This is a genomic window from Brevundimonas sp. ZS04 (genome assembly GCF_001956865.1).
In the GTDB taxonomy this organism is placed as follows: domain Bacteria; phylum Pseudomonadota; class Alphaproteobacteria; order Caulobacterales; family Caulobacteraceae; genus Brevundimonas; species Brevundimonas diminuta.
Window position 1 is genome coordinate 219,664 of record NZ_MTHE01000002.1, and the last position, 56,125, is coordinate 275,788.

Below are 56,125 nucleotides of genomic sequence, written 5' to 3' on the forward strand. Positions count from 1 at the left end.
TGCCCTTCTTCCGCGGCGACTTCGCCCAGGAGGACAAGGGCGGTCCCGGCGCCTTCGACCCCGTGACCGAGGCCGACCGCGTCGCCGAGGCGGCCATCCGCCGCCTGATCGCCGCCCGCTATCCCGACCACGGCGTCATCGGGGAGGAATACGGCGAGGATCGCCCCGACGCCGACCATGTCTGGGTGCTGGATCCGATCGACGGCACCCGCGCCTTCATCGCCGGCCTGCCCCTGTGGACCACCCTGATCGCCCTGCGCCAGGAGGGCGCGCCCGTGATCGGCGCCGTGGGCCAGCCCTATCTGGACGAGGTCTTCCTGGGCGGCCCGTCGGGCGCACGCCTGCTGAAGCGCGGATGCGAGACCCCGCTGAAGACCCGCGCCTGCCCCGATCTGGGCCAGGCCCTGATCGCCACCACCGATCCCGAGATCTTCGTCGGCGCCGACCGCGCCGCCTGGGACCGGCTGCGCGCCTCGGCCCGCCTGGCCCGACTGGGCTGCGACGGCTACGCCTACGCCATGGTCGCGGCCGGGCGCATCGATCTGGTGGCCGAGAGCGAGCTGAAGGTCTGGGACTGGTCGGCGCACAAGCCCCTGGTCGAGGCGGCGGGCGGCCGCTTCACCGATTGGCGTGGCGCAGCGCCGCACGACGCCGACGGCCGCGTCCTGGCGGCCGGCGACGCGCGCCTGACCGATCAGGCCCTGCCCCTGCTGGCCGTCGCCTGAGCGATCAGGCCGGTTCGGCGGTCCGCGCGGCCGGAGAGGTCGAAGGCGCGGCGGCGCCCGGCGCCACATAGTCGGCCAGGGCGTCGAACTCGTGCAGGAAGACGCCGCGCAGGTCGTCGACCTCCATGATGACCTCATGCTTGGCCGTCGGCACCTCGACATAGCGGCCGCGGCCCATGCGGCGGGCCGCCCAGCGGTTGGTCTGTTTCCACACCTTGTCGTCCTCGGCCGCCTGAACCACGCAGACCGGGATCTTCACGCTCTTGAGCGCGCGCGGCTTCAGCGCCCGCTCGCCCGCGTCCAGGGCGAAGGCCAGCCAGCCCCAGGTCGGGCCGCCGATGGCCAGGTGCGGGCAGGCGTAGAGCTGCTGTCGCCACAGATCGTAGCGCGCTTGGTCCGAGGTCAGGCCGTCCTTCTCGAAGGTGTGGTCGAAGGGATCGTCCGGGTCGTCCAGCACATAGTCCCCTGCCTTGCCGTGACGCAGGGCCCAGCGCACCGCCAGCTTGACCGTCCACATCGACCGCTTGCCGGTCTTGATGCGCAGCATGGGACTGGACAGAACGGCCCCGGCGAAGCGGGTCTCGTCGCCTTCCAGCGTCAGCAGGTTCAGGGCGCCGCCCATCGAGTGGCCGACCATGATCCACGGCTTGGGCGCGCGCGCCTCATAGGCGTCCAGCAGGCGGGCGTAGTCGTCGAGGAACTCCTCGACCGCGCGGGCGTGGCCGCGCAGGCGGTCCGGCAGCAGCCGCGCCGACAGCCCTTGCCCGCGCCAGTCATGCGCCAGGACGCAGAAGCCGCGCGCCAGGAAGTTGCCGATCAGTTCGAAATACTTCTCGATCGGCTCGGTGCGGCCGGGGCTCAGCACCACCGTCCCGCGCGGCGTTTTGGCCTGCAAGGTCGAGGGCGTCCAGAACCCGGCGCGCAGGCGCAGGCCGCCGGCTCCGCGGAACCAGTCGCCCTCGCCTCCCGGCGGACTGGCGGCGCCGGGCACTCCCATCAGGGGCGCATGGGCGGCGAAGGCGGCGGTGCGGCTCACTCGGGCTTCCTGAACTTCAGCGTCATGCGGTCGCTTTCGCCGATGGCGTCATACTTGGCCCGATCGAACTCGGGATCGGCGGGCTGACCCAGGGGCGCCGTCAGGCGGCGCGGCGGGAGGGTCTCGACGCCGAACGGATGGTCCTTGGTGTCGGCCGGATTGGCGTTGATCTCGGACGCCTCGACGAAGATGAAGCCGGCCTCCTGGGCCAGCTGCTTGACGAAGGCCTCCTGCACATAGCCGTTGGCGGCGGCCGGATCCTGATCCTCGTCCGGCTGAAGGCGATGCTGCTCGATGCCCAGGATGCCGCCGGGACGCAGGGCCGTGAAGGCGTCGGCGAAGGCCTTTTCGGCGATCCCCGCCGCCATCCAGGCCTGGATGTAGCGCATGAACAGCACCATGTCGGCCGTCCCCGCCGGGGCCACCGGCGGCGAGCCGGGACCGAAGGCGGTGAACTGCACCGGGCCGTACAGCTTCTTGTCGGCCAGGATGCGGGCCTTCAGGGCGTTGTTGATGGCCACCTGGGCCGGATCGGCGTTCGGCCCCTCGACGAAGCCCGCCAGATAGAGGCTGCCGCCGCCCTTGTTCAGATAGGGGGCCAGGATTTCGGCGTACCAGCCGCTGCCGGGCCAGAAGTCGACCACCGTCATCTTCGGCTGCAGGCCGAAGAACCGCAGGGTCTCGACCGGGTGGCGCCAGACATCGCGCGCCTTGTCATCCGCCGGACGCCAGGCCCCGGCGACCGCCCATTCCAGCGAGCCTTCCGGCGGACCCTTGGGCGCTTCGGGCGCGGCGGGCGCCGGCGCCTCCTCCTTGCGTCCGCAGGCGGCCAGGCCGAACAGGGGCGCGACCAGGGCCAGGGCGCTGGCGCCGGTCAGGACGGATCGCCGCGTCGATCGTTCTGTCATGCGCGCTTCCTCTCGCCGCCGGGTGTCTTCGCTTGGGGCTTAAGGCGCTTCTGCGCCAGCGTCAAAACCACGCACTGCATTGTCATCGGGCCGTCAGTCCGCCGCGTTGGGCTTGCGGAAACGCAGGGTCATCCGGTCGCTCTCGCCGATGGCGTCCAGCGCCGCCCGCTCATCCGCCGTCAGGGCCCGGCCGTCGCGCTCCGAGGTGCGCGTGGGCTTCAGCGTCCACACTCCGAACGGGTGGTCGCGGTCGTCCTTGGCATTGGCGTTCAGCTCGCTGCGAGCCTCCAGTTCAAAGCCGGCGCGGCGGGCCGCGTGGATGAGCCAGCTCTCGGGGACGTAGCCCGTCGGCGCCGTCTCCGTCACGTTCAGCCCCTCGGCCGCGCGGTGCTGCTCGACCGCCAGCACGCCGCCGGGCTTCAGCGCCGTGAAGAAGGCCGCCAGATAGGGCTCGACCCGGCCGTCGCGCGACCAGTTGTGGAAGGCGCGGGCCACCACGACCATGTCCGCCGTCCCGTCGGCGACGCCCATGCCCTCGGTCGGGCGATTGACCGGGACGTAGCGCCCGCCGGTCGCCGCCGCATAGGGCTCAAGGATGTTGCGCCACCAGCCGGCGCGGCCCGGCTCGATCTCCACCACCGTCAGGCCGGGCTGCAGGCCCCAGAAGGTCAGGGTCTCGAACGGATGACGCTCGCCGTCGCGGGCGCGGTCGGCCTCGGGCCGGGTCGTCGCGGCTACGGCCGCCTGAAGCGCCGCATCCTCTGAAAAGCTCGGCATCTCCATCGACAGGCCCTGGCGGTGCGGCAGCGGCGCAGCGTCCGGCGGGCCCGACTGGGCGAGGGCGGGCGAGGCGAGCAGACACGCCGCGACGGCGCTGAGGACGAAGGTTCGCATGGCGGGCTCCGGTCGATCCTGGACGAGGAAGGGTAAACCCTTACGGCGCTTCGCGGCCACGGCAAGGCGCAGAGGCCGAAAGCGACGATTTCGCGCGCCCCTTGCGCTCGGAAAACGGCCTCCTACCTCTTCATCCGAGAGCGCCGATCCCGGGCTCTCCAGACCTGACGGGGCCGATTACGGACCGCCGGGACTGAAACCCTCCGTCGTCCGGGGCCAAATCGCCGGGCGGCTCAACCTTGCTGAATGTCAGAAGGATGACCCATGCGTACCTATGATTTCTCGCCGCTGTACCGTTCCGCCGTCGGTTTCGACCGTCTGGTTCGTCAGTTGGAAAGCGCCGCGCGCTCCAGCCAGGAAAACGGCTGGCCTCCCTACAACATCGAGACGACCGGCGAGGACGCCTATCGCATCGAGATCGCCGTCGCCGGTTTCTCGGCCGATGAACTGAACATCGAGGCGAAGGAGAACCTTCTGACCGTCACCGGCAAGAAGGCCGCCAACGACGACGGCCAGCGCACCTTCCTGCATCGCGGCCTGGCCGAGCGCGACTTCGAGCGCCGCTTCCAGCTGGCCGACTATGTGGTGGTCAAGGGCGCGGCCCTGGCCAACGGCCTGCTGACCGTCGAGCTGAAACGCGAACTGCCTGAGGCCCTCAAGCCCCGCAGCATCGAGATCGCCACCGGCTCGTCCCTGATCGAGGACCAGGTCGAGACCAAGGCCAAGAAGGCGGCCTAAAGGCCTCACGCCTGACTGAAAAGTCGAAGGGGCGGCGTTCGCGTCGCCCCTTTTTCGTGCGCCTTCCCTAGGCTGCGTGCAGGTCCGCCGGGTCCAGCCCGCGCGCGCCGCTCGTCTGGGCGCCGGTGAAGTCGGCCTGCTTGGTCTGGGCGCCGTGCAGGGTCGCCCGGCTCAGATCGGCGTCGACCATCACGGCCCGGCGCAGGTCGGCCCCCGTGAGGTCGGCGCCGCGCAGGATCGCCCCGGTCAGATCGGCGGGCAGCAGTCGATCCGCCGCCAGCATCAACGGCCCCAGTTGGGCCTCGCGCAGGTCCGACCCGTTCAGCCGCGCCCGCGTCAGCCGCGCGCCGCGCAGGTCGGCCCGGCGCAGATTGGCCGAGCGCAGGTCCGCACCCTCCAGTTGCGCGCCCTGAAGCTGCACCCCCTCCATGTCCAGGCCGTAGAAGACCGCCCCCTTGGCCGACAGCGCCGTCAGGTTCAGCCCGCGAATAGAAACCAGCGGCCGCAGGTCGACCCCGTCGAACACCGAGGGCTGGCCCTCAGCCCCGCCCGTCTCGCACCATTGGGCGTGGTCGCGCAGCATCTCGGCGGCGGGCATCTGGCTGACCGGCTCGCCCGCCGGGCGGTTGTCCACCAGGGCGCCGTCCATATTGGCCCCGTCGGTCCGCCACATGGCGGCCTTGACCCCCACCAGGATGGCGTCGCTGAGGTCCGCACCCGACAGGTCGGCGCCCGACAGGTCCGCCCCGGCCAGATCGGCGCCGCGGAAGCTGGCCTGCTTCAGATTGGCCCGGACCAGCTTGCAGTCCTTCATGATGGCGTCGGTGAAGTCGGCGGCCACGGCGACGACGCCGGTCATTCGCGAGCGTTGCAGATTGGCGCCCGCCAGCACGGCGCCCTGCGCCTGGGTGTCGGCGCGTTTGCGCGCCTCGACCACGCGGAAGCCCAGCTTGGCGTCCTTGGCGGCGATGGTGCCCTCGCGCAGGTCGGCCTCGAACAGGTCGGCCCCCGACAGGTCCGCGCCGCGCAGGCAGGCCCCGCGCAGATCGGCCCGGCGCATGCTGGCGTCGACCAGGGTCACGTCCTGCATGTCCGCGCCGAAGAAGTTGGCGTTGTCCAGTTTGGCGCCCGTCAGGTCGCAGCCGATCAGGCAGGCGGCGGTGAAGTCGGCGTCGGCCAGATTGCGGCCGCGCAAGGACACGCCCGACAGGTCCATCCACGCGAAGACCGCCCGCGCCCCGCCCGGCCGCGCCTGCCACAGGCGGTCGTGCTTCAGGCAGACGGCGTCGACCTCTTCCTGGGTCAGCGTTCTGCGGACAGGTTCTGCGGCCTCGCTCATGACGCCGATCATGGCTTACGGCGGATTAAGGAAGCTTTGCGGAAACAACCGTTTTCGCGGCGTTTCCGCTCGCCGGAGCCTCGCCCTACTCCGTCAGCAGGCCTTGCTCGCGCAGGGCCTCGGCCAGCTCGCCTTCCTGGGTCCACAGGCGGGTGTAGCCCGCCTCGCCCAGCCGGTTCAGCTCGGTCGTCAGATCGGCGCGCGGCGAGGCGGCGAAGCGGCCGTCGAAACCCGCCCCGTCGAGGCTGACGCGCACCATCGGGCGGCCCGTCTCCAGCCGGTGCAGGAAGCCTTCGCTCAGCACCGAGGCCTCTTCGCACAACAGGCCCGTCTCGACCGTCAGGCCCGACTGGCGCAGCCGCTCCGTGCCCCGACCCGAAGCGAAGGGCGAGGGATCAAGCGCGGCGATCACCACCCGCTCGACCCCGGCCTCGGCCAGGAAGTGGGCGCAGGACTTGCGGCCCGACGAGCGGGCGCCGCACGGCTCCAGCGTCACATAGGCGGTCGCGCCCTTCACGGCCTCGCCCGCCTCGGGCACGGCCTGCTCCTCGGCATGAGGACGCCCGCCCGGCGCCGTCGCCGCCTCGGCCAGCACGACCCCGTCCTTGACCAGGACGCAGCCCACCGCCGGATTGGGCCAGGTCTCGCCCATGCGGCTGAGGGCCAGATCGATGGCCCGCCGCATGAAGACGGCGTCTTGCGCCGGCCCGCTCACGCGATTTGCGGCAAGGCCTGCGCCCGCCCCTCGTCCAGATAGCGGGCGGCGACCGGCTTCAGGTCGGCGTCCAGGTCGATCTCCAGCGGGTTGCCGGTGGGGATCTCGACGTCGACGATCTTGTCGTCCGGCACGGCGAACAACAGTTTGACGATGGCGCGCAGGGAGTTGCCGTGGGCGGCGATCAGCACGTCCTCGCCCGCCTTCAGGCGCGGCGCGATCTCGGCGTCCCAATAGGGCTGCACCCGGTCCAGCGTGGTCTTCAGGCTCTCGGTGTCCGGGATTTCCTTGCCGGCGTAGCGAGGATCCGCGTCGAAATCGAACTCGCCGCCCGGCGCCAGCGGCGGCGGCGGCACGTCATAGCTGCGGCGCCAGACCTTGACCTGGTCCTCGCCGTGCTTGGCCGCCGTCTCGACCTTGTCCAGTCCGGTCAGCCCCCCGTAGTGGCGCTCGTTCAGGCGCCAGTCCTCGATCACCGGCACATCCTTCAGTCCAGCCGAATCCAGCGCCAGGGCGCCGGTGCGCTTGGCCCGCTTCAGCACCGAGGTGAACATGACCGCAGGCTTGAAACCCGCCTCGGCGATCAGCTCGCCGCCGCGCCGGGCCTGGGCCTCGCCCTCGGCCGTCAGGTCGACGTCGACCCAGCCGGTGAAGCGGTTTTCCAGGTTCCATTGGCTCTGGCCGTGGCGCAGCAGGATCAGGCGGGTCATCAGGGTCTCCGGGAGCATCCGTATCTGGGTTTCTCGCTAGGCCCCCGACGCGGGGGCGGTCAAGGTTTCGCCGCACGTCAGAGAATACAGCCGCCTCGACCGCAGCGATAACAAGGGTCGCGCGTTGTGGCCTCTCGAGCAGCGGGAGGCTATAGGCCGAGATCGCACTGCGGTCCCCGCTCTCCCCAGCGGCCCATCTAGGAAGACTTATGCAAAAGCCCCGTCAGGACATCCGCCCCAACACTGCGGAATATGAAACCCTGCCCCTGGTCAAGCCGACCGGCTTTCGCGAGTATGACGCCCGCTGGATTCTGGAAAAAGAGATCAACCTGCTGGGCATCCAGGCCCTGGGTCTGGGCCTGGCCACCTATGTCCACGAGATCGGCCAGACGCCGAAGATCGCCGTGGGCCACGACTTCCGCGGCTATTCCCTGTCGGTGAAGCAGGCGCTGATCCTGGGCCTGCTGGAAGGCGGCATGGAGGTTCTGGATATCGGCCTGGCCCTGTCGCCGATGGCCTATTACGCCCAGTTCGCGCTGGACTGCCCCTGCGTCGCCATGGTCACGGCCAGCCACAATGAGAACGGCTGGACCGGCGTGAAGATGGGCGCCCAGGCCCCCCTGACCTTCGGCCCCGACGAGATGGGCCGCCTGAAGGAGATCGTCCTGAACGGTCAGGGCGTCGCCCGTCCCGGCGGCCGTCTGGCGCGCGTCGAGGGCTTCCGCGACACCTACATCAAGGACGTGGCCTCCAAGGTGAAGCTGTCCCGTCCGCTGAAGGTCGTGGCCGCCTGCGGCAACGGCACGGCCGGGGCCTTCGCGCCCGAGGTTCTGCGCCTGATGGGCGCCGAAGTGATCGAGATGGACACCGACCTCGACTACACCTTCCCCAAATACAATCCGAACCCGGAAGATCACGCCATGCTGGTGCAGATGGCGGCCAAGGTGAAGGAAACGGGCGCCGACCTGGCCCTGGGCTTCGACGGCGACGGCGACCGCTGCGGCGTGGTCGACGACACGGGCGAAGAGATCTTCGCCGACAAGATCGGCCTGATGCTGGCCCGCGACCTGTCGGCCATCCATCCGAACGCGACATTCGTCGTCGATGTGAAGTCGACCGGCCTCTACAAGACCGACGAAGTGCTCAAGGCCAACGGCGCGACCACCGTCTACTGGAAGACCGGGCACTCCTACATCAAGCGCAAGACCGCCGAACTGGGCGCCCTGGCCGGGTTCGAGAAGTCGGGCCATTTCTTCCTGTCGGGCGACCTGGGCCACGGCTATGACGACGGTCTGGTGGCGGCGGGCGCCGTCCTGGCCATGCTGGACCGCAACCCCGGCAAGTCGCTGTCGGAACTGAAGTCCGCCCTGCCCGACGCCTGGACCAGCCTGACCATGTCGCCGCACTGCGACGACGAGCTGAAGTACGACGTCCTGGCCAGGATCGTGAAGGAATACGAGGAACTGGCGGCCTCCGGCGGCGAAATCCTCGGTCGCAAGATCGTCGAAGCCATCACCGTCAACGGCGTGCGCGTCCACCTGGAGGACGGCTCCTGGGTGCTGGTCCGCGCCTCCTCCAACAAGCCCGAACTGGTCGTGGTGGTCGAGAGCATGCGCTCCGCCGACGACATGCGCGACCTCTTCCGCAAGGAAGTGAAGCCGCGCCTGGCCGCCCACCCGGAAATCGGCGCCTTCAACCAGGAAATCTGATTCCGGTTTGACCGGCGGCGGCGTCGTGGACGATGCTTGATTCCATGAACGACGCCGCCGCCTCCCTCCCCGTGGTCATCGTCGGCGGCGGGTTCTCCGGCGTCATGCTGGCCGTGCGCCTGGCCGAACTGGGCCAAGCCTCGGTCCTGATCGAGCGCGGCGAACAGGTCGGCCTCGGCGTCGCCTATTCCACGCCGCTGGACGACCACCGGCTGAACGTCCGCGCCGAGCGGATGAGCGCCCGCCCCGACCGGCCCGCCGACTTCACCGACTGGTTGGCGCTCCACGCCCCCGCCTTCGCCGATCCCGAAGGCTTTGCGCCCCGCCGTCTCTACGGCCTCTATGTGCAGGCTCGCCTGGCCGAGGCCGAGGCCGCCCGTCCCGGCCTGATCCGTCGTGTGAAGGGCGAGAGCGTCCGCATCGAAGGCGAGACCGTCCTCCTCGCCGACGGCGCCCGCATCCCCGGCCGCGCTGTGGCGCTGGCCACCGGCAACCCGCCGCCGCGCCCCGCCGTGGCGGGCGAAGGCCCCCGCCGCATCGCCGACCCGTGGCGGTCCGACGCCCTGGCCGCGATCGGCCCCGACGACGACGTGCTGATCCTCGGCTCCGGCCTGACCATGATCGATGTCGTTCTGGCGCTTCAAGCCCAGAACTGGCGCGGCCGGGCGACGGTCGTGTCGCGGCGCGGCCTGCTGCCCCAGGCCCACGGCGCCCATCACGACGCCCCCATCGACCTGCCGCCCGAGGCGCTGACCGGCGCCCTGTCCCGCCGCCTGGCCTCGGCGCGACGACTGGCGCGCGATCACGGCTGGCGCCGCGTCATGGAGGGCTATCGCCCCATCACCGCCGCGCTGTGGGGCGCCGCGACGATCGCCGAGCGCGGCCGCTTCCTGCGCCATCTGCGTCCCTGGTGGGACGTTCATCGCCACCGCATCGCGCCCGAGATCGCCGCCGTGCTGGAGAGGTTGAAAGCGGAGAACCGACTGACCGTCGTCGCGGGCCGCGCCCAGGCGATGGCGGCCGACCGCCAGGCCGCGAACCTGACCGTCCGTCTACGGAACGGCGAAGTTCAAGTCTTCTCCGCCGCCTGGTTGATCGACTGCACCGGTCCCGGCCACGACGCCGCCTGCACGCCCCTGACCGCCGCCCTGATCGCCGAAGGCCGCGCCCGCCTCGATGCGGTCGATCTGGGCCTCGACCTCGACGCCGAGGGCCGCGTGCTGCACGCCGACGGCGTCGCCGACCCCGGCCTGTTCGTGCTCGGCCCGCCCGCGCGCGCCGCCTTCTGGGAGACCATCGCCGTGCCGGACATCCGCCAGCGCATCGAGGCCCTGGCCCGCGCTCTCGCCGGTTGAAGCCAACCGGTCAGGCGCGGTCGGAATTTCCAATGCTCCGCGCCTTCCTCTCCGAGGTTTAGCGTCTGGCGGGCCTTTCCTGGGTCGGCTATCACCGCCTCAGGAGAGGAAACACAAAAATGAACCGTCACCGCACCCGCGTGCTTGGGGATCGCACCCTCGCGCCTGAAACCCTGATGATGGGCTACGGCTATGATCCGGCCCTGTCGGAGGGCGCGATCAAGGCGCCGCTGTTCCAGGCCTCGACCTTCGTCTTCAAATCGGCCGAGGACGGCAAACGCTTCTTCGAGGTCGCCTACGGCCTGCGCCAGCGCGACCCGGACGAGGCCCTGGGCCTGATCTATTCGCGCATCAACAATCCAAACCTCGAGATACTCGAGGACCGCCTCGCCGTCTGGGACAAGGCCGACAAGGCCCTGGTCTTCTCCAGCGGCATGGCCGCCATCTCGACCGCCATGCTGGCCCTGGTGCGGCCCGGCGACGTCATCCTCTATACGGCCCCGGCCTATGGCGGCACCGAATATCTGTTCGACCGCATCCTGCCCCGCTACGGCGTCAAGGCGATCAGCGTCCCCGCCGCCGAGGGCGCCGCCGCCCTGGACAAAGCCATGATCGCCGCCGCCGCCGAGGCGAAGACGACGGGCGGGCGCCTGGCCGCCGTCTATCTGGAGACCCCGTCCAACCCGACGAACCAACTGGTCGACATCGCCCGCGCGGTCGCCGGCGCCAAGGCGCTGGATCAGGCCGAGCCGCCCGCCGTCGCCGTCGACAACACCTTCCTCGGCCCCCTGTGGCAGAGCCCGCTGGAGCTGGGCGCCGACCTTGTCCTCTACTCCCTGACCAAATACGTCGGCGGCCATTCGGACCTGATCGCCGGCGGCTGCATGGGCGGGGCGGACATCATGGCCCGCGTCGGCGAGATGCGGACCATCTGCGGCACGACCGCCGACCCCCACACCGCCTGGCTGCTGCTGCGCAGTCTGGAGACCCTGCACATCCGCATGGAGCGGGCGCAGGACAACGCCCTGATCCTGGCCGATCGGCTGCGCGCCGATCCCCGCGTCAGCGCCGTCCTGACCGCCGGAGGGCCGGACGCCTCGCCCGAACAGCAGGCGATCTTCGAGGCCCAGTGCAAGGGCTCCGGCTCGACCTTCTCGCTCGAACTGCCCGGCGGCGAGGCCGAGGCTTTCCGCATGCTGAACGCCCTGCGCCTGTTCAAGCTGGCCGTCAGCCTGGGCGGCGCCGAGAGCCTGGCCTCGCACCCCTCCAGCATGACCCATTCGGACTACACGCCCGAAGCCAAGGCCCGCAGCGGCATCGGCGACAATCTGGTGCGCCTGTCGGTCGGCATCGAGAACGTCGACGACCTGTGGGCCGATCTGGATCAGGCCCTGTCCGCGATCTGACGGCGCGGGCGGCGGGCGATCAGCCCGCCGCCTTCACCGCCTCGGCGACCTCATTGACCACGCGCTTGACCAGGGCCTCGTCGTCGCCCTCGGCCATGACGCGGATCAGTTTCTCCGTGCCCGACGGCCGGACCAGCAGGCGGCCCGAGCCGTTCAGCGCCGCCTCGGCCTCAGCCATGGCCGCCTTGACCTTGGCGTCCTCCAGCGGCTTGCCGGCGGTGTAGCGGACGTTCTGCAGCAGTTGCGGCACCGGCTCGAACTGACGCGCCAGCTCGCTCATGGGCGCGCCCGCCTCGACCAGGACGGCCAGCACCTGCAGCGCCGCCATCAGGCCGTCGCCGGTCGTGGCGTGGTCCTTCAGGATGATGTGGCCCGACTGTTCGCCGCCGATGTTGAAGCCGCCCTCGCGCATCCGCTCCATGACGTAGCGATCGCCGACCTTGGTGCGCTCCAGCGTCAGGCCCTCGGCCTTCAGACGGCGCTCCAGGCCCAGGTTGGACATGACGGTGGCGACCACGCCGTTGCCGTTCAGCCGCCCGCGCTTGGCCCAGTCCAGCCCGATCAGGGCCATGATCTGGTCGCCGTCGACCACATGGCCCTTTTCGTCGCAGATGATGACCCGGTCGGCGTCGCCGTCGAGCGCGATGCCGATATCGCAGCGATAGCGCTTCACCGCCTCGGACACGGCCTCGGGGTGGGTCGAACCGCATTCGGCGTTGATGTTCAGACCGTTGGGCTCGACGCCGACAGGAAAGACCTCGGCGCCCAGTTCATAGAGGGTCGTCGGCGCCACGCGATAGCCGGCGCCGTTGGCGCAGTCGATGGCGATGCGCAGACCCTTCAGGCTGAGCCGCTTGGGGAAGGCCTGTTTGGCGATCTCGATATAGCGCGGCGGGGCGTCGTCGATGCGTTTGACCCGGCCCAGCTTGTTCGACGGCGCCAGATCCTGATCCAGGGCCCCGTCCATCATGGCCTCGATCTTCAGCTCGATCTCGTCCGACAGCTTGTAGCCGTCCGGTCCGAACAGCTTGATGCCGTTGTCCGCATAGTCGTTGTGCGAGGCCGAGATCATGATGCCCAGATCGGCGCGCATCGATCGCGTCATCATGGCCACGCCCGGCGTCGGCAGCGGCCCGAACGTCCGCACGTCCATGCCGACCGAGGCCAGACCGGCCACCAGGGCCGGCTCGATCATATAGCCGGACAGGCGCGTGTCCTTGCCGATCACCACCAGATGGCGCCGGTCGTCGTCGGTGCGGAACAGCCGCCCGGCGGCCAGGCCGACGCGCAGGGCCACCTCGGCCGTCATCGGATGGGTGTTGGCCCGGCCGCGAATGCCGTCGGTGCCGAAGTATTTTCTCTCGCCCAAGGGCGCGGTCCTTCGCTGGCGGCCCCGGAATTGCAAAGAAACCTTCCGAAACCCATTTTTTGATGTCGCCGCTCCCGCGATTTCCTAGAGCGGAGATCAAGGGCGGAGGCTGAACCCTCTCGCTTACCTCAATTTCGCGGCCCTGCGCAAAAAGCGTCGACCGCATCCGATCGGAGCAGACCTCATGTGCGGCATCATCGGCGTCACCGGAACCGGCCCCGTCGTCCCTCGCCTGGTCGACAGCCTGAAGCGGCTGGAGTACCGCGGCTATGACTCGGCCGGCATCGCCGTGCAGAACGAAGGCGGCGTCGAACGCCGTCGCGCCAAGGGCAAGATCCGCGAGCTGGAGGCCGTCTTGGCCGCCGGTCCGATCGCCGGGACCGTCGGCGTCGGCCACACCCGCTGGGCCACCCACGGCGCCCCGACCACGACCAACGCCCACCCGCACAAGGCCGGTCGCGTCTGCCTGGTCCACAACGGCATCATCGAGAATTTCGCCGAGCTGAAGACCGAGATGGAGGCCGAGGGCCGCGTCTTCGAAAGCCAGACCGACACCGAGGTCGTGGCTCATCTGCTGGATCACAAACTGGCGGCGGGGATGGCCCCGCTGGACGCCTTCAAGGCCACCTTGGACCGCCTGACCGGCGCCTACGCCCTCGCCGTCCTGATCGAGGGCGAGGACGAGCTGATCCTGGGCGCGCGTCGCGGCAGCCCCCTGGTCGTCGGCTGGGGCGAGGGCGAGATGTACCTGGGCTCGGACGCCCTGGCCGTCGGACCCTTCACCCAGAAGATCTCCTATCTGGAAGAAGGCGACTACGTCGCCGTGACCCGCACCGGCGCGCACATGTTCGACGCCTCAGGCCGCCCGGCCGACCGCGCCGTGGTTCAGGTCTCCGCCTCCTCGGCCCTGGTCGAGAAGGGCGAGTACCGCCACTTCATGGAGAAGGAGATCCACGAACAGCCCGACAGCGTCCAGCACACCCTGTCGGAATACCTCGACCTGGTCTCCGGCAAGGCCAAGGTCCAGGCCGTCGACTTCGCCGCGATCGAACGCATCCAGATCGTCGCCTGCGGCACCGCCTTCTACGCCGGCCAGATCGGCAAGTACGCCTTCGAACGCTATGCGGGCCTGCCCTGCGACGTCGAGATCGCTTCGGAGTTCCGCTATCGCCACCCCTCCGTGAGCAAGGGAACGCTGGCCGTCGCCGTCAGCCAGTCGGGCGAGACCGCCGACACCCTGGCCAGCCTGACCTGGTGCAAGGCGCAGGGGCTGAAGACCGCCGCCGTGGTCAACGTCCACACCTCCTCCATGGCGCGCGAGGCCGAAGTCCTGTGGCCGACCCATGCCGGGCCGGAAATCGGCGTCGCCTCGACCAAGGCCTTCACCGCCCAGGTCGCCGCCCTCTTGTCGCTGGCCGTCGCGGCGGGCGTGGCGCGCGGCCGCATCGACGCCGCCCAGGAAGCCGAACTGGTCAAGGCCCTGTTCGAGGCTCCGCGCCTGATCTCCGAGGCCCTGCAGATGGACGCGGGCATCCACGCCCTGACCCTCGACCTGGCCAAGGCGCGCGACGTCCTGTTCCTGGGCCGCGGCCCGATGTTCCCGCTCGCCATGGAAGGCGCGCTGAAGCTGAAGGAGATCAGCTACATCCACGCTGAGGGCTATGCGGCGGGCGAGCTGAAGCACGGCCCCATCGCCCTGATCGACGAGGCGACCCCGACGGTGGCGCTGGCCCCGCTGGACGACCTGTTCGAAAAGACCGCCTCCAACCTTCAGGAAATCGCCGCGCGCGGCGGCCCGGTCATCATGATCGCCCCGGAAAAGGCGCCCGACCCGCACGGAGCCGGCATCAGCCGCGTTCATGCGCCGGATTGTCCAGCCATGATCGCGCCGCTGGTCTACGCCGTGCCGATGCAGCTTCTGGCCTATTACACCGCGGTCCAGAAGGGCACCGACGTCGACCAGCCGCGCAACCTGGCCAAGTCGGTGACGGTGGAATAGGCGAACCCGATCCGCCCGGGGGCGTTTGGAAGCTTCACAAATTACGCCTATGACAGGCGCCCCCAAGGCTGATCAGGACGATCCATGACGACCTCCCCCGCCCGCCTGCGTAAGGCGGTCCTGCCCGTGGCCGGTCTCGGCACGCGGGTTCTGCCCGGCACCAAGACCACGCCCAAGGAGCTGCTGAACGTCGTCGACCGACCGATCCTCTCCTACATCGTGGAAGAGGCGCGCGAGGCGGGGATCGAGCACATCGTCTTCGTCACCGGCCGCGCCAAACAGGCGATCGAGGACTATTTCGACCACCAGATCGAGCTTGAGGCCCAGCTCCTGGCCAAGGGCAAGACCGAGATCCTGGAGATCATGAACGCCGAGCTGGCCCAGGCCGGCGAGATGAGCTTCACCCGCCAGATGCAGCCCAAGGGCCTGGGCCACGCCGTCTGGTGCGCCCGCGACATCATCGGCCACGAGCCCTTCGCCGTCATCCTGCCCGACGTCATCGTGGATTCTCAGCCCGGCGCCCTGAAGCAGCTGGCCGAGGTCTACGCCGAGGTCGGCGGCAACGTCATCGGCGTCGAGGCCGTGCCCGAGGCCGACACCCATAAATACGGCATCATCGACCCCGCTTCCCACGACGGCCGCCGCTACGGCATGAAGGGCATGATCGAAAAGCCCGCCCAGGGCACGGCGCCGTCGAACATGTCGATCTCGGGCCGCTACATCCTGCAGCCGGAAATCTTCGACCTGCTGGAGACGCAGGAGCGCGGCGCCGGCGGCGAGATCCAGCTGACCGACGCCATGGACCGGCTGATGAAGACGCAAGTCTTCACCGCCTATGAGTATGAGGGCGTGACCCACGACTGCGGCGACAAGATCGGCCTGCTGCGCGCCAACGTCGCCCTGGCCCTGAAGCGCCCCGACCTCGGCGACGCCGCCCGCAAGGCCATCGAAAGCCTGCTCTAACCTCCCTTCTCTCCTTGTGGGAGAAGGTGGGCGCCGAAGGCGCTCGGATGAGGGGTGTGAGCGCGACCTTTGGACAACGAGGCGGGACAGTAGCGACAGGTTTGCAAACACGCCGTCGCCCCCCTCATCCGTCAGGCTTCGCCTGCCACCTTCTCCCACAAGGGGGGAAGGACGAACGGCGTCTGCACATCAGGCTTTGAAAACCTCTTTTATTTCAAGTTCCCGCCCTCTGCGTCCCCTGTTCAGCCCGCCTTACCGCCCCACCGCCGCACTATCCCCGCGCAGCCCGGCCAATCCCTCCGAGTTCAGACGATTCAGACGAATTGGACTCTGTTTTTCCCCCCTGCGTCGCTTTCGTCGCAGCCAAGCGCCACGCTTTCGCCCCCTCGCGCGTTCGGCTAGGCAGGTTAGAGTGCTGAAAACGAGGTTCGACTGATGCGCGTGATGATTCTGGGCGGCGACGGCTTCTGCGGCTGGCCCACGGCCCTGCACCTCTCGGCGCGCGGCTGGGACGTGCTGGTCGTCGACAACCTCAGCCGCCGCAACATCGACAATGAGCTGGAGATCCGCTCCCTGACCCCGATCCGCACCATGGGCGAGCGCATCGCCGCATGGAAGGAGGTCTCGGGCCGCGCCATCGACTTCGTCAACCTGACCGTCGGCAAGGAGTTCGACCGCCTGGTCGCGCTGATCCGCGACTGGGCGCCCGACAGCGTCGTCCACTTCGCCGAGCAGCGCGCCGCCCCCTATTCGATGAAGTCGGCGCGGCACAAGCTCTACACCGTCGACAACAATCTGAACGCCACCAACCACCTGCTGGCCGCCATCGTCGAGAGCGGCCGCGACGTCCACCTGGCCCACCTGGGGACCATGGGCGTCTACGGCTACACCACGGCGGGCCTGCGCATCCCCGAGGGCTATCTGAAGGTCACGGTCGATACCGACCACGGCCCGACCGAGCAGGAAATCCTGTTCCCGCCGAACCCCGGCAGCATCTATCACATGACCAAGACGCAGGACGCCCTGCTGTTCCAGTTCTACGCCAAGAACGACGGCCTGCGGATCACCGACCTGCACCAGGGCATCGTCTGGGGCGCCCAGACCGAGGAGACCCGGCAGGACGAGCGCCTGATCAACCGCTTCGACTACGACGGCGACTACGGCACGGTGCTGAACCGCTTCCTGATGCAGGGCGCGCTTGGCTATCCGCTGACGGTGCACGGCTCGGGCGGCCAGACGCGGGCCTTCATCCACATCCAGGACACGGTGCGCTGCGTCGAGCTGGCGCTGAAAAACCCGCCCAAGCGCGGCGACCGGGTCAAGATCCTCAACCAGATGACCGAGAGCCGCCGCGTCCGCGATCTGGCGCAGATGGTGGCCGAGATGACGGGCGCCCAGGTCCACAACGTCGCCAATCCGCGTCAGGAGGCCGACGAGAACGAACTGGTCGTCGCCAATGACCAGTTCCGCGAACTGGGGCTGAAGCCGATCACCCTGGCCGAGGGGCTGATGGCCGATGTGACCGACATCGCCCGCCGCTACGCCGACCGCGCCGACCGGACCAAGATTCCTTGCGTCACCGCCTGGAACGCCGGCCGCGCCGAAGCCCTGCGCGACGAGGCCGAAACGACCGCCCCTTCCCCCGTCCGCGTCCTGTCCGCCTGAAAGACCCAAGCCCGATGACCGAACCCGCCGCCGCCTCGTCCCTGCTGGTGTTCGGCGGCGGCTATCTGGGACAGGCGGCGGCGCGCGAGGCCGTGCGGCGCGGCGGCCGGGCCTTCGCCACCTCGCGCGATCCCGAAAGCCGTCAAGCGCTGGCCGGGCAGGGGATCACGCCGGTCGATCCGGCCGACGCCAAGGCCCTGGGCGCGGCCCTGGCGGCCGCTCAGGCCGTGCTGATCACCACGCCGCCCGACGCCCACGGCTGCCCGGCTCTGCGCGCCCTGACGCCGCTGGCGGGCGACGCCTGGCCCGACTGGATCGGCTATGTCTCCTCCACCGCCGTCTACGGCGACCGGGCGGGCGGCTGGGCCTTCGAGGGCGATCCGCTGAACGCCGCCACGCTGGAAGGCGCCCGTCGCGCCCGCGTCGAACGCGACTGGCTGGACGGAGCGCAGGGCATGGGGCTGACGCTGCAAATCTTCCGCCTGCCCGGCTTCTACGGCCCCGGCCGCAGCGTCATCGACCGCCTGCGCGCCGGAACCGCCCGCCTAGTGAGAAAGCCCGGCCAGGTGTTCAACCGCATCCATGTGGACGATGTCGTCTCGGGCCTGTTCGCCTCCATGGACCGGCCGCGCCCCGGCGGCGTCTACAACCTGACCGACGACGAGCCGACCTCCGCCGACATCGTCACCGCCTGGGCGGCTGAACGCCTGAAGCTGCCGCGCCCGCCTGAGGTCGACTGGACCGCCCCCGAGGTCAGCGAGGCCATGCGCCGCTTCTACCTGGACTCCAAGCGCATCTCCAACGCCCGCGCCAAGGCCGAACTGGGCTGGCGTCCCCGCTATCCCTCCTACCGTGAGGGACTGGAAGCGATCATCAGGGGCGACGAACTCGAAGACCTGCGTTAGGTTAGGCGTTTAAACTGGTGCGCCGAGCAATGAAGATGTCACGGACTTTGCCGCTATATATGGCGGCTATACTGGCTTGCAGCGCCGTGGGCCTCGGCGCCTTCGCAGCGGCGGCTCAGCAAACCACAGGCGTGCGGGCTCAGGCGCGTAAAGCAATCGCCACCTGCGGCCCAGGCCAGGTGGCGACCGTCACCAAGAGTGATTTCGTCTGTTTCTGAGGGTCAGAAAGGCAGGATGTTGCGCTGGCGGCTGTAGCTCATGGTGCCGACGTTGGCGCCCAGACGCACGCCGACGCCGGTGCGGATCGGGGCTAGGACGATGCCGTCCGCGCGCTGATAGTTCACGCCCAGGCCGGCGACCAGATAGGCCGAGCCCTCGACGCCCGGATAGCGGCGATAGAGCATGTCGGGATGGTAGAGGCCGTAAACCAGGGTGAACACCCGGCTGGCGTTGCCGCCCCAATCCCAGCCGATGGAGGCGCCCTGCCAGAACACCTCCTGCGAGGCCGACAGATCCTTCATGTGCAGGGCTCCGCGGCCGTAACGCAGACCAGCCACCACGGCGCCCGCGCCTTCCTCGCCCGCGATATAGGCGGTGGGGCGGTCGCCCTGTTCGGCGAAGATGCGTTCGATGGCGCCGCCTACAGCCTCGGCGGCGATGCCCAGTTCCCGCGAGCCGGCGGTGACCAGTTCGTCAAAGGTGTAGGCCTGGGCCCGCTGATCGGACGCGATCGGATAGTTGGGATCGGCGGGCGGGCGGCTGGCGCAAGCGCCGAGGCCGGCGGGCAGGGCGCCGGCGGCGGCGATACCGAGGCTGGTGCGGATCAGTTGGCGGCGGTGCATAATCAAGGCTCCCGGCTAAGGACGGTCCGCCCGTCGTCGCGGGCTTGGCCTACCGTCCCTGCCTTTTACGGCAGCCTTGGGGCTTTAAGGTTAACCGAAGATTGCCCGCGCACCGTTAAAGCGTTCCGGCGGATCAAGCCTGCGTCATGCAGACCGGAAATCCGCCGGGCCGTCAGTGCTTGTCGGTCTTGGCCGCGATCCAGTCCATCAGCGCCAGAAGCACCCCCGAGGCGATGAAGGTCAGATGGATGATCACCGCCCACATCAGCGCCGCCTCATCCAGCGGATGACCCGGCTTGCCGATGTTCATGAAGCTCTTGAGCAGATAGATGGCCGAGATCGCCACGATGGAGGCGATCAGCTTCATCTTCAGGCCCGAGAAATCCACCGACCCCATCCACGGCGGGCGGTCCACGTGGTTCTCGTCCAGATCCAGCTTGGAGACGAAATTCTCATAGCCGGAATAGAGGACGATCAGCAGCAGATTGCCCGCCAGCGACAGGTCCACCAGGCTGAGGATGGCCAGGATGGCGGTGTCGGACGTCATGTGGCCGTCGCCGACGATGAAGGCCTGCGGCAGGTAGTAGAACAGCTCCCGCACGAAGACGACGAGCAGCATCACCAGGGCCAGAACCAGGCCGAGGTAGAAGGGGGCCATCAACCAGCGCGCGCGGAACAGGTTCCGTTCGAACTGGGTCTCGGCCCAGGGCTTCTTGTCCGTCATGTTCAGCTTCTCAGTGTTCCGCCGACCTTGGTCGCAGCAGACGTGATCTTGGCCGTCAGGGCCTCGATCTCCGCTTCGGTCAGGGTGGCGGCGCGGGGCTGGACCTCGACCTCGATCGCCACCGACTTCTGACCTTCCGGCACGCCTTGGCCGCGATAGACGTCGAAGACGCGCACCTCGGCGATCAGGGCCTTGTCGGCGCCCGCCACGGCGCGGGTCAGGTCGCCTACGGCCTTGGCTTCATCCATCAGGAAGGCGAAGTCGCGGGTCAGGGGCATCAGGTTCGGCAGGTCCGCCGCGCCGCGCGCCTTGCCCGCCCCACTCTTCCCTTTTTGGCCGCGCGGTTCCGGCACGGAGTCGAGCACGATCTCGAAGGCCAGCATGGGACCGTCGGCGTCCAGCGCCTTCAGCACGCGCGGGTGCAGGGCGCCGAACTCAACGATGACGTTCTTGGGCCCCAGTTGCAGCCGGGCCGAACGGCCGGGGTGCCACCAGTCGCGGTTCGACCCTTGCGCCAATTGCAGGGAGGCGACCGGGGCGCCGATCTCTTCCAGCACGGCCATCAGGTCGCCCTTCAGTGCAAACAGGGGGTCTTCCCCCGCCCCGCCCCAGTGGCGGTCGGCGTGCGGCGCCGCCAGGCCCGCGATGACGGTGCGCTGGCCGTTCGGCTGGTCGTCCAGATAGATGGGGCCGATCTCGAACAGGGCGACGTCGGCGTGGCCGCGCGCGGCGTTGCGCGCCGCCGCCTGGATCAGGTTCGGCAGGGCCGAGGGCCGCATGCAGTCCAGATCGGCCGCGATGGGGTTCTCCAGCACCAGGCGCTCGTCCCCGCCGCCGAACAGGGCGGCGATCGACTGCTTGGTGAAGGACCAGGTGACGGCCTCGGCGTAGCCCAGGGCCGCCAAGGCGCGACGGGCCGTGCGCACGCGCGCCTGACGCGAGCTGAGCACCCCGCCCGGCGCCGGGGCGACCGGCGGCAGGGGCGCGTCGGGCAGGGCGGCGTAGCCCTCGATGCGGGCGACCTCCTCGACCAGATCAGCCGGACCTTCGACGTCGCGACGCCAGGACGGCGGCGTCACCGACCAGGGCGAGCCGCGCATGACGGTGAAGCCCAAGGCGAACAGGATCTCGAAGATCCGGTCCTCGCCCAGGTCCATGCCCGACAGGCGCTTCACATAGGCCGGGTCGAAGGCGAAGGCGGCAGGGGCGGCCGGGGCCTGCCCCGCCACCGTGACCGTCGACGGCTCGCCGCCGCACAGGTCCAGGATCAGTTGCGTCGCCAGCTCCAGACCGGGGACGACCGAGGCTGTGTCGACGCCGCGCGCGAAGCGGTACTGGGCGTCGGAGCTGACGCCCAGCGAGCGGCCCGTCTGGGCCGTGACGATAGGGTCGAACCAGGCGCTTTCGACGAAGACGTCGACCGTCTCGTCCGAACAGCCGGTGGAGACGCCGCCCATGACGCCGCCCAGGCCGATGGCGCGCTGGCCCCCGTCGTCGGCGATGACGCAGTCGGCGGCGCCCGGCGCATAGGTCTTGCCGTCCAGGGCTTCCATCTGGTCGGCGGCGCCGCGACCGGCGCGCACCACGATCCCGTCGCCCGACAGGCTCGCCAGGTCATAGACGTGCAACGGCCGCGCGCGGTCGTAGGAAATCAGGTTGGTGATGTCGACGAGGCGGTTGATCGGACGCAGGCCGATCGCCGTCAGCCGCTGTTGCAGCCACTCCGGCGACGGGCCGTTCTGCACGCCCCGGATCACGCGGCCGGCGAAGACCGGGCACAGCTCGGGCGCCTCCAGCGTCACCGAGACGGGGCTGTCGAACGCGCCGGCGACCGGCGCGATCTCCGGCGTCGTCAGCTTGCCCAGGCCGGCGGCGGCCAGATCGCGGGCGATGCCCGCCACGCCCAGCCAGTCGGGACGGTTCGGCGTCACCTCGAAGTCGATGACCGGCTCAGCGCCGAACACGCCGGCGGCGGGCTGGCCGACCTGCAGGTCGTCGGACAGTTCCAGAATGCCGTCGCTTTCGTCGGGCAGTTCAAGCTCCGCGCCCGAGCACAGCATGCCGTTGGACACCACGCCGCGCACCGGCTTCTCGACCAGGGTCACGCCCAGGCCGGGCACATAGGCGCCGATGGGGGCGTAGATGGTGGTCAGGCCAGCCCGTGCGTTCGGCGCGCCGCAGACGATCTCCTTCAGGCCGTCCACGGTCTCGACCTGGCAAACCTGCAGCCGGTCGGCGTTCGGATGACGCTCGGCCGAGATGATCTTGGCGACGGTGAAGGGCGCCAGGGCGGCGATGGGGTCGTGGACCTCCTCGACCTCCAGCCCGGCCATCGTCATGGCCTCGGCGACCTGATCGACCTCGGCCTCGGTGTCCAGATGGGCCTTCAGCCAGGAAAGCGTGAACTTCATTGGGTCGCACCGTCCTGCGGCTGCGCCAGGGCCTTGGCCATGTTGTCGAGGAAGGCGGACGAGCCGGTGAAGCCGACGCCCAGGAAGTTGCAGTTGATGAACTGGCAGTTCTTGAACGGAATCGGGCCGGTCACGCGCTGCGGACCCTGCGGGCTCAGCATCAGGTTGCGCGGATCGCCATGGGCGTCGCCCATGTTGCAGCCGTCGAAGTTGCAGCCTTCCAGCGGCAGCAGGACGGCCGGCCCCTCGATCAGGCAATTCTCGAACCGGCGGCCTTCAATGACCATGGACCCGGCGCGCGCCGTCTCCATGAACAGCTGGGGCAGCCAGACCGTCTTGTTCGCATAGTTCGGGCCAGGGCCCAGCAGCTCCAGGACGATCGGTTCAGCGGCGGCGGTGTTGGTCGCGTCAGTCATGGGATCGCTCTTTCAATATCAGCTGAGGCCCGACGCCGGGTTCGGCGCGGCGAAGGCGGAGAAGCCGTAGTGCGCCAGCCAGCGCGTATCGGCCTCGAACATGGGGCGCAGGTCGGGCACGCCGTATTTCAACATGGCCAGGCGGTCGACGCCCATGCCGAAGGCGAAGCCCTGATACTCGTCCGGATCGATGCCGCAGTTGCGCAGCACGTTCGGGTGCACCATCCCGCAACCCAGGATCTCCAGCCAGTCCTCGCCCTCGTTCAGCGTCAGCTTGCCGCCCGAACGGTCGCAGCGGATGTCCATCTCGGCCGATGGCTCGGTGAAGGGGAAGTGGTGCGGGCGGAACCGGGCGTGAACATCGTCCAGCTCGAAGAAGCGGGCGATGAAGGTCTCCAGCGTCGTCTTCAGATGGCCCATGTGGATGTCGCGATCGATCACCAGGCCTTCGATCTGGTGGAACATCGGCGTGTGGGTGGCGTCTGAATCCTTACGGAAGGTGCGGCCCGGCGCGATGATGCGGATCGGCGGCTTCTGCGACATCATGGTGCGGACCTGCACCGGGCTGGTGTGGGTCCGCAGCACCTTGCGCTCGCCCGTTTGCGGGTCGGGCTTCAGGAAGAAGGTGTCGTGCATCTCCCGCGCCGGATGCTTGGGCGGGAAGTTCAGCGCCGTGAAGTTGTGGAAGTCGTCCTCGATGTCCGGCCCCTCGGCGACCGAGAAGCCCATGTCGGCGAAGACGGCGACCATCTCGTCCATGACCTGCATGGTCGGATGCACCCCGCCCTTGCGGCGTGGGCGGCTGGGCAGGGTCAGATCGACGCGCTCGGCCAACAGGCGGGCGTCCAGTTCGGCGGCCTCCAGCTCGGCCTTGCGGGCGGTCAGGGCCGACGACACCCGGTCGCGCAGGCCGTTGATGACGGGGCCGCGCTCACGGCGCTCATCGGGGCTCAGCGCCCCCATGCCTTTAAGCAGGGCCGAGACGGTCCCCGTCTTGCCGAGGGCGGCGACGCGCACCTCCTCGATCGCGGCGACGGTCGAGGCCGCCCCGATGGCGTTGATCAGGTCGAGTTCTAGCTGGGCGAGATCGGTCATGGTCCGCAGCGTCTAGCCCGCCGCAGCCGTCTCGCAAAGCCTTTCAGCGTCGATCCGCCTCAATCCGCGAGGATGAAGGTGACCTTCATGTTGACTCGATATTCGGCGATCGCGCCGTCACGCACGATCACCTTCTGCTCCTGAATCCAGGCGCCTTCGACGTGACGCAGGGTCTTGTCGGCGCGGGCGACGCCCTGAGCGATGGCGTCCTCGAAGCTGACGGTCGAGGACGCGGTGATTTCGGTGACGCGGGCGACAGACATGGCGAAGCCTCCTGAAACGCCGATCGGCGACCGGCTGCCTCACCCCAACGCCCGACACGCCCGAAAGGTCAGGCCCCCATGAAAAACGCCCGCCCCGGCGACCGGGACGGGCGTTTGTTCTTTTGCGCTAGCGCTCGACCCGCGGGGTCTCGCTGCTTGAGCGCTTAGGCCAGGGCCGCGCGAACCTTGTCGGCGATGCCCTTGAAGCCGGCTTCATCGGCGGCGATGGCGGCCAGAACCTTGCGGTCCAGCTCGATGCCCGCCTTGTTCAGGCCGTGCATGAACTGCGAATAGGTGAAGCCTTCGGTGCGGGCCGCGGCGTTGATGCGCTGGATCCACAGGGCGCGGAACGAGCGCTTCTTGTTGCGACGGTCGCGGTAGGCGTACTGACCGGCGCGATCCACCGCGGCCTTGGCGGCGCGGATGGTGTTCTTGCGGCGGCCATAGAAGCCCTTGGCCTGCTTCAGGACTTTCTTGTGCTTGGCGTGGGACGTAACGCCCCGGGTGACGCGAGCCATTTTGGTTTTCCCTTCGGGAAGTCCCTACCGCTCGGCCCGCGGGGCCTCGCTGTTTGAGGGACTTAATTCAAATTCGATTAGCGGAGAGGATCAGTGATGCAGCGCGCCGATCAGGCGTACGGCATGTAGGACTTGATCTTCTTGGCGTCGGCGTCGGCCATGACCGAAGTGCCGCGGTTCTGGCGGATGTACTTCGAGTTGTGGCTAATCAGGCGGTGGCGCTTGCCGGCCACGCCAGCCTTGACCTTGCCCGTCGCGGTGAATTTGAAGCGCTTCTTGGCGCCCGACTTCGTCTTCAGCTTCGGCATTTTCACTCTCTTTATTGAGGGGTCTCCCGCCCTTCGGGCTACTTGAGCCCCAAGGTCAGATGACCGATTTAAGACCGCCCAGGCATGCCTGTTCGCCCGGCGGTCCGGTACGCGAAGGCGCGGCTTCTACGCCAAACGGGGACCGGAGGCAAGAAGAGTCCGCATGAACGGGTTCAGACCTGAGCCGCCCGACGGCGCGCGGCGCGCCCGGCGTTGATCGCCATGACCGCCGCCGGAACCGTCAGCACCGCCCCGACCAGGAAGGGCCAGTCCGGCCCCACGGCGGAATAGAGAACCCCCGCCACCATGGGGCCGACGATGCGCGCCATCGACCCGGCCGCCATGTTCAGCCCCAGCATGGCCCCCTGCCGATCCGGCGGGGACGAACGGCTGATCAGGGCCGAAATGTTGGGCATGGCCAGCGACATGCCGCAGGCGCCGATCCCCATGACGATGGGAATGATCCACCCGGCCGACACCGGAATGACGAACAGCCCCAGGTCGATCTGCGTCGCCGGGAACCAGGCCGGCGGCGCGACCACCTGCAGAATGAGCGACGTCCCGAACAGCAGCATCCCCGCCGCCAGCACCCGCGCCTCGCCGAAGCGCCGCGCCAGCCGACCGGCCAAAAGCCCCTGGTTTACGGCCGAGACCAGACCCACGATCATGAAGCTGAGCCCCACCTCGCGCGCCGTCCAGGCGTAGCGATGCTCGGCCCACAGGCCGAAGGCGGCCTCCATGGCCGAAAAGCCCGCCAGATAGATCAGGCTGACCACCAGGACGCGCGACACCACCTCGTCCGTGCGAGCGAACTGAATCCCCGACAGGAAGGCGGGGCGCGGCGCCGCCGGATCGGCCTTGGCCCGGCTTTCGCGCAGGAAGAACATCACCCCCAGCGCCGCCAGCACCGCCGCGCCCGAGGCCGCGAAGATAGGCAGCTGATAGCCGACATGGCCCATCTGCGGCTGGGCCAATAGGCCGCCCATGCCCGGGCCGACAATGAAGCCCAGGCCGAAGGCGGCGCCGATCAACCCCATGCGCCCGGCCCGACGCTCGGGCGGTGTGACGTCGGCGATATAGCCCTGGACCGTCGAGATATTGCCCGCGCCCAGCCCCGTGAACATCCGCACCAGGATCGCCGCCCAGATGTTGGGCGCGAACGCCAGCAACAGATAGCCTACGGCGTTGGCCGCCAGGGTGATCAGCAAAACCGGCTTGCGCCCGATCCGGTCCGACAGCCGCCCCCAAAAGGGCTCGGCGAAGAACTGACCCAAGGAATAGGCCGAGAACATCAGGGTGATCTGCCACGGCTCGGCCTGAAGGCTCTGGGCGAAGAAGGGCAGCAGCGGCACCACCAGGCCGAACCCGACCAGATTGATGAAGACCACGGCGAACAGCACCGCCAGGGTCGGCGTCCCCGCGCCGGAAGCCTTTGTCGTCTGCGCCGTCATTCGTTCTCGTCTCGCCGGATAGTAAGACGCCCCAGCCATGCGGCCGGGGCGTCTTCAAAGTCTTCTGTTCAAGTCCGCGATCAGCGGGGCGCCAGGATCATGATCATCTGGCGGCCTTCCATCTTGGGCGCGAACTCGACCTTGGCCTCTTCCTCGAAATCGGCCTGGACCTTGTTCATCAGCTTCATGCCCAATTCGGGGTGGGCCATTTCGCGGCCGCGGAAGCGGATGGTCACCTTGACCTTGTCACCGTCGTCGAAGAAGCGGTGCATGGCCTTGGCCTTCACGTCGTAGTCGTGCGTGTCGATGTTCGGCCGAAGCTTGATTTCCTTCAGCTCGACGACCTTCTGACGCTTGCGCGCCTCGGCCTTCTTCTTCTGTTCCTGGAAACGATGCTTGCCGTAGTCCAGAATCTTGCACACCGGCGTTTCGGCGTTGGCGACGATCTGAACCAGGTCCAGGCCCGCCTCCTCGGCGGCCTCCAGCGCGGCCGACAGCGGCATGACGCCCTGTTTTTCCCCATTCTGGTCGATGAGCAGAACGCGGGCGGCGCGGATATCCTGGTTGATGGGCGGCCCGTCCTTTACGGGCGGCGCTTGCATGGGACGGCGAATGGGCGTCGTTTCCTTATGTGATCAGAAGACAGGCGAAACTGGTTGCGAGGATTCAGCGCGCAAGGCTGCGGCTGCGTTCCAAGCGGCCGGAATATGGCGACGCAAGGCCGCTATTTCAAGGGATTTCGGGCCTTCAGGCCTTTACGGCCCCTTCAGCGACATAGGCGTCGTGCAGGTCCAGCACCGCATCGAAGACATGATCGACGCTCAGATCCTCGATCGGGGCGAACTGGCCGCGCGTCTCATTGGACGCCGCCGTGCGCGTCTTCGGCCCCCACGGCCCGTACAGCCACCACTCGGTCGGACCGAACAGGCCCAGGGTGGGCCGCCCCAACGCCGCCGAGACGTGCATCAGGCCGCTGTCGTTTCCGACGAACAGGGTCGCCCGGTCGATGGCCGCAGCCGAGCACAGGATGTCGCCCTTGCCCACGCAGTCGATGGCGCGCGGTCCCGCCGCCTCCAGCGCCGGGGTCGCGGGCGGCCGGTCGCCGGGACCGCCGACGGGCATGAAGCGCCAGCCGTCGAAGCGCGGCTCAGCCTTCAGCTTTTCGACCAATTGCCCCCAGCGCTCGGCGGGCCAGGACTTGCCCGGCTGGTGGGCGATGGGCGCCAAAGCGATGATCGGCCCTTCGCCCGGCCCGGCGGCCAGTTGGGGATCAATGACGGCGGCGGCCTCGGCGCGGGCCTGAGCATCGAGGAAGATTTCCGGGTCCAACGGCATAGCCGAGCCCATCAGGCGCGACACCATCTCGACCTTGCGCAACCCCGTCTCCCAGCGGCGGTTGTAGACGATGCGACGCTTGGCCGGGATCAGATAGGCCAGGGCCGAGCCGCGGATGTCCACGACCATGTCCCACTTGGTCCCGCGCACCTGCTTCCAAAGATCGAGCCAGTGTCCGGCGGCCTTCTTCTTGTCGAGGATGATGACGCGCTCGACGTTCGGCGCCGAACGGAAGAAGGGCGCGGGCGGACGACCGCAGGCGACGGTGATCTGAACGCCCGGCAACTGGCGCGCGATCTCGCGGATCACGCCCGAGGAGATGACGCAGTCGCCGATCCGGTTGGAGCTGACGAACAGGGCTTTGGGAGCAGACAAGCGGGCGCCTCGCGGCCTCTGTGAACAATCGTCGTCTCTGCTAAAGCCATTCCGCGAGGAATGACAGTCCGAGGAGCTTCCCATGTCCGACGTCCAGACGCTGATCCGCCCCGACGGCGAGGCCCTGGCCTATAAGGCGATCAAGGGCGACGGCCCGACCGTCATCTGGATCGGCGGCTTCCGCTCGGACATGGAGGGGACCAAGGCGCTGGCGCTGGACGCCGCCGCCCGAGAGCGCGGCTGGAGCTATGTGCGCTACGACCACTTCGCCCACGGCGTGTCTTCAGGCGACTGGAAGCAGGCCACCATCGGCCGCTGGCGGGAGGACGCCGTCGCCCTGATCGACAGTCTTGAGGGCCCGGTGGTTCCGGTCGGATCATCGATGGGCGGTTGGGTGGCGCTGCTGGCGACGCTGGCGCGGCCGGAGCGGGTCAAGGGCGTGGTGCTGGTCAATCCGGCGCAGGACTTCACCGAAAAGCTGATGTGGCCGGGTCTGGCCGACCATGAGCGGCAGGCCATCCTGCGCGAAGGCGAGACGGTCATCACCGAGGAAGGGCTCGGCTCCTACGTCCTGACCCGGCGCATGTTCGAGGAGGCCCGCGACTGGCTGCTGCTGGACGGCCGGATCGATATCACCGCGCCGGTCCATGTGCTGCAGGGCCGCGCCGACGATGTGGTGCCGTGGCGTCATCAGGTCGAGCTGGCCGAACGCCTGAGCGGCGGCGACCTGCGCCTCGACCTGATCGAAGGCGGCGACCATCGGCTGTCGAGCCCTGCGGAACTAGAGCGATTGGTGGAAGCGGTGGAGGCGATGCGGGGCTGACCCCGCACCGCCGCGACAGCGGATCAGCCCATCACAGGATGAACCGGCTCAGGTCGACGTTCTTGGCCAGGTCGCCGACCTTCTCGCGCACCTTGTCGCCGTCGAAGATCAGGGTCTGGCCCGACAGGTCCGACGCCTTAAAGCTGGTTTCCTCCAGCACGCGCTCCATCACCGTCTGAAGACGGCGCGCGCCGATGTTCTCGACGGTGGAGTTGGCGGCCACGGCGGCGTCGGCCATGGCCTCGACCGCGTCGTCGGTGAAGACCAGCTCGACCCCTTCGGTCGCCAGCAGGGCCTGGTTCTGACGGATCAGATTGGCCTCGGGCTCGGTCAGGATGCGCTTGAAGTCGTCGCGGGTCAGGGCCTTCAGCTCGACCCGGATCGGCAGGCGGCCCTGCAGTTCGGGCAGCAGGTCCGACGGCTTGGCCACATGGAAGGCGCCCGAGGCGATGAACAGCACATGGTCGGTCTTCACCGGGCCATATTTGGTCGAGACGGTCGTACCCTCGATCAGGGGCAGCAGGTCGCGCTGTACCCCTTCGCGCGACACGTCGGCGCCGCCGCCGCGATCCTGACGCGCGGCCACCTTGTCGATTTCGTCCAGGAAGACGATGCCCTCGTTTTCGGCCAGCAGCAGGGCTTCCTTGGTCAGGCTTTCCTGATCCAGCAGCTTGTCGCTCTCCTCGGTGACGAGGGGCGCCAGGGCGTCGCGCACGGTCAGCTTGACCGTCTTGGTGCGGCCGCCGCCCATCTTGCCCAGCATCTCCGACAGGTTCAGCAGGCCGACGTTGCCGCCGCCGCCCGGCATGTCCAGCCCCTGCAGCGGCGAGGTCGTATCGGCCAGGGCGATCTCGATCTCCTTGTCGTCCAGCTCGCCCGCCCGCAGCTTCTTGCGGAAGGCCTCGCGGGTGGCGGGCTGGGAACCCGGTCCGACCAGGGCGTCCAGGATGCGTTCCTCGGCCTGACCTTCGGCGCGGGCCTTGACGCCCGAGCGGCGCTTGTCGCGCACCATGACCAGGGCGCTCTCGACCAGATCGCGCATGATCTGATCCACATCGCGGCCGACATAGCCGACCTCGGTGAACTTGGTCGCCTCGACCTTGAGGAAGGGCGAGCCGGCCAGACGCGCCAGACGCCGGGCGATCTCGGTCTTGCCCACGCCCGTCGGGCCGATCATCAGGATGTTCTTGGGCGTGACCTCGTCACGCAGGTCGTCCGGCACGCGCTTGCGGCGCCAGCGGTTGCGCAGGGCCACGGCCACGGCGCGCTTGGCGTCGTCCTGACCGACGATGAAGCGGTCCAGCTCGGAGACGATTTCACGGGGAGACAGATCAGTCATGGTTCGGACGGTCCAGAAATACGGATAATCAGGCGCTCAAGCAGCAAGCCGCCGCGCGGCGAGCGATAGCGCCCTACAGACTTTCAATGGTGAGATTACCGTTGGTGTAGACGCAGATGTCGGCGGCGATCTTCATGGCCTTGCGGGCGATCTGTTCGGCGTCCAGCTCGGTGTGCTCGTCGATCAGGGCGCGGGCGGCGGCCAAGGCGTAGTTGCCGCCCGAGCCGACGGCCGCGACGCCGTATTCCGGCTCCAGCACGTCGCCGACGCCGGTGACGGTCAGAATGGTGTCCTTGTCGGCGACCAGCAGCATGGCCTCCAGCCTCCGCAGATAGCGGTCGGTGCGCCAGTCCTTGGCCAGCTCGACGCAGGCGCGGGCCAGTTGGTCCGGGTACTGCTCCAGCTTGGCCTCCAGCCGCTCGATCAGGGTCAGGGCGTCGGCCGTCGCCCCAGCGAAGCCCGCCAGAACCTTGCCGTTCGCCAGGGTGCGCACCTTGCGCGCCGCGCCCTTGACGATGGTCGGCCCCATGGAGACCTGGCCGTCGCCGGCGATGACGGTGCGGCCGTTCTTGCGCACCGCCAGAATGGTGGTGCCGTGCCAGTCGGGGAAGTTCGAGGCGCTCATGTTCATGGCCGTTGACATGGCGAAGCCCGTGGCCCGCCGCAAGATCAGGCTTTGTCGCAACCGCCCGAAAAGCTTAACCATAAGAGATTCTTAATCGCCCCATGACAGGGGAACGCCCCCGGCCGCCCCATCATCTCGCCGTCCGCGAGGCGGGGGAGGCTGCGTTTGCGTTTCGAGTTCCCTTGCCCCTGCACCGCGCCATCTATGTCAGCGACGCCGTCGGCGGCGCGGCGACCAGCCTCCTGATCCTGGCGGAGATCCTCGGCGAGTCAGAGCGCAACAATCGCCGCGAAGGTCTGACCAGCGCCCTGATGCGCCATGGCGGCCAGTTCCTGCAGATCATCGAGGGCCGCCGAACCGACGTCGACCGCCTGATGGACCGGCTGCGGGTCGATCCGCGCCATGAAAACCTGCGCCTGTTGTCTGACGTCGCTGTCAGCGGCCGCCGGTTCGGCGACTGGCCCATGATCCTGGCCGAGCTGACGCCCGAGGCGGCCCGCCTGTTGAACGGCGAGGCCCTGGACCAGCTCAGTCCCGCCCGCGCCGAGACCCTGCTGGCCCTGGCCGTCGGGATCGCGCCCGTTCCGGCCTGACGCATCCGTCCGACTGCGCTAGACAGTCGGCGTGACCCAGTCTTCCGCCCCTCTCGCCCCGGTTCGCTTCTCCGACGAGGAAGTCGACCGCTACGCCCGCCAGCTGGTGCTGTCCGAGATCGGCGGTCCCGGCCAGCAGGCGCTGAAACGCGCCCGCGTGCTGATCGTCGGCATGGGCGGGGTGGGCAATCCGGCCGCCCTCTATCTGGCCGCCGCCGGGGTGGGGACGCTGGGCCTGATCGACGACGACACGGTCGCCCTGTCCAACCTGCAACGCCAGATCGCCTTCACCACCGAAGACCCCGGCCGCGCCAAGGTCGAGGCGGGCGCCGCGCGGCTGAACGCTCTCAACCCGCACGTCACGGTCCAGACCTTCAACCAGCGCGTCACGCCGGACAGCGCGGCGGCTCTGATGCGGGACTTCGACCTGGCGCTGGACGGCACCGACGATTTCGAGACGCGGCTGGCCGTCAACGCCGCCTGCGTGGCGGCGGGCAAGCCGCTGGTCTCCGGCGCCCTGGGCCGTTGGTCGGGGCAGGTGTCAGTGTTCGAGGGGCGGCCCTGCTACCAGTGCCTGGTGCCCGAGATTCCGCCCGACGCCGAGACCTGCGCCCGCGTCGGCGTGGTCGGCGCCCTGGCCGGCGTTATCGGCGCCATGGCGGCGCTGGAGGCGATCAAGCGGATCACCGGCGCGGGCGAGCCGCTGACCGGCCGCCTGATGCTGTACGACGGCCTGGCCGGAAGCAGCCGCGTCGTGAAGATCGCCGCCGATCCGGCCTGCGCTGTCTGCGGGTCAGCTCACGCTAGAGCATCGCCGGGATGACCCGGTCCGGCGGGCGGTGGCCGTTCTGATAGGTCATGATGTTGGCGATCACCCGGTCGCCCATGTCCTGACGCGCCTCGAGGGTGGCCGAGCCGAGGTGAGGCAGCAGCACCACGTTCGCACGGCCGAGCAGACCCGGATGCACCTTGGGCTCGTTTTCAAACACGTCCAGGCCGACGCCGAACAGGGCGCGGCGGTCCAGCGCCTCGACCAGGGCGGCCTCGTCGATCAGCTCGCCGCGCGCGGTGTTGACCAGGATGGCGTGCGGCTGAAGCCGGGCCAGGCGCTCGGCCGACAATAGATGGTGCGTCTCCTTCGTCGCCGGACAGTTCAGCGAGACGACGTCCATCCGCGCCAGCATCTGGTCCAGATCGTCCCACCAGGTCGCGCCCAGTTCTTCGGCGATCATGTCCGGAACGGGCTTGCGGTTGTGATAGTGGACCTGCATCCCGAAAGCCCTGGCGCGACGAGCCAGAGCCTGGCCGATGCGGCCCATGCCGACGATGCCCAGGCGCTTGCCCCACAGCTTGCGGCCGCACATCCAGGTCGGGCTCCACCCCTCGAAGCGCCCGGCCTCGACCACGCCTGCGCCCTCGACGATGCGGCGGCTGACGGCCAGGATCAGGCTCATGCCCAGATCGGCCGTGTCCTCGGTCAGGACGCCCGGCGTATTGGTGACGATGATTCCTCGCCCGACGGCGGCGTCGATGTCGATGTGATCCACGCCCGCGCCGAAGTTGGCGATCATCTTCAACTGATCGCCTGCGCTCGCGATCAGTTCGGCGTCCAGCTGGTCGGTGATGGTCGGCGCCAGCACCTCGGCCCGCTGCAGGGCCGCGGCCAGTTCATCGCGCGACATCGGCCGGTCGGTCAGGTTCAGCTCGGCGTCGAAAAGTTCGCGCATCCGCGTTTCGACCGCGTCAGGCAGGCGTCTGGTTAATACGACCTTAAGCTTGCGAGCGGACATAGGAGACCTGGGTTTTCCACGGGCGGCGCCCGTTCGGAACGGGTCGATATTCGGTGTCTAGCAAAGCTGCGGTCAGGATCAAAAGGGCGCCTCGCGTCGCGGCCCTCGCCGCTGTCCTCATGACCGGCGTTCTGCTGTCGGCGGGATCGACCATGCCCGACGGCCGCCCGACCCCGACGGGGCTGGAGGTGCCGCGCTGGGTGACGCTGAAATCCTCGCAGGTGCGGGCGCGTCAGGGGCCGGGCCTCGACTACCGCATCCTGTGGGAATATCGCGCCGCCGGCCTACCGGTTCAGGTGATCGCCGAGACGCGCGAGTGGCGAAAAATTTGCGATCCCGACGGCTCCGTGGCCTGGATTCATCGCACGGTGGCTTCGGGCCGCCGCAGCGTGTTCAACCGTTCGGACGAGGCCGTGCCGATCCGCTCGGGTCGGTCCGAGACCGCCTCGGTCCGCGCTCTTCTGTCGCCCCGCGCCCTGGTTCCTCTGGACGAATGCGAGGACGGCTGGTGCCGGGTGCGGGCGCGCAAGCTGCGCGGCTGGGTCGCCGAGCGGGCGGTCTTCGGAACCCAAGAGCGGTCCCTGTGCAACGCCGCCCGCCCCGCTGGAACCGGCCGCGCTTCCTGATCTCATATACTGACGGCATGGTTGAGCGCGGCCCTCGGGTCGTGTAACCCGCCAGCAACACCTTTCGGAGCCGATTTCCCTTGAGCCAGTCGCAATATCCGTCGTCGTTCGATCACGAAGGCCTGCTGGCCTCGGGCCGGGGCGAGCTGTTCGGTCCGGGCAACGCCCAACTGCCGGCGCCGCCCATGCTGATGTTCGACCGGATCAAGACCATCAGCGCCGACGGCGGCGACTACGGCAAGGGCTATGTCGAGGCTGAACTCGACATCAACCCGGACCTCTGGTTCTTCCAGTGCCACTTCATCGGCGATCCGGTCATGCCGGGCTGCCTGGGCCTGGACGCCATGTGGCAACTGGTCGGCTTCTACCTCGGTTGGATCGGCGGACCGGGCAAGGGCCGTGCGCTCGGCGTCGGCGAGGTCAAATTCACCGGCCAGGTGACGCCGGACGTCAAGAAGGTGGTCTATAAGGTCCACCTGAAGCGCGTCATCAACCGCAAGCTGGTCATGGGCATCGCCGACGGCGTGCTCGAGGCCGACGGCGAGGTCATCTACACCTGTCAGGACATGCGCGTCGGCCTGTTCGGCGGCGCGGCCCCGGTGGAACCCGACCCCGCCTGACCCCACTTGATGGATAGCCGCGGCCAACGCGGCGTCCGCAGACTTTGTAGGATTGGAAACACCATGCGGCGTGTCGTCGTCACCGGACTGGGCATCGTCTCTTCCATCGGCACCGGCCAGGATCAGGTCGCGGCCTCCCTTCGCGACGCCAAGTCGGGCGTCCAGCACGCCGCCGACCACGCCAAATACGGCTTCCGATCCCAGGTCTGGGCGCCGCCCGCCCTGGGTCATACGGCCGAGGACTGGGCGCCGCTGGTCGACCGTCGCGCCGCCCGCTTCCTGGCCAACGGCACGGCCTGGGCGCACATCGCCTTTGAAGAGGCGCTGAAGGACAGCGGCCTGACCGCCGAAGAGATCAAGGATCCGCGCATCGGCCTGATCGTCGGCGAGGGCGGCCCCTCGACCCAGGTCATCCTGCAGGCGGCCCAGACGACCGTCGAAAAGGGCTCGCCCAAGCGCGTCGGCCCCTTCGCCGTGCCCAAGGCCATGGCGTCCGGCCCCTCGGCCGTGCTGGCCACCTGGTTCGAACTGAAGGGCGTCAACTATTCGATCAGCTCGGCCTGCGCGACCAGCGCCCACTGCATCGGCGCGGCCGCCGAACAGATCGCCTGGGGCAAGCAGGACGTGGTCTTCGCCGGCGGCTGCGAGGATATCGACTGGTCCATGTCGAACATGTTCGACGCCATGGGCGCCATGTCCTCCAACTTCAACGACACGCCGGACAAGGCCAGCCGCGCCTATGACTCGGCCCGCGACGGCTTCGTCATCGCCGGCGGCGCCGGCATCATCGTGCTGGAAGAATACGAACGCGCCGTGGCGCGCGGCGCGACCATCTACGCCGAAGTCACCGGCTACGGCGCCAACTCCGACGGCTACGACATGGTGGCCCCCTCAGGCGAGGGCGCCGAGCGCTGCATGAAGATCGCGCTGGAGATGGCCGGCAATCCCAAGATCGACTACCTGAACCCGCACGGCACCTCGACGCCGGTCGGCGACAGCAAGGAGATGGGCGCGGTGCGCAACGTCTTCGGCGACGCCATGCCGATGATCTCCTCGACCAAGTCGCTGACGGGCCATTCGCTCGGCGCGGCGGGCGCGCAGGAAGCCATCTACTGCCTGCTGATGATGAAGCACGGCTTCGCCGCCGAAAGCGCCCACATCGAGACCCTGGACCCCGAGTTCGAGGGCATGCCCATCCTGCGTCAGCGCCACGACGGCGAATTGAAGCACGTCATGTCCAACAGCTTCGGATTCGGCGGCACCAACGCCACCCTGATCCTGTCGAAGGTCTAAGCTTCACCGATCGGGAAAATACGAAGCGACACGAAAACGCCCCCATTCGGTCCTTCGCCCGCCCGGAACGGCGCGCACACATGCATCATCGGCCCGTCGGAGTTCGGAAAAGTCCCGGATCCTGAACAGCCCCCCCAGCCCCCCGGATTTTTCCGCGTAAAGGGCTTCGGCGGGTCGATGCTTCCTCCAAGCGACGCCCGCGCCTGCCCCTCCTCCCCCTCCCCGGCAGCGCGGGCGTTTTGCTGTCCGCTTCCCAACAGACGCACAAGACTTCGCCCGCGCGACGCCGGGTCACGCGGGCGAAGCCGTAGAGCTTCAGACGGCGCGGATCAGGCCGGAAGGTCGATCTCGACGCGTTCGTTGTCGCGCAGGACGATGATCGGCATGACCGCCTCGCCCGCCGCCTGCAGACGCTGGGCCAGATCCTTCATGTCGGCGATCTCGGCGCCGTTCGCCTGGACCACCACATCGCCAGCCTGGAACCCAGCCGCGGCGGCGGACGACCCCGCCTCGACCACGGCGATCTGGGCCCCGCGGCCCGAAGCCGGATTGCGCACCGTCAGGCCGCGCGACATGGCGGCCTGGGCGCCCAGACGCACGGCGGCCGGATCGGACGGCTCGACCGTCAGCCGGGTCGAGGCCTCGCGGCCGTCGCGCAGATAGACGACCGGCATCTGGGTTCCGGCGCGGGCGATGCCGACCGTGGCCTGGACCGAACCGGCGTTGGCCACCGGGCGGTCCTGAATGCGCGTCAGCACGTCGCCGGGCTTCAGCCCCGCCTTCTCGCCCGCCGAGCCCGGCTCGACGTCATAGACCACGGCGCCGCGCACGATGTTCAGCCCGACTTCGCGCGCGCGCTCGGCCGTCAGGGAGCCGAGGCCCAGGCCGACGCGGCCGCGCTTGACCTCGCCGGTGGCGCGCAGCTGGTCGACCACGAACATCATGATGCGCGTCGGCACGGCGAAGGCGATGCCGTCGTTGCCGCCGCCGAAACCGCCCGACAGGATGGCGGTGTTGATGCCGATCAGGCGCCCCCGGCTGTCCAGCAGCGGCCCGCCCGAATTGCCCGAGTTCACCGCCGCGTCGGTCTGGATGTAGTCCTCAATGGCGTCGCCCATGCCCGAGCGGTTCAGGCCCGAGATGACGCCCATGGTCAGGGTCTGGTCCAGGCCCAGGGGATAGCCGACGGCGAAGGCCAGATCGCCGCTGCGCAGGGTGTCGGAATCCACCGTCGCCACCTGCGACAAGCCCGTGGCGTCGATTTTCAGCACGGCGATGTCCGTCGCCTTGTCCGCGCCGATCAGGGTGGCGTCGAACAGGCGGCCGTCGATCAGGTCGACCGTGAACTTCTGGCCGTTCTCGATGACGTGGTGGTTGGTGACGATGATGCCTTCGCGCGCGTCGATGATGACGCCCGAGCCGCCCTGCGACGGCTTGGGATTGTTTTCCGAGCTGGGACCGCGCGACTGGCCCAGGGTCGTCACCTGGACCACGGCGGGCAGGCTTTCCTCCAGCCCGGCGGCGAAGGTGAAGACGCCGCGCCGGGCGTCATAGGGCATGGCCGCTACAGGCGACTGGACAGCCGTCGTCGCCGCGACCATGGGCGCAGCCTGGGCCATGCCGCTGAAGCTGAAGATCGCCAGGGCGGCGCCGGCCAGCAGGCTGTGTTTGGTCATTCCGGTTTCCTTCACGCGCCGACCGCCTTCGGCCGACAGACGGGCGATCATCGCCGCCCCGCAGGCGAGACAAACGCACGACAACGGCAAAGGATCGTCGCGTCGCGCGTTTTCTGCAACGCTTGTCTCAGAAGGCGGCTTCGCCCGTGATGGCGCGGCCCAGGATCAGGGCGTGGACGTCGTGCGCGCCCTCATAGGTGTTGACCGTCTCCAGGTTCATGGCGTGACGCATGACGTGCAGCTCGCCGGTGATGCCGGCCCCGCCGTGCATGTCGCGGGCCTCGCGCGCCACGGCCAGGGCCTTGCCGCAGTTGTTGCGCTTCATCAGGCTGATGGCCTCGGGAACCCAGGCGCCCGTGTCCAGCAGACGCCCCAGGGCGTAGGCGCCCTCGAAGCCGAGGAAAATCTCGGTCTGCATGTCGGCCAGCTTCTTCTGCACCAGCTGGCGCGACGACAACGGACGACCGAACAGGGTGCGCTCGGCCACATAGTCGCGGCTGGCGTGGAAGCAGAACTCCGCCGCGCCCATGGCGCCCCAGGCGATGCCGAAGCGCGCCTTGTTCAGGCAGGAGAACGGCCCGCGCAGGCCCTGGACGCCCGGCAGAATGTTGGCCTCCGGCACGAAGACGTCGTTCAGGCCGATGTCGCCCGTCACCGAGGCGCGAAGCGACAGCTTGTCGCCGATCTTGCCTGTGGTGAAGCCGTCGAAATCGCGCTCGACGATAAAGCCGCGGATCACGCCGTCCAGCTTGGCCCAGACGATGGCCAGGTCGGCGATCGGCGAGTTGGTGATCCAGTATTTGCCGCCGTTCAGGCGATAGCCGCCGTCGACCGCGACCGCCGTGGTCTTCATCGAGGCCGGATCCGACCCGCCGTCCGCCTCGGTCAGGCCGAAGCAGCCGACCAGCTCGCCCGCCGCCATCTTGGGCAGGAATTTCGCCTTCTGCTCGTCCGAGCCGAAGGCGTAGATCGGATACATGGCCAGGGACGACTGCACCGACATGGCCGAGCGATAGCCGCTGTCGATCGCTTCAACCTCGCGCGCGATCAGGCCGTAGGCGACGTGCGACGCTTCGGAGCCGCCGTACTGTTCCGGCAGCATGGCGCCCAGGAAGCCCATTTCGCCCATCTCGGTCATGATGGCGCGATCGAACACTTCGTCGCGGAAGGCGGCGACCACGCGCGGCAGCAGAGCCTCGCGCGCATAGGACCGCGCCGCGTCCTGCACCATCCGCTCCTCGTCGGTCAGACGGCCCGTCAGGTCGAAGGGGTCTTCCCAGCGGAAAGTTTGGGCGGAAGTGGTCTTGCCGTCGGCCATCGGTCGTCCTTTTAGATCTCGGCAGGGGCCTCACGCGGGGTTGAAGCGGCGTGACGAAGCGCCCCATGTTGCTACGGCGGGTTTAGGCCAGAATGCGGCCGCCGGGTAGAGGGACCGGCGCGACCACGCTAGGCTGTCTTCATGTCGAACGCTTTCAACCGCCTGTTCCGCGATCACCCGCGAGAGGTCGACGAGACCTATCTCGAACATATGGCCGCGTCGTCGCGTTTCGGCTTCAAGCTGCTGCGCCTGGCGGGGTGCGCCTTCATCCATGCGGTGACGCCCGGCCTGCACAAGACCACGGTGTCCGACGCCATTCGCGGCATGGCCCAGGACATGGGCGGCCGCGCCGCAGAAGCCCGCGAATGCCGCATGCGCGACGCGGGCGTCTGGGACGTCGGCCTCTAGGCCCCTGATACGCCGTCAGTCCGGCGTCTGGGTGCGGCTGTAGAAGCCCGAGATGTCGGAACCCATGCCGCAGAAGCGGTTGGCGGCCGTGCTGTCCTCGACGAAGGCCCCTTCCGGCCCCACGCGCACCGTGACGACCGGCGCATCGGCGCCGATGTCGGCCGCCGTCAGTTCATTCACCTCGCCTTCAAACGGGATCAGCCTGGCGTGGATGACGTCGTCGCGGTCCTGGGCGCCGCGCGCCTGAAGCTCGCAATCCGCCGCCGTGGCCCCGCCGTTCGGAAGGCCCCCGGCGCGGATCAGCACGCGCCATTCGGCGCCTTCTTCGATCAGCTTGAGATCAGCCTGGGCCGGATCGGTGCGGCGGAAGTCGGCGCTTCTCTCGGCGACAGCCGGGGCCGTTGCGGGAGCAGCCGCCGCAGCGTCTTCCGCCTTGGGCGCGGCGGCGGGTGCTTCGGCCGGGGCCGGCCCGCAAGCCATGAGCGCAGCCGCCAGGGTCAGGGCGCCGGACGCAGGAATCAGATTGAGACGCAAGCAAACTCTCCATCACAAGGAAGCGGGCGCGAAGCTCCGTTATTTTCGACGCGCTCGTCAACCGCCTGCAACGCCTCAACCCAGGGCGCCGTTCACCCACGCCCACAGATAGGCGCCCGCGGACAGCAGCAGGATCGCCGCAATCAGCGCCAGGCCCGCCCACTGCAGCGCGTTGAAGCGACGCGGCATGGCCGTGCCGACAAAGCCGGCGCCGGTCGCAAAGGCGAACAGGGCCAATCCGCGCGAAGCCGTGCGAACCGTCGTATCCGGCGCGTCGAGATCATCGCCTTCATCGGTCGCGAACTCGCCCGTCCCCGCGCGCGCCAGCAGATCGCGCGCTTGCGACGCCTGGTCCGCCCGGCCCATCAGGCGAATGCCCAGGGCGCGCTGCATCAGGGGGTCGATCGTGGTCTGGAATCGCTCGGTCACCGACACCTCGATGTCGTGCGACGAGAGGAAGGCCGCGGCCAGATCAGCCTCGTAGACGTCTTGATAGCGGGCGATCTCGACCAGGCTCATGGCGCCAGCCTAACACGCCTGCGGGGCGCGCAATTGAAAACGGCGAGATCCGAAGATCCCGCCGTCGTCAGTCGTTCGCGTGGTGCGGACCTTACAGGTCCAGCAGGGCGCGCGCCGGGTCTTCCAGCAGTTCCTTGATGCGGACCAGGAAGGTCACGGCTTCCTTGCCGTCGACGATACGGTGATCGTAGCTGAGGGCCAGGTACATCATCGGGCGGATCTTGACCTCGCCGTTGATGGCCATCGGGCGCTGCACGATGTTGTGCATGCCCAGGATGCCCGACTGCGGCGCGTTCAGGATCGGCGTCGACATCAGCGAGCCGTAGGTGCCGCCGTTGGTGATGGTGAAGGTGCCGCCCTGCATCTGGTCCATGGTCAGGGCGCCGTCGCGGGCGGCCTTGCCCAGGGCGCCGATGCCCTTCTCGATGCCGGCCAGCGACAGGGCATCGGCGTCGCGCAGCACCGGAACCACCAGGCCCTTATCGGTGCCGACGGCGATGCCGATGTCGTAGTGGTTCTTGTAGATGATGTCTGTGCCGTCGATCTCGGCGTTGACGGCCGGGATTTCGTGCAGGGCCTGAACCACGGCCTTGGTGAAGAAGGACATGAAGCCCAGCTTCACGCCGTGGCGCTTCTCGAAGACTTCCTTGTACTGGGCGCGCAGGGCCATGACGTTGGTCATGTCCACCTCGTTGAAGGTGGTCAGCTGGGCGGCTGTGTTCTGGGATTCCTTCAGGCGACGGGCGATGGTCTGACGCAGGCGCGTCATCTTCACCCGCTCTTCGCGCGGCTGGTCGGCGCGCGGCGCGGCAGGCGCAGCGGCGACCGGAGCCGCCGGAGCGGCGACGCCGATGGCGGCGATGGCGTCGGCCTTGGTGATGTTGCCCTTCGGACCCGAGGCCGACAGCGTGGCCGGGTTCAGATTGTTTTCCGAAACGACACGCTGAACGGCAGGCGACAGGTGCGCCGAGGCCGGCGCCTGGGCAGAACCCGTGTTGGCCGGAGCCGCAGCCGGAGCCGGAGCAGCCGGAGCAGCGGCGGCGCCCGAGGCGGCGACCGAACCGATCACCTGACCTGGGGTCACGGTGGCGCCGTTGTCTGCCACGATGGTCAGGACGCCGGCGGCCGGGGCCGAAACTTCCACGGCCACCTTGTCGGTCTCGATCTCGACCAGCAGTTCGTCCTTGGCGACGGTGTCGCCCGACTTCTTCAGCCAGGTTCCGATCGAACCTTCAGCGACGCTCTCGCCCATGGTCGGCACGGCGATGTCGACCGCAGCGCCGCCAGAAGCGGCAGGAGCAGCGGCCGGAGCGGCGGCGGGAGCCACAGCCGCCGGAGCCGGGGCCGAGGCGGCGGCCGCGCCGCCTTCGGTCACGGCGCCCAGCACCGTGCCGGGAACGACGGTGTCGCCCTCATTGGCGTTGATCGCCGACAGCACGCCGTCGGCGGGGGCGACGACTTCAAGCGAGACCTTGTCGGTTTCCAGCTCGACCAGGACTTCGTCCTTCTTCACGGCGTCGCCGACCTTCTTGGTCCACTTGGCGATCGAGGCTTCGGCGACGGATTCACCGAGGGCGGGGGTGAGGATATCGGCCATCTTCAGTGTCTTTTCGTGTCTGAACTTTGCTTGTTTCTTAGGTCAGGCGCGGCGGTCAGGCCATGGCCTCGGCGAGGAAGGTCTCGAGTTCCTTCAGGTGGCGGCTCATCAGGCCCGCGGCGGTCGAGGCCGAAGCCGGGCGACCGACGTAGCGCGCGCGCTTGGCCTTCACGTCCAGCTTCTCGAGCGTCAGCTCGATCCACGGGTCGACGAAGGTCCAGCCGCCCATGTTCTTGGGCTCTTCCTGGCACCACACCAGATCGGCGTTGGGGAAGCGGGCCAGCTCCGCCGAGATCGACTTGATCGGCCACGGATAGAACTGTTCCAGACGCAGGATGTAGATGTCGTCCACGCCCGCCTTCTCGCGCGCGTCCAGCAGGTCGTAGTAGACCTTGCCGGAACAGACGATGACCTTGCGGATGTCCTTGTCGGCCTTGAGCGTGACGCCCGCCACCGACGGACGCAGCTCGGCGTCGTCGCGCAGCACGCGGTGGAAGGACGAGCCCTCGGCCATGTCGGCCAGGGTCGAGACCGCCTTCTTGTGACGCAGCAGCGACTTGGGCGTCATCAGGATCAGCGGCTTGCGGAACGAGCGGTGCAGCTGACGACGCAGGATGTGGAAGTAGTTGGCCGGCGTCGTGCAGTTGGCGACCTGCATGTTGTTCTCAGCGCATTGCTGCAGGAAGCGCTCAAGACGGGCCGAGGAGTGCTCGGGGCCCTGGCCTTCATAGCCGTGCGGCAGAAGCATCACGAGACCGCTCATCCGCAGCCACTTGCGCTCGCCCGACGAAATGAACTGGTCGATCACCACCTGGGCGCCGTTCACGAAGTCGCCGAACTGGCCTTCCCACATGGTCAGGGTGTTCGGATCGGCCAGCGAATAGCCGTACTCGAAGCCCAGCACGGCCTCTTCGGACAGGGCCGAGTCGATGACTTCGAAATGGGCCTGGCCGTCGCGCAGGTTGTTCAGCGGGAAGTAGCGCTGCTCGGTCGTCTGGTCGGTGATGCCCGAGTGACGCTGCGAGAAGGTGCCGCGGACCGAGTCCTGACCCGACAGGCGGATGTTGTAGCCTTCGTCCAGCAGGCTGGCGAAGGCCAGGCTCTCGGCCGTGGCCCAGTCGATGTTCTCGCCGCTCGACACCGCATCGCGACGACCGTCGATGACGCGCTTCAGCGTCTTGTGCACGTCGACGCTGTTCGGGATGGTCGTCAGGCGGTGGCCGTAGTCCTTGAGCTTGTCGGCCGCGACGGCGGTGTCGCCGCGCTGCGCGGCGTCATCGGCGACCTCGGCGCCCAGGCCCTTCCACTCGCCGTCCAGCCAGTCGGCCTTCTTGGCTTCGAAGGTCTTGCCGGCCTCGAACTCGGCGTCGAGGTAGGCCTCGAAGCGGGCGATCTCGGCGTCCACCTCGGCCTGGGTGATGACGCCCTCGGCGATCAGGCGCTTGGCGTAGATCTCCAGCGTAGACGGCTGGTTCTTGATCTTGGCGTACATCAGCGGCTGGGTGAAGGTCGGGTCGTCGCCTTCGTTGTGGCCGAAGCGGCGGTAGCAGAACATGTCCACCACCACGTCCTTGTGGAACTTCTGGCGGTATTCGGTGGCCACCTTGGCGGCGAAGACGACCGCTTCGGGATCGTCGCCGTTGACGTGGAAGATCGGGGCCTGGACCATCAGCGCCACATCCGACGGATAAGGCGACGAGCGCGAGTTGCGCGGGCTGGTGGTGAAGCCGATCTGGTTGTTGATGACGAAGTGCAGGGTGCCGCCGGTGCGGTAGCCCTTCAGCCCCATCAGGGCGAAGCATTCGGCCACCACGCCCTGACCGGCGAAGGCGGCGTCGCCGTGGATCAACAGCGGCACGACCTTCGAGCGGTCCAGCACCCATTCGGCGTCCGGCTTGCCCAGATTGACCTCGGCCTCGCGGATGTCGAAGGCCTGCTTGGCGCGCGACTTGCCCAGGACGACCGGGTTGACGATCTCCAGGTGCGAGGGGTTGGCCGTCAGCGACAGGTGGACCTTGTGGCCGTCGAACTCACGGTCGGACGAGGCGCCCATGTGGTATTTGACGTCGCCCGAACCCTCGATGTCCGAGGGGACCGAAGAGCCGCCCTGGAACTCGTGGAAGATGGCCTTGTACGGCTTGCCCATGACGGCGGCGAGCGTGTTCAGACGACCGCGGTGGGCCATGCCGAAGACGATCTCGTCGACGCCCAGGGCGCCGCCGCGCTTGATCACCTGCTCCAGGGCCGGGACCATGGCTTCGCCGCCGTCCAGGCCGAAACGCTTGGTGCCGGGGAAGCGCTTGTGCAGGAAGCGCTCGAAGCCCTCGGCCTCGGCCAGCTTCTTGAAGATGGCCAGCTTGCCTTCCTTGGTGAAGGCGTTCTGTTCGAACTTGTCCGGACCTTCAAAGCGCTGTTGCAGCCAGGCCTTCTCGTCCGGCTCGGCGATGTGCATGAACTGCACGCCGATGTTGCCGCAATAGGTGCGCTTGAGGATTTCCAGCACCTGGCGGACCGAGCCGGTCTCCAGGCCCAGCACGCCGTCCAGGAAGATCGGGCGGTCCATGTCGGCGGCGGTGAAGCCGTAGAACTCGGGCGTCAGCTCCGGGTTCTCGATCGGCTTCTCAATGCCCAACGGGTCGAGGTTGGCCTGAAGGTGGCCGCGCACGCGGTAGGCGCGGATCAGCATCAGGGCTCGGATGGAATCGTGGGCGGCGGCGCGCACGTCGGCGGCCGAAACGGCGCCCGAAGCGTCAGCAGCCGGAGCCGCCGGGCGCGGGCCGGGCTTGCCGGCGGCCTTGGGGTCGATCTTGGGGGCGGGCCAGCGGCCGTCGAACACGGCGGTTTCCTCGGTCGGCTCGGACGCGCCCGAGCGACCCCAGGAACCGGCGGCGGCCGACTGCTTCACCAGGTCGGCGTTGTCCTTCAGCTGATCGAAGAAGGCGCGCCACTCCCCCGACACCGAGCCGGGGTCCGAAGCCCATTTTTCGTGCAGGTCCTCAATGAAGGCGGCGTTCGCGCCATAGAGGAAGGAGGTCTCGGCAAAGACCTGGTTCAGCCGACCCGCATCGTCCGCCATTTTTCTCTCAATCGTCCCTTTACAACCGCCCGCGCACAGCCGCGCGGAGAGCAGCGCCGTTCATATAGGCCCTGTTTCCTTACTGGTCATGACCGAAGGGAGGCGGACCGGGTGGAATTTGGTCGAATCGGCAAGAAAAAACGCCCCCGGACGATTCCGGAAGCGTTACAAAAGGTCACACGGCGCGAAAAACACCCCCGGAACGCGGATAGATTAGACTTTGGTCCAATCCGCCGGCCCGCCTGACGCCGAACCCACCCTTAAGTGAATCCGACGCTCATGCAGCGAGCGACCGCGTCGCGAGCATAGCGCCGCGCCTCTCAAAAAGGCGCTGAAGCAGCGAGCCGCCGCGCGGCGAGCGATAGCGCCCGCACGCGCAGCGTGCGCTGCTGAAGGGCCTCAGCCCTTCAGCACTTCAACCAAGGTCGCGCCTAGACGCGCCGGTGACGGCGAGACGCGGATGCCCGCAGCCTCCATGGCGGCGATCTTGGATTCCGCATCGCCCTTGCCGCCCGAGACGACGGCGCCGGCGTGGCCCATGGTGCGGCCCTTCGGAGCCGTACGGCCCGCGATGAAGCCGGCCATCGGCTTCTTGCGGCCCTTCTTGGCTTCGTCGATCAGGAACTGGGCGGCGTCTTCTTCAGCCGCGCCGCCGATTTCGCCGATCATGATGATGGACTCGGTGGCGTCGTCGGCCAGGAACATCTCCAGCACGTCGATGAACTCAGTGCCCTTGACCGGGTCGCCGCCGATGCCGACGGCCGTGGTCTGGCCCAGGCCCTCGTTCGTGGTCTGGAACACGGCTTCATAGGTCAGGGTGCCCGAACGCGAGACGATGCCGACGTTGCCCTTCTTGAAGATGTTGCCCGGCATGATGCCGATCTTGCACTCTTCGGGGGTCAGGACGCCGGGGCAGTTCGGGCCCAGCAGGCGCGAGTTCGAACGGTCCAGGCGAGCCTTGACGCGGACCATGTCCTGCACCGGGATGCCTTCGGTGATGCAGGTGATGAAGGGGATCTCGGCGTCGATGGCCTCAATGATGGCGTCGGCCGCGCCTGCCGGCGGGACGTAGATGACCGTGGCGTCGGCGCCGGTGCGCTCCTTGCCTTCGGCGACCGAGGCGAAGATGGGCAGGGTTTCGCCGTGCGAGCCGGTCCAGGTCTGGCCGCCCTTGGTCGGGTGCACGCCGCCGACCATCTTGGTGTTGTAATAGGCCAGCGCCTGTTCGGTGTGGAAGCCGCCGGTCTTGCCGGTCAGGCCCTGGACCAGGATCTTGGTGTCTTTGTTGACGAGGATGGACATGTGTCTGTGCTCTGAATTCTGTGTGTCTGCTGGGCGGTAGCGGCGCTTACGCGACCGCCGCGACGATCTTCTGGGCGGCGTCGTCCAGGTCGTCGGCGGCCTGGATGGTCAGGCCCGACTCGTTCAGGATCTTCTTGCCCAGCTCGGCGTTCGTGCCTTCCAGACGCACGACCAGCGGCACCTTCAGGCCCACTTCCTTCACCGCAGCGACAACGCCCTCGGCGATGACGTCGCACTTCATGATGCCGCCGAAGATGTTGACCAGGATGCCCTCGACCTTCGGGTCGGCGGTGATGATCTTGAAGGCCGCGGCGACCTTGTCCTTGCCGGCGCCGCCGCCGACGTCGCAGAAGTTGGCGGGCTCCTTGCCGTACAGCTTGATGATGTCCATCGTCGCCATGGCCAGACCGGCGCCGTTCACCATGCAGCCGATGTTGCCGTCGAGGGCGACATAGGCGAGGTCCCACTTCGAGGCCTCGATCTCCTTGGCGTCTTCTTCGGTCTCATCGCGCAGGGCGCGGATGTCTTCGTGGCGGTACAGGGCGTTGCCGTCGAAGCTGACCTTGGCGTCCAGAACGCGCAGATGGCCGTTCTCCATGACGATCAGCGGGTTGATCTCGAGCATGTCCATGTCCTTCTCGACGAAGGCCTTGTACAGGATCGGGAACAGCGACTTGCCGTCTTCGGCAGCGTCGCCCGTCAGCTCCAGCGCCGCGTTGATGGCGGCGACGTTCTCGGCGGTGACGCCGGCTTCCGGGTTGATGGCGATGGTGTGGATCTTTTCCGGGGTGGCGTGGGCCACTTCCTCGATGTCCATGCCGCCTTCGGTCGAGACAACGAAGGCCGTCTGACCGACCGAGCGGTCGACCAGCAGCGAGCAATACAGCTCACGGGCGATGTCGGCGCCGTCTTCGATGTACAGGCGGTTGACCTGCTTGCCGGCCTCGCCCGTCTGGGCGGTGACCAGGGTGTTGCCCAGCATTTCCTTGGCGTGGGCGACGGCTTCCTCGATCGAGAAGGCCAGACGCACGCCGCCCTTGGCGTCGGCGGGCAGCTCCTTGAACTTGCCCTTGCCGCGGCCGCCGGCGTGGATCTGCGACTTCACGACATAGAGCGGGCCAGGCAGCTGCTTGGCGGCGGCTTCGGCCTGGTCGGCCGAGGTGATGGCCACGCCGGCCGCGACCGGGGCGCCGTAGCCCTTGAGGACCTGCTTGGCCTGATACTCGTGAATGTTCATGTCTGATCCGCGCCGTTAGGGAGGTTTGTGGAAACTTTGGCCGCGCTTATAGGCGTCGCGCCTTCGCCTGCGCAACCGCCTGTCGTCTTATGGCCTCATGAGGATTTTCTTATGCCGGGCGGCGGGCCGGCCTCAGGCCGCCGCCCGGTCCGTCTTCGGGACGACTAGTCGACCCAGTCCTTCTTGAGCGTGCGCGAGGCGCCGAACAGCAGGGCCGAGGACAGCAGGTAGAAGCCCATGCCGGTGTAGATGGCCCAACGCAGGCTCTCTTCCCCGAAGGTCGGGCGCAGCAGGTCGCTCATCCAGCCGAAGTAGTAGATGCCGACGGCGATCCCCAGCAGGTTGTTGATCAGCAGGAACAGGGCCGAAGCCGTAGTCCGCATGGCGGGCGTCGCCAGATGCTGCACCGCCGCCGTGATCGGCCCCAGCCAGGTCAGGTTCAGCCCCGTCGGGATCAGGAAGATCAAGAAGGCCATGGTCAAGGCCGCGGCGCCGTTGGGATCGGAGCCCGGCATGACGGCGCCCACCACCGCGCCCGAGTTCATCGCCAGGATGAAGCAGGGCACCGAGATCAGGAAGGCGATCGCCGGCGTCAGCGGATAGGCGGCCTTGGACTTCTTGCCCAAGCGGTCGGCCATCGAGCCGCCCAGCCAGATGCCCGCCACCCCGCCGACCAGGACGATGGCTGAATAATACCAGGCTGTCTGCGACAGGGTCAGGCCGAAGCTGCGCATGAAGAAGCTGGGCAGCCAGGCGGCCACGCCATAGCCGCACACCGAAGACGCAGCCGCGCCGAACGACAGCAGCCAGAAGCTGGGCTTGGGTGCCAGGGTGCGCACCACCTCCATGAACGGCGGGGCTTTCGGCGCTTCAACCGGCGCCGCCGCGGGTGCGGCGGGCTCCACATCCAGTCCGCCGCGCTTGGGATCCTTGACCGTCAGGCGCAGCACCGGCGCGACCAGCACCCCCAGGACGCCCACCACGATGAAGGCCGTGCGCCAGCCGTAGGTCGCCGCCAGCAGGCCGCCGACCAGGGTGCCCGCCGCCATGCCCAGCGGGATGCCGAAGGCATAGGCCGCCAGGGCCCGCGCGCGCTGGGACTTGGGAAAATAGTCGGCGATCAGGGAATAGGCCGGGGCCACCCCGCCCGCCTCGCCGATGCCCACGCCCATGCGGCACAGGAACAGCGAGCCGAAGCCGCCCGCCAGGCCGCACAGGGCGGTGAAGCCCGACCAGACGGTCAGGGCGCCGGTCATGATCCACACCCGGCTGAACCGATCGGCCAGCCAGGCGATGGGGATGGCCAGGGTCGAATAGAGCAGGGCGAAGGCCAGCCCCCCCAGCAGGCCGAACTGGCTGTCGCTGAGGTTGAACTCGGCTTTCAGCGGCGCGGCCAGGATGCCGATGATCTGTCGATCCAGGAAGTTCAGCATGTAGATGAGGATCAGGATCCCCAGCACATAGTAGCGATAGCCCGGCGACGCAGCGCGCGCGTCGACCGTCCCCGCATCGGCCTTGGCGGCCTCGATCTGGCTCATGGGCGTTCCCCGACTGGTTTCTTGAGGCGACGGTAGCGGCCCTGCCGCCGCGCGCCACGAAAAAAGAAGGGCGGCGGCTCCCACGAACCGCCGCCCGCGATCAGATGATCAGGCGTTCAGGAGAAATGACCCGGATCAGAACTTGTACTGTAGCGACGCCGTCACGGTACGCGGCGGGCCGTAGTAGCCGATCACGGAGTCGTTGTAGAAATCGCCGACCGGCGTCTTGGCGAAGTTGTAGCCGCCGACGCGGTATTCCTCATCGGTCAGGTTCTTGCCGTACAGACCGACGGTCCACTTATTGCTGGGGTCCGTCCAGACGATGGACAGATCCACCAGGGCGAAGGCTTCCTGGTCCAGATCGGCGTTCGGATACTCGAACTGGCTGTAGTCGTCGCGATAGCTGACCGACGGCGTCACGGCCAACGCCCCACCCGCCAGTTGCCCCTGCCAGGTCAGGCCCAAATAGCCAGTCCACTTCGGGGCGTTCTGCAGCACGACGAGATCGGAGATGTCCTCATACTTCTGGGTGACCAAATTATAGCGAATGAACTTTTCAAACTTGGAGTCCAGGTAGCCGACGGCAAAGTTTGCGGTCAGGCTATCGGTCAGGATCAACGAGCCCTCGAACTCCGCGCCGTGGAACTTGGAGGCGCCGACATTGTCGACGAAGCTGGCGATGCCGCCCGGCGCCGGAACCTGGGTCGTGATCTGCTGGTCCTGGTACTCGTTATAGAAGATCGCCGAAGCGAAGTTCAGACGACGATTGAAGGCTGATCCTTTCAGGCCGATTTCATAGGAATCGACGGTTTCAGGCTCATAGCCGTTAACGGTGTCCGGCGTCAGGATCGCATCGCCGCGCATGTCGAAGCCGCCCGACTTGTAGCCCTTCGAATAGGAGGCGTAGCCGGTGATGCGGTCCGAGAAATCGTAGGACAGCGAGGCCTTCGGCGTGAACTGATCGAAGGACTTGGAGCGAGTGTAGTCCGTGCGCAGCAGGATCGGATTGCGCGCCGCGCCGCCCAGCAGCGGGCTGCGCGTCGCGCCCAGATAGTTGGCGCGGAAGACGTGGCCGGTCTTATCGTCGATCGTGTAACGCGCGCCCAGGCCCAGGTGCAGACGGTCGGTCAGGTCCAGATTGATGTCGGTGAACAGGGCGACGCTGGTCGTCTCCACATAGCCGGCCGTGCCGATCACGATGCCGAAGTTCTGGGCGATCGTATCGAAGGCGCCCGACGCCGTACCGTCCAGATAGAAGATCCCCGCCACGCCCTGGATCCGGTCCGTGCTGAACAACGCCTGGAGCTCCTGGGTGAACTGGTGGTCACCGTACACCGCAGGGATGTCCAGCGTCGGCGCTGGCGTGTTGTCAAAGTCGATCAGGGTGTCCGTGTCGCCCGTGCGATAGGCTGTAATCGATTTGAAGGTCCAGACATCGTTGAGATCGACCTGCGCCGTCAGCGACACGCCCTCGGTCGTGACCTTGTTGCGATCGCCCAAACCGGCATAGGTGTCGTACACGCTTCCCGGTACGCCCGCGCCCGGGCCGACGCCCGGCCGCTCGCGGTGACCGTGACGGGGGTTTGAGCGGTCCTCGACCCGATCATAGGCTAGGCGGAAGAAGGCGTTGTCGTAGGGCTGAAACTCGACGCTGACCCGTCCAGCGATGACATCCTTGTCGTAGTGCTCGGCCCCGGTATTCAGGTTCTTGCCGAAGCCGTCACGGCTGTAACTGGCCACGGCCGCACCGACGCGCAGACGGTCGGTAACGGGCATGGAGCCCTGGGCCAGGAGATCGATCTGATTATAGCTGCCGTAGGCGCCGCGCAGCGTTAGCTCCGGCTTGTCCGGATCCAGCCGCGACGTCACATACTTGATGGCGCCACCAACAGTGTTGCGGCCGTATAGCGATCCTTGCGGCCCACGCAGAACCTCGATCCGCTCAATGTCGAAAATGTCGAGCACAGCGCCTTGCGGGCGCGCCACATAAACGTCGTCGACATACAAGCCTACGCCCGGCTCGAAACCCCACAGGGGATCCTGCTGACCGATACCGCGAATAAACGAAATGAGGGTGGAGTTGGAGCCGCGCGCCACCTGCACCGTGGCGTTGGGCGTCTGCTGCTGCAAGGCTGTGATGTCCGTGGCGCCGGTCTGCTCCAGGCGCTCAGCGCTCATGGCCGACACCGACACCGGCACGTCCTTCAGCGCTTCGTCGCGACGGCGCGCGCTGACGATGATGTCGTCGACGGACGAAACCTGCTCGCCGACAGGCGCCGCCTCCTGAGCTTGCGCCGCAGTGGTCATCACGCCGAAAGCGGCGCCCGCCAGCAAGGCGGTCTTCACGAGTCTGTTCATGTGCATCCCAATCTTGTTTCCGGCCCGATCGACGCTTTTATTCAGCGTTCAATGATTTTTTGCATTGGTGACGATCTTTCGCCCGCCTGTCAAACGGCCAAGCCTGATTTCCGTCACGGAAAGGCCCGCCCTGTGGCGCCGTTGCACTAACCCCCAAAGCGCGACTAGCTTCCGGCCATGACGAAAAGTGATCTGCCGCCGCCCCAGATTCCGCCGCTGCCCGCCGCCCCCGCGCGGCGCGGGCGCCCCAAGAAGACCAAGGCGGCCGCGGCGGGCGAGACGCGCGACGCCATCCTGAACGCGGCCGAGGATCTGTTCTCCAAGCACGGCTTCTACGGCGTCACCATCCGCGAGGTGGCGCGCGAGGCGGGCGTGGATACGGCCCTGGTCCACTATTACTTCGGAGCCAAGAAGGAGCTGTTCGACGCCGTCTTCAATCGCCGCGCCGAGGTGTGGAACGCCGAGCGCGTCGCCGCCATCGACCGCTACGCCGAGGCGGCGGGCGACGCCATGACGCTGGAGGGGTTGTTCGAGGCCTTCCTGCGCCCGCCGTTCCAGTGGTCGCTGAAGGGCGGGCCGGGGTGGAAGCACTACGCCGCCCTGGTGGCCCAGACCAACGCCAATCCGGCCTTCGGCGGCGAGACCATGGCCCGCTATTTCGACCCGGCGATCCGTCGTCTGCTGGAGCTGGTAAAACGCATCATGCCCGAGGCGGACGAGGCCGATCTGTACTGGGCCTATCACAATCTGTCGGGCGCCCTGACCCTGACCCTGGGCGAGACAGGCCGCCTCGACCGCCTGTCGGGCGGCCTGTGCAAGTCCGGCGATCTGGACAGCGCCTGCGACTACATGGTGCGGTTCGCCGCCGCCGGCTTCCGCGCCGTCTGCGGTTCGACGCGCGCGTGACGCCTCGACTGGATTTCTCGCCGGGGTCCAAGGCGCGCGACTTCCTGCGCGGCCTGGCGGTGGCCGTCGGAGCGGGCGTCTTCCTGGCGCTCGGCGGGGCCTTCGGCTCCAGCGGCGCGCCGCTGGCGCAGCGTCTGGTCTATTGGGTGCCCGTGCTTGTCGTCGGCGGCCTGTGGGGGCACCTGTGCAGCCTGTTGGTCGAGCGGTTCATCGACGTGGATGCGCGCCCCTGGCTGGGCGCCGCCGCCCTGACCCTGGTCATCACCGGGCCGTTGACGCTCATGGTCTGGGCCATGACCGGCCTGATGTTCGAAGGACGTCTGCGCCACGCCGACGACCTGCGTCACTTCTTCCCGCCGGTCGCCCTGATCACCGCCGTGCTCAGCATCCTGAACATCTTCCTGGGCCGCAAGCAGCCGATCGAGACCCACGCCGCCGCGCCCGGCGCCGCGCCCGCCCGCTTCCTCGACCGCCTGCCGCCTCGCTTACGCGGCGCGCGGCTGATCGCGGTCCAGGCCGAGGACCACTATCTGCGTCTTCATACCGACAGAGGCTCGGACCTGATCCTGATGCGGCTGTCCGACGCCCTGGGCGAACTGGAGGGGCTGGAAGGCGCCCAGACCCACCGCAGCTGGTGGGCGGCCAAGGGCGCCGTGGCCTCGGTCGCGCGCGGCGACGGCCGCGCCGCCCTGACGCTGGACGGCGGCCCCGGCGCCGAGCTGGTCGTCCCCGTCAGCCGCCGCTACGCCAAGGCCCTGCGCGACGCGGGTTGGTGGTGAGCCCCTACAGCCAGCGCTTCTTGCGGAAGAAGAAGTAGGGCAGGGCGGCCGACAGGATCATCGCCCCCACCGCCGCCGGATAGCCGTAGCGCCATTGCAGCTCGGGCATGACCTCGAAATTCATGCCGTAGATAGAGGCGATCAGCGTCGGCGGCAGCAGGGCCACGGCCGCGACCGAGAAGATCTTAATGATCTGGTTCTGCTCCAGATTGATCAGGCCCAGGGTGGCGTCCATCAGGAAGCTCACCTTGGACGACATGGAGACGCTGAGTTCGCTCAGCGCCGCCGCATCGCGTTGCAGCAGGCGCACGGTCTGGCGCGCCTCGCGGTCCGCCTTGCCCCCGGCGCGCGCGCCCGACAGCGCCGCGTGATAGGCCAGCAGTCGTTGCAGGCTGGACAGGCTCTCGCGGATCAGGGCCAGGAAGTCGCCCGCCCGACCGATATCCTGGATCACCGCCTGCAGATTGTGGCTCTCCACCGCCTTGGGGTCGCGCTTGCGGAAGATCATCCGCGAGATGGCGTCCAGTTCCAGCCCCTTGACCTCCAGGGCATCGGCGTAGCGGTCGATGACGGCCTCGATCAGCCCCATCATGATGGCCTCGCCGCCGGCCAGCTTCTCGCCCGGCTTATGGGTGGCGCGAGCGATGAAGACCTGGAAGGAGCGCGGGTGGCCGTAGCGCACCGTCACCAGCCGCCCGCCCTTGAGAATGAAGGTCACGGGCGTCTTGACCGGGTCGTGGGTCTCTAGGTCCGTGGCCACGGCGGCGATCATGAAGACGCCGCCGTCTTCGGCGTACAGGCGGGCCGACGGCTCGACATCGTCCATCTCATCCCGGCTGGGAATGTCGATGCCGGTCAAGGTCTCCAGCGCCGCCACCTCATCGGCGGTCGGGGAGACGAGGTCGATCCAGCAGGCGGGGCCGTGATCCACGGCCGTATCCAGGCGCACGAGCCGATCGGCGCGCCAGTCATAGGCGTTCAGCATAAGTCGCTTCCTTTCGCGAGGACGCCCTCGCGCGGAAGCGGAGCGTCCTCAGAGCGTCGAAGAAGTTGAAGACGGACTTCGGTCTTCGGGGTTCATCTGAGGGTTTCCAAAAAGACGCCGCCCCAGGATAGGCATCTGGGCGGCGAAGGGGTCTTGGCCCGTTCGGCGGCGGGGGTCAACCGCGCGCCGACGGACCGCAACGAGGCGATGGCGCGGTGTGGCTTTCACGCCCAATTCCCATGAAACGCCGCCGGCAGGGCCACGTCGGCGCGCCAGGTGACGACCGGGCCGTCCTCGACGCGCATCAGATCCAGGACGTGCAGTTCGCTGACCCCCGCCTTCAGATTGATGGTCGGACCGACCAGCCAGGCGTCGGCCTCGTGCGTCCCGCCGGGCTTGGGGACGTAGACCATCTCGTCCGTCACATGGCCGGGACCGAAGTCAAAGGACCGCGTGCGGCCGGACGACCAGTCGGTGACGGCGACCGCCGAAGCCAGGGGCCTGTCGGCGCGCTCGCCCGTAGTGTGCAGGCTGAAACGGCGGGCCAGGCCGGCCCGGCGCGGGTCGCTGCGGGGGAACTCGCCGACGACGCCCGTCCGCTCCAGCCGCCCGCGCCCGTTCGGCGACAGCACGACCATGGCCAGCTCGGCCGGTTCGCCGCCCAACGGCACGCCGTTCAGCACCTCCTGGGCGCCGCGTGCGGCGAAGTCCATGTCCTTGTGCGCGCACAGGTCGAAGCGGATCGTGCCGTCCGCCTCGTCCCAGGCGTCGCCGACGTGGAAGAAGCCGAAGGGCGGCAGGTCGTAGATCCGTCGCTGGGTCAGGTCCGCCTTGTCGACCACCAGCACCTGCGTCCCCGCCTCAGGCGTCCAGTCGAAGCCCGCCGACATCGGCGCGACGTTGCGGACATGCACCCAGGGCTGCAGCACGACGACCAGGTGCCGGGCCGTGGCGCTGAAGTCGTGGATGTAGCTGGCGCGCGGAAGGGCGATCACCTCGGCGTCCTCCAGCGCGCCGTCCGCCGCCAGACGCCAGACCATGGCCTGCTTGCCGTTCACGCCCAGGTTCCAGATGCGGCCGTCCGGCTCGATGCGCGGATGGGCCAGGAAGGGCATGTTCTTCAGATCGGGACGCAGCGTGACGAAGTCCTCGGTCTCCAGCGTCTCGGGATCCATGGCCAGGGGCGAGCCGGCCTCCCACAGCGCCCACAGCTTGCCGCCGACCTTGTGCACCGAGGTGTTGGCCGGACTGGCGTCGTCGGCCGAGCCGATGCGGGCCCGCGGATCGCCGACCGTGCCGAAGCCGGGCATCAACATGGCGCCGACCTCGGCCTCCTGGCGCCGCTTGCGGGTGTCGGCGAAGCGGGCGGCCAGGCTGGCCTGACCGTCCTGCACCCGCCAGCGGCGGATCAGGCCGTCGCCGTCGAACCAGTGCTGGGATGAACCGCCGGGCCGCCGGAACTTGGCCGGACCGTTGCGATAGAGGCTGCCCGACAGCCCCTGCGGCGCCCGGCCGCGCACCAGACGCAGGGCGCGCGGGGCGATGTCGCCCTCGACGTCGGCGGTGGCCAAGAACCAGTCGGCGGTCGCCGCCAAGGCTTGCAGCGCATAGGCCCGATCAGGGGCCAGGACGCGGGCGGCGGCCAAAGCGCCGGAAAGGGCGGCGGCGCCCATGAACAGGGTGCGGCGGGTCGGGGTCATGGCGGTCTCTTCAGACAACAAGGCTTAGCGGATGCGGATGGTCTGGGCCGTGGCGCCCGAGACGTCGAAGCGGGCGCGGTCCCACTTGGCCGGCCCCATGTTGCCGACGGCGTTGTTGGAGAAGGCGAAGGGTTCGGTCGGCATGCCGAACGGGTTCACATCCATCTTTCCGTTGCCGTTGACGTCGTGGAACGCCTTCATGCCGTAGGCGCCCGCGGGCAGGTTCTCGAACACGGCGGCGCGCTCGCCCGCCGCCACATCGACCCGCGCCGCGCGGCTGGGCGCGCCGCTCTCATAGGCCGCCTCATC

The 56,125-nt window shown here is 68.2% G+C and carries 52 protein-coding genes (2 of these 52 running past the window's edge); 18 read left to right on the forward strand and 34 right to left on the reverse strand.

What is annotated here, in order from left to right; translation table 11 throughout:
- Positions 1–725: the 3' portion of a histidinol-phosphatase gene (gene hisN / locus BJP32_RS04170; RefSeq protein WP_076223051.1), read on the forward strand. The gene continues 58 nt to the left of window position 1, outside the view; only the last 725 of its 783 coding nucleotides appear in the window; its start codon lies beyond the left edge, outside the window; the stop codon is at positions 723–725.
- Between the two features lie 4 nt (positions 726–729).
- Here hisN and BJP32_RS04175 read toward each other — a convergent pair whose 3' ends face one another.
- From BJP32_RS04175 to BJP32_RS04185, 3 genes are all read right to left on the reverse strand, one after another.
- On the reverse strand, positions 730–1,761 hold the full coding sequence (locus tag BJP32_RS04175) for an alpha/beta fold hydrolase (RefSeq protein ID WP_083673869.1): 1,032 nt from the start codon (positions 1,759–1,761) through the stop codon (positions 730–732).
- Positions 1,758–2,669 carry a class I SAM-dependent methyltransferase gene (locus BJP32_RS04180; RefSeq protein ID WP_076223053.1) on the reverse strand — a complete coding sequence of 304 codons (912 nt, stop codon included), beginning with the start codon at positions 2,667–2,669 and terminating at the stop codon, positions 1,758–1,760. Before BJP32_RS04180 ends, BJP32_RS04175 begins: the two co-directional genes overlap by 4 nt.
- A 93-nt stretch (positions 2,670–2,762) precedes the next feature.
- The gene (locus BJP32_RS04185) at positions 2,763–3,563 is read right to left on the reverse strand and encodes a class I SAM-dependent methyltransferase (protein ID WP_076223055.1); all 801 of its coding nucleotides are present in this window, start codon (positions 3,561–3,563) and stop codon (positions 2,763–2,765) included.
- 264 nt (positions 3,564–3,827) lie between these two features.
- Between BJP32_RS04185 and BJP32_RS04190 the strand changes: the two genes are divergently transcribed.
- Positions 3,828–4,301: an Hsp20 family protein gene (locus tag BJP32_RS04190; protein ID WP_046652571.1), complete on the forward strand. Its 474-nt coding sequence runs from the start codon at positions 3,828–3,830 to the stop codon at positions 4,299–4,301.
- A gap of 67 nt (positions 4,302–4,368) precedes the next feature.
- Here the strand turns inward: BJP32_RS04190 and BJP32_RS04195 are convergent, their stop codons facing one another.
- From BJP32_RS04195 to gpmA, 3 genes are all read right to left on the reverse strand, one after another.
- Complete coding sequence (locus BJP32_RS04195) at positions 4,369–5,640, reverse strand: pentapeptide repeat-containing protein (protein ID WP_076223131.1); 1,272 nt, start codon at positions 5,638–5,640, stop codon at positions 4,369–4,371.
- An 85-nt stretch (positions 5,641–5,725) separates the two neighbouring features.
- Positions 5,726–6,355 carry a bifunctional diaminohydroxyphosphoribosylaminopyrimidine deaminase/5-amino-6-(5-phosphoribosylamino)uracil reductase RibD gene (locus BJP32_RS04200; protein WP_052747991.1) on the reverse strand — a complete coding sequence of 210 codons (630 nt, stop codon included), beginning with the start codon at positions 6,353–6,355 and terminating at the stop codon, positions 5,726–5,728.
- A complete protein-coding gene (gpmA, locus tag BJP32_RS04205) occupies positions 6,352–7,065 on the reverse strand; it encodes a 2,3-diphosphoglycerate-dependent phosphoglycerate mutase (protein ID WP_046652843.1) in 714 nt (237 codons plus the stop codon). Before gpmA ends, BJP32_RS04200 begins: the two co-directional genes overlap by 4 nt.
- A 209-nt stretch (positions 7,066–7,274) precedes the next feature.
- Between gpmA and BJP32_RS04210 the strand changes: the two genes are divergently transcribed.
- The 3 genes from BJP32_RS04210 to BJP32_RS04220 all read left to right on the forward strand — a co-directional run bounded on the left by BJP32_RS04210 (position 7,275) and on the right by BJP32_RS04220 (position 11,535).
- Entirely contained in the window at positions 7,275–8,774 is a 1,500-nt protein-coding gene (locus tag BJP32_RS04210) for a phosphomannomutase/phosphoglucomutase (RefSeq protein WP_046652573.1), read from the forward strand.
- 44 nt (positions 8,775–8,818) lie between these two features.
- Positions 8,819–10,129 (forward strand): FAD/NAD(P)-binding protein, encoded by a 1,311-nt coding sequence (locus tag BJP32_RS04215; protein WP_076223132.1) that lies wholly within the window; start codon positions 8,819–8,821, stop codon positions 10,127–10,129.
- A 119-nt stretch (positions 10,130–10,248) separates the two neighbouring features.
- On the forward strand, positions 10,249–11,535 hold the full coding sequence (locus BJP32_RS04220) for a cystathionine gamma-synthase family protein (protein WP_076223057.1): 1,287 nt from the start codon (positions 10,249–10,251) through the stop codon (positions 11,533–11,535).
- Positions 11,536–11,554: 19 nt separating this feature from the next.
- Here the strand turns inward: BJP32_RS04220 and glmM are convergent, their stop codons facing one another.
- Positions 11,555–12,904: a phosphoglucosamine mutase gene (glmM, locus tag BJP32_RS04225; protein WP_076223059.1), complete on the reverse strand. Its 1,350-nt coding sequence runs from the start codon at positions 12,902–12,904 to the stop codon at positions 11,555–11,557.
- A gap of 184 nt (positions 12,905–13,088) precedes the next feature.
- On the opposite strand from glmM, the gene glmS reads away from it, so the two are divergent.
- From glmS to BJP32_RS04245, 4 genes are all read left to right on the forward strand, one after another.
- Complete coding sequence (gene glmS / locus BJP32_RS04230; RefSeq protein ID WP_076223061.1) at positions 13,089–14,903, forward strand: glutamine--fructose-6-phosphate transaminase (isomerizing); 1,815 nt, start codon at positions 13,089–13,091, stop codon at positions 14,901–14,903.
- Between the two features lie 84 nt (positions 14,904–14,987).
- Complete coding sequence (gene galU / locus BJP32_RS04235; protein ID WP_046652577.1) at positions 14,988–15,866, forward strand: UTP--glucose-1-phosphate uridylyltransferase GalU; 879 nt, start codon at positions 14,988–14,990, stop codon at positions 15,864–15,866.
- Between the two features lie 435 nt (positions 15,867–16,301).
- Complete coding sequence (locus BJP32_RS04240; RefSeq protein WP_046652579.1) at positions 16,302–17,531, forward strand: NAD-dependent epimerase/dehydratase family protein; 1,230 nt, start codon at positions 16,302–16,304, stop codon at positions 17,529–17,531.
- Positions 17,532–17,545: 14 nt separating this feature from the next.
- Positions 17,546–18,436 carry an epimerase gene (locus BJP32_RS04245; RefSeq protein WP_046652581.1) on the forward strand — a complete coding sequence of 297 codons (891 nt, stop codon included), beginning with the start codon at positions 17,546–17,548 and terminating at the stop codon, positions 18,434–18,436.
- Positions 18,437–18,657: 221 nt separating this feature from the next.
- Here the strand turns inward: BJP32_RS04245 and BJP32_RS04250 are convergent, their stop codons facing one another.
- The 11 genes from BJP32_RS04250 to BJP32_RS04300 all read right to left on the reverse strand — a co-directional run bounded on the left by BJP32_RS04250 (position 18,658) and on the right by BJP32_RS04300 (position 28,174).
- Positions 18,658–19,278 carry a DUF1134 domain-containing protein gene (locus tag BJP32_RS04250; protein ID WP_003166427.1) on the reverse strand — a complete coding sequence of 207 codons (621 nt, stop codon included), beginning with the start codon at positions 19,276–19,278 and terminating at the stop codon, positions 18,658–18,660.
- 172 nt (positions 19,279–19,450) lie between these two features.
- The gene (locus tag BJP32_RS04255) at positions 19,451–20,002 is read right to left on the reverse strand and encodes a TIGR00645 family protein (RefSeq protein ID WP_003166428.1); all 552 of its coding nucleotides are present in this window, start codon (positions 20,000–20,002) and stop codon (positions 19,451–19,453) included.
- Positions 20,003–20,004: 2 nt separating this feature from the next.
- On the reverse strand, positions 20,005–22,413 hold the full coding sequence (gene pheT / locus BJP32_RS04260; RefSeq protein ID WP_076223063.1) for a phenylalanine--tRNA ligase subunit beta: 2,409 nt from the start codon (positions 22,411–22,413) through the stop codon (positions 20,005–20,007).
- Positions 22,410–22,829 (reverse strand): hypothetical protein, encoded by a 420-nt coding sequence (locus BJP32_RS04265; protein WP_003166431.1) that lies wholly within the window; start codon positions 22,827–22,829, stop codon positions 22,410–22,412. Before BJP32_RS04265 ends, pheT begins: the two co-directional genes overlap by 4 nt.
- A gap of 18 nt (positions 22,830–22,847) precedes the next feature.
- Positions 22,848–23,924, reverse strand: coding sequence for a phenylalanine--tRNA ligase subunit alpha (gene pheS, locus BJP32_RS04270; protein WP_046652584.1), 1,077 nt, complete (start codon positions 23,922–23,924; stop codon positions 22,848–22,850).
- Positions 23,925–23,983: 59 nt separating this feature from the next.
- Positions 23,984–24,187 carry a dodecin family protein gene (locus BJP32_RS04275; protein WP_046652585.1) on the reverse strand — a complete coding sequence of 68 codons (204 nt, stop codon included), beginning with the start codon at positions 24,185–24,187 and terminating at the stop codon, positions 23,984–23,986.
- A gap of 164 nt (positions 24,188–24,351) precedes the next feature.
- Positions 24,352–24,705, reverse strand: coding sequence for a 50S ribosomal protein L20 (rplT, locus tag BJP32_RS04280; protein ID WP_003166434.1), 354 nt, complete (start codon positions 24,703–24,705; stop codon positions 24,352–24,354).
- A gap of 110 nt (positions 24,706–24,815) precedes the next feature.
- On the reverse strand, positions 24,816–25,013 hold the full coding sequence (rpmI, locus tag BJP32_RS04285) for a 50S ribosomal protein L35 (protein ID WP_003166435.1): 198 nt from the start codon (positions 25,011–25,013) through the stop codon (positions 24,816–24,818).
- A 173-nt stretch (positions 25,014–25,186) separates the two neighbouring features.
- Complete coding sequence (locus tag BJP32_RS04290; RefSeq protein WP_076223065.1) at positions 25,187–26,464, reverse strand: MFS transporter; 1,278 nt, start codon at positions 26,462–26,464, stop codon at positions 25,187–25,189.
- 80 nt (positions 26,465–26,544) lie between these two features.
- Positions 26,545–27,066, reverse strand: a complete 522-nt coding sequence (infC, locus tag BJP32_RS04295) for a translation initiation factor IF-3 (RefSeq protein ID WP_003166438.1) — start codon at positions 27,064–27,066, stop codon at positions 26,545–26,547.
- Between the two features lie 145 nt (positions 27,067–27,211).
- The gene (locus tag BJP32_RS04300; protein WP_046652587.1) at positions 27,212–28,174 is read right to left on the reverse strand and encodes a glycosyltransferase family 9 protein; all 963 of its coding nucleotides are present in this window, start codon (positions 28,172–28,174) and stop codon (positions 27,212–27,214) included.
- A gap of 82 nt (positions 28,175–28,256) precedes the next feature.
- Between BJP32_RS04300 and BJP32_RS04305 the strand changes: the two genes are divergently transcribed.
- Positions 28,257–28,997 (forward strand): alpha/beta fold hydrolase, encoded by a 741-nt coding sequence (locus BJP32_RS04305; RefSeq protein WP_046652588.1) that lies wholly within the window; start codon positions 28,257–28,259, stop codon positions 28,995–28,997.
- 31 nt (positions 28,998–29,028) lie between these two features.
- Here the strand turns inward: BJP32_RS04305 and hslU are convergent, their stop codons facing one another.
- Positions 29,029–30,336 (reverse strand): ATP-dependent protease ATPase subunit HslU, encoded by a 1,308-nt coding sequence (gene hslU, locus BJP32_RS04310; protein ID WP_003166441.1) that lies wholly within the window; start codon positions 30,334–30,336, stop codon positions 29,029–29,031.
- 73 nt (positions 30,337–30,409) lie between these two features.
- The gene (hslV, locus tag BJP32_RS04315) at positions 30,410–30,979 is read right to left on the reverse strand and encodes an ATP-dependent protease subunit HslV (protein WP_162200519.1); all 570 of its coding nucleotides are present in this window, start codon (positions 30,977–30,979) and stop codon (positions 30,410–30,412) included.
- A 164-nt stretch (positions 30,980–31,143) separates the two neighbouring features.
- Here hslV and BJP32_RS04320 point away from each other — a divergent pair, with 164 nt between their 5' ends.
- Positions 31,144–31,554, forward strand: coding sequence for a BLUF domain-containing protein (locus tag BJP32_RS04320; RefSeq protein ID WP_003166443.1), 411 nt, complete (start codon positions 31,144–31,146; stop codon positions 31,552–31,554).
- A gap of 31 nt (positions 31,555–31,585) precedes the next feature.
- Positions 31,586–32,377 (forward strand): molybdopterin-synthase adenylyltransferase MoeB, encoded by a 792-nt coding sequence (locus BJP32_RS04325; RefSeq protein ID WP_076223067.1) that lies wholly within the window; start codon positions 31,586–31,588, stop codon positions 32,375–32,377.
- On the opposite strand, the gene BJP32_RS04330 is transcribed toward BJP32_RS04325, so the two are convergent.
- Positions 32,358–33,344: a D-glycerate dehydrogenase gene (locus BJP32_RS04330; RefSeq protein ID WP_046652591.1), complete on the reverse strand. Its 987-nt coding sequence runs from the start codon at positions 33,342–33,344 to the stop codon at positions 32,358–32,360. The genes BJP32_RS04325 and BJP32_RS04330 overlap by 20 nt on opposite strands.
- A gap of 119 nt (positions 33,345–33,463) precedes the next feature.
- On the opposite strand from BJP32_RS04330, the gene BJP32_RS04335 reads away from it, so the two are divergent.
- The 3 genes from BJP32_RS04335 (at position 33,464) to fabB (ending at position 35,883) form a co-directional block, all read left to right on the forward strand.
- Positions 33,464–33,970: an SH3 domain-containing protein gene (locus BJP32_RS04335; RefSeq protein WP_003166445.1), complete on the forward strand. Its 507-nt coding sequence runs from the start codon at positions 33,464–33,466 to the stop codon at positions 33,968–33,970.
- 80 nt (positions 33,971–34,050) lie between these two features.
- Positions 34,051–34,590: a 3-hydroxyacyl-[acyl-carrier-protein] dehydratase FabA gene (fabA, locus tag BJP32_RS04340; RefSeq protein WP_003166446.1), complete on the forward strand. Its 540-nt coding sequence runs from the start codon at positions 34,051–34,053 to the stop codon at positions 34,588–34,590.
- A 63-nt stretch (positions 34,591–34,653) separates the two neighbouring features.
- The gene (fabB, locus tag BJP32_RS04345; protein ID WP_076223069.1) at positions 34,654–35,883 is read left to right on the forward strand and encodes a beta-ketoacyl-ACP synthase I; all 1,230 of its coding nucleotides are present in this window, start codon (positions 34,654–34,656) and stop codon (positions 35,881–35,883) included.
- Between the two features lie 329 nt (positions 35,884–36,212).
- Here fabB and BJP32_RS04350 read toward each other — a convergent pair whose 3' ends face one another.
- Positions 36,213–37,559: a S1C family serine protease gene (locus tag BJP32_RS04350; RefSeq protein ID WP_076223134.1), complete on the reverse strand. Its 1,347-nt coding sequence runs from the start codon at positions 37,557–37,559 to the stop codon at positions 36,213–36,215.
- Between the two features lie 127 nt (positions 37,560–37,686).
- Positions 37,687–38,877 (reverse strand): acyl-CoA dehydrogenase, encoded by a 1,191-nt coding sequence (locus BJP32_RS04355; RefSeq protein WP_003166450.1) that lies wholly within the window; start codon positions 38,875–38,877, stop codon positions 37,687–37,689.
- A gap of 141 nt (positions 38,878–39,018) precedes the next feature.
- Between BJP32_RS04355 and BJP32_RS04360 the strand changes: the two genes are divergently transcribed.
- Complete coding sequence (locus BJP32_RS04360) at positions 39,019–39,285, forward strand: DUF6356 family protein (RefSeq protein ID WP_003166451.1); 267 nt, start codon at positions 39,019–39,021, stop codon at positions 39,283–39,285.
- Positions 39,286–39,300: 15 nt separating this feature from the next.
- Here the strand turns inward: BJP32_RS04360 and BJP32_RS04365 are convergent, their stop codons facing one another.
- From BJP32_RS04365 to BJP32_RS04400, 8 genes are all read right to left on the reverse strand, one after another.
- On the reverse strand, positions 39,301–39,819 hold the full coding sequence (locus BJP32_RS04365) for a hypothetical protein (RefSeq protein WP_046652593.1): 519 nt from the start codon (positions 39,817–39,819) through the stop codon (positions 39,301–39,303).
- Between the two features lie 75 nt (positions 39,820–39,894).
- Positions 39,895–40,338: a hypothetical protein gene (locus tag BJP32_RS04370; protein ID WP_046652594.1), complete on the reverse strand. Its 444-nt coding sequence runs from the start codon at positions 40,336–40,338 to the stop codon at positions 39,895–39,897.
- Positions 40,339–40,429: 91 nt separating this feature from the next.
- On the reverse strand, positions 40,430–41,935 hold the full coding sequence (gene odhB, locus BJP32_RS04375) for a 2-oxoglutarate dehydrogenase complex dihydrolipoyllysine-residue succinyltransferase (protein ID WP_046652595.1): 1,506 nt from the start codon (positions 41,933–41,935) through the stop codon (positions 40,430–40,432).
- A gap of 55 nt (positions 41,936–41,990) precedes the next feature.
- Complete coding sequence (locus tag BJP32_RS04380) at positions 41,991–45,011, reverse strand: 2-oxoglutarate dehydrogenase E1 component (RefSeq protein WP_076223070.1); 3,021 nt, start codon at positions 45,009–45,011, stop codon at positions 41,991–41,993.
- Positions 45,012–45,410: 399 nt separating this feature from the next.
- Positions 45,411–46,313, reverse strand: a complete 903-nt coding sequence (gene sucD, locus BJP32_RS04385) for a succinate--CoA ligase subunit alpha (RefSeq protein ID WP_003166454.1) — start codon at positions 46,311–46,313, stop codon at positions 45,411–45,413.
- A 46-nt stretch (positions 46,314–46,359) separates the two neighbouring features.
- The gene (gene sucC / locus BJP32_RS04390) at positions 46,360–47,550 is read right to left on the reverse strand and encodes an ADP-forming succinate--CoA ligase subunit beta (RefSeq protein ID WP_003166455.1); all 1,191 of its coding nucleotides are present in this window, start codon (positions 47,548–47,550) and stop codon (positions 46,360–46,362) included.
- A gap of 164 nt (positions 47,551–47,714) precedes the next feature.
- Positions 47,715–49,088 carry an MFS transporter gene (locus BJP32_RS04395; protein WP_003166456.1) on the reverse strand — a complete coding sequence of 458 codons (1,374 nt, stop codon included), beginning with the start codon at positions 49,086–49,088 and terminating at the stop codon, positions 47,715–47,717.
- A gap of 135 nt (positions 49,089–49,223) precedes the next feature.
- Positions 49,224–51,446 carry a TonB-dependent receptor gene (locus BJP32_RS04400; RefSeq protein ID WP_076223135.1) on the reverse strand — a complete coding sequence of 741 codons (2,223 nt, stop codon included), beginning with the start codon at positions 51,444–51,446 and terminating at the stop codon, positions 49,224–49,226.
- A gap of 177 nt (positions 51,447–51,623) precedes the next feature.
- On the opposite strand from BJP32_RS04400, the gene BJP32_RS04405 reads away from it, so the two are divergent.
- Positions 51,624–52,352, forward strand: a complete 729-nt coding sequence (locus tag BJP32_RS04405; protein WP_003166459.1) for a TetR/AcrR family transcriptional regulator — start codon at positions 51,624–51,626, stop codon at positions 52,350–52,352.
- Positions 52,349–53,131 carry a LytTR family DNA-binding domain-containing protein gene (locus BJP32_RS04410; RefSeq protein WP_233126707.1) on the forward strand — a complete coding sequence of 261 codons (783 nt, stop codon included), beginning with the start codon at positions 52,349–52,351 and terminating at the stop codon, positions 53,129–53,131. The genes BJP32_RS04405 and BJP32_RS04410 overlap by 4 nt, the downstream gene beginning before the upstream one ends.
- Before the next feature lie 4 nt (positions 53,132–53,135).
- Here the strand turns inward: BJP32_RS04410 and BJP32_RS04415 are convergent, their stop codons facing one another.
- The 3 genes from BJP32_RS04415 to BJP32_RS04425 form a co-directional block, all read right to left on the reverse strand.
- Positions 53,136–54,116: a magnesium transporter CorA family protein gene (locus BJP32_RS04415; RefSeq protein ID WP_076223072.1), complete on the reverse strand. Its 981-nt coding sequence runs from the start codon at positions 54,114–54,116 to the stop codon at positions 53,136–53,138.
- A gap of 224 nt (positions 54,117–54,340) precedes the next feature.
- On the reverse strand, positions 54,341–55,816 hold the full coding sequence (locus BJP32_RS04420) for a carotenoid oxygenase family protein (RefSeq protein ID WP_076223074.1): 1,476 nt from the start codon (positions 55,814–55,816) through the stop codon (positions 54,341–54,343).
- A 24-nt stretch (positions 55,817–55,840) separates the two neighbouring features.
- A protein-coding gene (locus tag BJP32_RS04425; protein ID WP_046652599.1) for a DUF2141 domain-containing protein crosses the window boundary here: on the reverse strand, positions 55,841–56,125 show its 3' portion. It continues 150 nt past the right edge of the window; only the last 285 of its 435 coding nucleotides appear in the window; its start codon lies off the right edge, out of view; its stop codon occupies positions 55,841–55,843.

Excerpts from the sequence above, each read along its gene's own strand:
- sucD (WP_003166454.1), bottom strand. The coding sequence starts at position 46,313 with ATGTCCATCCTCGTCAACAAAGACACCAAGATCCTGGTCCAGGGCCTG.
- BJP32_RS04370 (WP_046652594.1), bottom strand. The coding sequence starts at position 40,338 with ATGAGCCTGGTCGAGATCGCCCGCTATCAAGACGTCTACGAGGCTGAT.
- hslV (WP_162200519.1), bottom strand. The coding sequence starts at position 30,979 with ATGTCAACGGCCATGAACATGAGCGCCTCGAACTTCCCCGACTGGCAC.
- rplT (WP_003166434.1), bottom strand. The coding sequence starts at position 24,705 with ATGGCTCGCGTCACCCGGGGCGTTACGTCCCACGCCAAGCACAAGAAA.
- BJP32_RS04335 (WP_003166445.1), top strand. The coding sequence starts at position 33,464 with ATGACCGGCGTTCTGCTGTCGGCGGGATCGACCATGCCCGACGGCCGC.
- pheS (WP_046652584.1), bottom strand. The coding sequence starts at position 23,924 with ATGACCGATCTCGCCCAGCTAGAACTCGACCTGATCAACGCCATCGGG.
- gpmA (WP_046652843.1), bottom strand. The coding sequence starts at position 7,065 with ATGACCCGCCTGATCCTGCTGCGCCACGGCCAGAGCCAATGGAACCTG.
- BJP32_RS04250 (WP_003166427.1), bottom strand. The coding sequence starts at position 19,278 with ATGCACCGCCGCCAACTGATCCGCACCAGCCTCGGTATCGCCGCCGCC.
- BJP32_RS04245 (WP_046652581.1), top strand. The coding sequence starts at position 17,546 with ATGACCGAACCCGCCGCCGCCTCGTCCCTGCTGGTGTTCGGCGGCGGC.
- BJP32_RS04360 (WP_003166451.1), top strand. The coding sequence starts at position 39,019 with ATGTCGAACGCTTTCAACCGCCTGTTCCGCGATCACCCGCGAGAGGTC.
- BJP32_RS04405 (WP_003166459.1), top strand. The coding sequence starts at position 51,624 with ATGACGAAAAGTGATCTGCCGCCGCCCCAGATTCCGCCGCTGCCCGCC.
- BJP32_RS04180 (WP_076223053.1), bottom strand. The coding sequence starts at position 2,669 with ATGACAGAACGATCGACGCGGCGATCCGTCCTGACCGGCGCCAGCGCC.
- BJP32_RS04305 (WP_046652588.1), top strand. The coding sequence starts at position 28,257 with ATGTCCGACGTCCAGACGCTGATCCGCCCCGACGGCGAGGCCCTGGCC.
- BJP32_RS04195 (WP_076223131.1), bottom strand. The coding sequence starts at position 5,640 with ATGAGCGAGGCCGCAGAACCTGTCCGCAGAACGCTGACCCAGGAAGAG.
- BJP32_RS04380 (WP_076223070.1), bottom strand. The coding sequence starts at position 45,011 with ATGGCGGACGATGCGGGTCGGCTGAACCAGGTCTTTGCCGAGACCTCC.
- BJP32_RS04400 (WP_076223135.1), bottom strand. The coding sequence starts at position 51,446 with ATGAACAGACTCGTGAAGACCGCCTTGCTGGCGGGCGCCGCTTTCGGC.
- hslU (WP_003166441.1), bottom strand. The coding sequence starts at position 30,336 with ATGACTGATCTGTCTCCCCGTGAAATCGTCTCCGAGCTGGACCGCTTC.
- BJP32_RS04330 (WP_046652591.1), bottom strand. The coding sequence starts at position 33,344 with ATGTCCGCTCGCAAGCTTAAGGTCGTATTAACCAGACGCCTGCCTGAC.
- BJP32_RS04355 (WP_003166450.1), bottom strand. The coding sequence starts at position 38,877 with ATGGCCGACGGCAAGACCACTTCCGCCCAAACTTTCCGCTGGGAAGAC.
- BJP32_RS04220 (WP_076223057.1), top strand. The coding sequence starts at position 10,249 with ATGAACCGTCACCGCACCCGCGTGCTTGGGGATCGCACCCTCGCGCCT.
- glmS (WP_076223061.1), top strand. The coding sequence starts at position 13,089 with ATGTGCGGCATCATCGGCGTCACCGGAACCGGCCCCGTCGTCCCTCGC.
- pheT (WP_076223063.1), bottom strand. The coding sequence starts at position 22,413 with ATGAAGTTCACGCTTTCCTGGCTGAAGGCCCATCTGGACACCGAGGCC.
- BJP32_RS04420 (WP_076223074.1), bottom strand. The coding sequence starts at position 55,816 with ATGACCCCGACCCGCCGCACCCTGTTCATGGGCGCCGCCGCCCTTTCC.
- sucC (WP_003166455.1), bottom strand. The coding sequence starts at position 47,550 with ATGAACATTCACGAGTATCAGGCCAAGCAGGTCCTCAAGGGCTACGGC.
- BJP32_RS04215 (WP_076223132.1), top strand. The coding sequence starts at position 8,819 with ATGAACGACGCCGCCGCCTCCCTCCCCGTGGTCATCGTCGGCGGCGGG.
- BJP32_RS04240 (WP_046652579.1), top strand. The coding sequence starts at position 16,302 with ATGCGCGTGATGATTCTGGGCGGCGACGGCTTCTGCGGCTGGCCCACG.
- BJP32_RS04290 (WP_076223065.1), bottom strand. The coding sequence starts at position 26,464 with ATGACGGCGCAGACGACAAAGGCTTCCGGCGCGGGGACGCCGACCCTG.
- BJP32_RS04395 (WP_003166456.1), bottom strand. The coding sequence starts at position 49,088 with ATGAGCCAGATCGAGGCCGCCAAGGCCGATGCGGGGACGGTCGACGCG.
- BJP32_RS04190 (WP_046652571.1), top strand. The coding sequence starts at position 3,828 with ATGCGTACCTATGATTTCTCGCCGCTGTACCGTTCCGCCGTCGGTTTC.
- infC (WP_003166438.1), bottom strand. The coding sequence starts at position 27,066 with ATGCAAGCGCCGCCCGTAAAGGACGGGCCGCCCATCAACCAGGATATC.
- fabB (WP_076223069.1), top strand. The coding sequence starts at position 34,654 with ATGCGGCGTGTCGTCGTCACCGGACTGGGCATCGTCTCTTCCATCGGC.
- rpmI (WP_003166435.1), bottom strand. The coding sequence starts at position 25,013 with ATGCCGAAGCTGAAGACGAAGTCGGGCGCCAAGAAGCGCTTCAAATTC.
- BJP32_RS04185 (WP_076223055.1), bottom strand. The coding sequence starts at position 3,563 with ATGCGAACCTTCGTCCTCAGCGCCGTCGCGGCGTGTCTGCTCGCCTCG.
- galU (WP_046652577.1), top strand. The coding sequence starts at position 14,988 with ATGACGACCTCCCCCGCCCGCCTGCGTAAGGCGGTCCTGCCCGTGGCC.
- BJP32_RS04255 (WP_003166428.1), bottom strand. The coding sequence starts at position 20,002 with ATGACGGACAAGAAGCCCTGGGCCGAGACCCAGTTCGAACGGAACCTG.
- BJP32_RS04350 (WP_076223134.1), bottom strand. The coding sequence starts at position 37,559 with ATGACCAAACACAGCCTGCTGGCCGGCGCCGCCCTGGCGATCTTCAGC.
- BJP32_RS04210 (WP_046652573.1), top strand. The coding sequence starts at position 7,275 with ATGCAAAAGCCCCGTCAGGACATCCGCCCCAACACTGCGGAATATGAA.
- BJP32_RS04275 (WP_046652585.1), bottom strand. The coding sequence starts at position 24,187 with ATGTCTGTCGCCCGCGTCACCGAAATCACCGCGTCCTCGACCGTCAGC.
- odhB (WP_046652595.1), bottom strand. The coding sequence starts at position 41,935 with ATGGCCGATATCCTCACCCCCGCCCTCGGTGAATCCGTCGCCGAAGCC.
- BJP32_RS04415 (WP_076223072.1), bottom strand. The coding sequence starts at position 54,116 with ATGCTGAACGCCTATGACTGGCGCGCCGATCGGCTCGTGCGCCTGGAT.
- BJP32_RS04265 (WP_003166431.1), bottom strand. The coding sequence starts at position 22,829 with ATGACTGACGCGACCAACACCGCCGCCGCTGAACCGATCGTCCTGGAG.